The 56,241-nt window shown below is 71.9% G+C and carries 51 protein-coding genes, 5 pseudogenes and 1 riboswitch (1 of these 57 only partly in view); of the genes and pseudogenes, 30 read left to right on the top strand and 26 right to left on the bottom strand.

Annotated elements, in window-relative coordinates; all coding sequences use genetic code 11:
- Positions 1-41 precede the first annotated feature (41 nt).
- Complete coding sequence (locus ABZ490_RS41950) at positions 42-518, bottom strand: SRPBCC family protein (RefSeq protein ID WP_359002855.1); 477 nt, start codon at positions 516-518, stop codon at positions 42-44.
- A 19-nt stretch (positions 519-537) separates the two neighbouring features.
- Here ABZ490_RS41950 and ABZ490_RS41955 point away from each other — a divergent pair, with 19 nt between their 5' ends.
- From ABZ490_RS41955 to ABZ490_RS41970, 4 genes are all read left to right on the top strand, one after another.
- The gene (locus ABZ490_RS41955; RefSeq protein ID WP_359002857.1) at positions 538-1,200 is read left to right on the top strand and encodes an HAD family hydrolase; all 663 of its coding nucleotides are present in this window, start codon (positions 538-540) and stop codon (positions 1,198-1,200) included.
- A gap of 153 nt (positions 1,201-1,353) precedes the next feature.
- Positions 1,354-2,007: a HemK2/MTQ2 family protein methyltransferase gene (locus ABZ490_RS41960; protein WP_359002983.1), complete on the top strand. Its 654-nt coding sequence runs from the start codon at positions 1,354-1,356 to the stop codon at positions 2,005-2,007.
- Entirely contained in the window at positions 1,991-2,230 is a 240-nt protein-coding gene (locus tag ABZ490_RS41965) for a CDGSH iron-sulfur domain-containing protein (protein ID WP_359002859.1), read from the top strand. Before ABZ490_RS41960 ends, ABZ490_RS41965 begins: the two co-directional genes overlap by 17 nt.
- Positions 2,227-3,303, top strand: a complete 1,077-nt coding sequence (locus ABZ490_RS41970; RefSeq protein WP_359002861.1) for an iron-containing redox enzyme family protein — start codon at positions 2,227-2,229, stop codon at positions 3,301-3,303. The genes ABZ490_RS41965 and ABZ490_RS41970 overlap by 4 nt, the downstream gene beginning before the upstream one ends.
- Here ABZ490_RS41970 and ABZ490_RS41975 read toward each other — a convergent pair.
- Positions 3,290-3,403 (bottom strand): annotated as a pseudogene (locus ABZ490_RS41975) (ArsR family transcriptional regulator); the annotation flags it as partial. The gene ABZ490_RS41970 and the pseudogene ABZ490_RS41975 sit on opposite strands and share 14 nt — an antisense overlap.
- Positions 3,404-3,712: 309 nt before the next feature.
- Positions 3,713-4,213 carry a TetR/AcrR family transcriptional regulator gene (locus tag ABZ490_RS41980; protein WP_359002985.1) on the bottom strand — a complete coding sequence of 167 codons (501 nt, stop codon included), beginning with the start codon at positions 4,211-4,213 and terminating at the stop codon, positions 3,713-3,715.
- Positions 4,214-4,218: 5 nt separating this feature from the next.
- Here ABZ490_RS41980 and ABZ490_RS41985 point away from each other — a divergent pair.
- Positions 4,219-4,620 (top strand): annotated as a pseudogene (locus ABZ490_RS41985) (oxidoreductase); the annotation flags it as partial.
- A gap of 152 nt (positions 4,621-4,772) precedes the next feature.
- Here ABZ490_RS41985 and ABZ490_RS41990 read toward each other — a convergent pair.
- Positions 4,773-6,938, bottom strand: coding sequence for a SpoIIE family protein phosphatase (locus ABZ490_RS41990; RefSeq protein ID WP_359002863.1), 2,166 nt, complete (start codon positions 6,936-6,938; stop codon positions 4,773-4,775).
- A 274-nt stretch (positions 6,939-7,212) separates the two neighbouring features.
- Here ABZ490_RS41990 and ABZ490_RS41995 point away from each other — a divergent pair, with 274 nt between their 5' ends.
- The 4 genes from ABZ490_RS41995 to ABZ490_RS42010 all read left to right on the top strand — a co-directional run bounded on the left by ABZ490_RS41995 (position 7,213) and on the right by ABZ490_RS42010 (position 9,925).
- On the top strand, positions 7,213-7,674 hold the full coding sequence (locus ABZ490_RS41995) for an SRPBCC family protein (RefSeq protein ID WP_359002865.1): 462 nt from the start codon (positions 7,213-7,215) through the stop codon (positions 7,672-7,674).
- Positions 7,675-7,801: 127 nt separating this feature from the next.
- Entirely contained in the window at positions 7,802-8,518 is a 717-nt protein-coding gene (locus ABZ490_RS42000) for a response regulator transcription factor (RefSeq protein ID WP_359002867.1), read from the top strand.
- A gap of 128 nt (positions 8,519-8,646) precedes the next feature.
- Complete coding sequence (locus ABZ490_RS42005) at positions 8,647-9,471, top strand: SDR family oxidoreductase (RefSeq protein ID WP_359002869.1); 825 nt, start codon at positions 8,647-8,649, stop codon at positions 9,469-9,471.
- Between the two features lie 310 nt (positions 9,472-9,781).
- A complete protein-coding gene (locus ABZ490_RS42010) occupies positions 9,782-9,925 on the top strand; it encodes an HGGxSTG domain-containing protein (RefSeq protein WP_359002871.1) in 144 nt (47 codons plus the stop codon).
- Between the two features lie 46 nt (positions 9,926-9,971).
- Here ABZ490_RS42010 and ABZ490_RS42015 read toward each other — a convergent pair whose 3' ends face one another.
- Positions 9,972-10,538, bottom strand: a complete 567-nt coding sequence (locus ABZ490_RS42015; protein WP_359002873.1) for a hypothetical protein — start codon at positions 10,536-10,538, stop codon at positions 9,972-9,974.
- 175 nt (positions 10,539-10,713) lie between these two features.
- Between ABZ490_RS42015 and ABZ490_RS42020 the strand changes: the two genes are divergently transcribed.
- Positions 10,714-11,016 (top strand): muconolactone Delta-isomerase family protein, encoded by a 303-nt coding sequence (locus tag ABZ490_RS42020; RefSeq protein ID WP_359002875.1) that lies wholly within the window; start codon positions 10,714-10,716, stop codon positions 11,014-11,016.
- Positions 11,017-11,070: 54 nt separating this feature from the next.
- Here ABZ490_RS42020 and ABZ490_RS42025 read toward each other — a convergent pair whose 3' ends face one another.
- From ABZ490_RS42025 to ABZ490_RS42040, 4 genes and pseudogenes are all read right to left on the bottom strand, one after another.
- The gene (locus ABZ490_RS42025) at positions 11,071-11,937 is read right to left on the bottom strand and encodes an AraC family transcriptional regulator (RefSeq protein ID WP_359002877.1); all 867 of its coding nucleotides are present in this window, start codon (positions 11,935-11,937) and stop codon (positions 11,071-11,073) included.
- Positions 11,938-12,018: 81 nt separating this feature from the next.
- The gene (locus ABZ490_RS42030) at positions 12,019-13,104 is read right to left on the bottom strand and encodes an NAD(+)/NADH kinase (protein ID WP_359002879.1); all 1,086 of its coding nucleotides are present in this window, start codon (positions 13,102-13,104) and stop codon (positions 12,019-12,021) included.
- A 136-nt stretch (positions 13,105-13,240) separates the two neighbouring features.
- Positions 13,241-13,902: pseudogene (locus ABZ490_RS42035) on the bottom strand (hypothetical protein).
- Between the two features lie 379 nt (positions 13,903-14,281).
- Positions 14,282-14,497, bottom strand: a pseudogene (locus tag ABZ490_RS42040) (2-oxoglutarate and iron-dependent oxygenase domain-containing protein); the annotation flags it as partial.
- A gap of 161 nt (positions 14,498-14,658) precedes the next feature.
- Between ABZ490_RS42040 and ABZ490_RS42045 the strand changes: the two are divergent.
- The 9 genes and pseudogenes from ABZ490_RS42045 to ABZ490_RS42085 all read left to right on the top strand — a co-directional run bounded on the left by ABZ490_RS42045 (position 14,659) and on the right by ABZ490_RS42085 (position 23,805).
- Positions 14,659-15,388, top strand: a pseudogene (locus tag ABZ490_RS42045) (LLM class flavin-dependent oxidoreductase).
- A 75-nt stretch (positions 15,389-15,463) separates the two neighbouring features.
- Positions 15,464-16,288: a DUF1684 domain-containing protein gene (locus ABZ490_RS42050; protein WP_359002881.1), complete on the top strand. Its 825-nt coding sequence runs from the start codon at positions 15,464-15,466 to the stop codon at positions 16,286-16,288.
- A gap of 49 nt (positions 16,289-16,337) precedes the next feature.
- Positions 16,338-16,451: riboswitch (SAM riboswitch) on the top strand.
- Positions 16,452-16,484: 33 nt separating this feature from the next.
- Entirely contained in the window at positions 16,485-16,601 is a 117-nt protein-coding gene (locus ABZ490_RS42055; protein WP_359002883.1) for a putative leader peptide, read from the top strand.
- Between the two features lie 177 nt (positions 16,602-16,778).
- Entirely contained in the window at positions 16,779-18,398 is a 1,620-nt protein-coding gene (locus ABZ490_RS42060; RefSeq protein WP_359002885.1) for an ABC transporter substrate-binding protein, read from the top strand.
- A gap of 3 nt (positions 18,399-18,401) precedes the next feature.
- Positions 18,402-19,361: an ABC transporter permease gene (locus ABZ490_RS42065; protein ID WP_359002887.1), complete on the top strand. Its 960-nt coding sequence runs from the start codon at positions 18,402-18,404 to the stop codon at positions 19,359-19,361.
- The gene (locus tag ABZ490_RS42070) at positions 19,358-20,329 is read left to right on the top strand and encodes an ABC transporter permease (RefSeq protein ID WP_359002889.1); all 972 of its coding nucleotides are present in this window, start codon (positions 19,358-19,360) and stop codon (positions 20,327-20,329) included. The genes ABZ490_RS42065 and ABZ490_RS42070 overlap by 4 nt, the downstream gene beginning before the upstream one ends.
- On the top strand, positions 20,311-22,008 hold the full coding sequence (locus ABZ490_RS42075) for an ABC transporter ATP-binding protein (RefSeq protein ID WP_359002891.1): 1,698 nt from the start codon (positions 20,311-20,313) through the stop codon (positions 22,006-22,008). Before ABZ490_RS42070 ends, ABZ490_RS42075 begins: the two co-directional genes overlap by 19 nt.
- A gap of 13 nt (positions 22,009-22,021) precedes the next feature.
- Positions 22,022-23,071, top strand: coding sequence for an LLM class flavin-dependent oxidoreductase (locus ABZ490_RS42080; RefSeq protein ID WP_359002893.1), 1,050 nt, complete (start codon positions 22,022-22,024; stop codon positions 23,069-23,071).
- Entirely contained in the window at positions 23,068-23,805 is a 738-nt protein-coding gene (locus ABZ490_RS42085; RefSeq protein WP_359002895.1) for a hypothetical protein, read from the top strand. The genes ABZ490_RS42080 and ABZ490_RS42085 overlap by 4 nt, the downstream gene beginning before the upstream one ends.
- A gap of 2 nt (positions 23,806-23,807) precedes the next feature.
- On the opposite strand, the gene ABZ490_RS42090 is transcribed toward ABZ490_RS42085, so the two are convergent.
- From ABZ490_RS42090 to ABZ490_RS42115, 6 genes are all read right to left on the bottom strand, one after another.
- Positions 23,808-25,028 (bottom strand): hypothetical protein, encoded by a 1,221-nt coding sequence (locus ABZ490_RS42090; RefSeq protein ID WP_359002897.1) that lies wholly within the window; start codon positions 25,026-25,028, stop codon positions 23,808-23,810.
- Entirely contained in the window at positions 25,025-25,507 is a 483-nt protein-coding gene (locus tag ABZ490_RS42095) for a hypothetical protein (RefSeq protein ID WP_359002899.1), read from the bottom strand. The genes ABZ490_RS42090 and ABZ490_RS42095 overlap by 4 nt, the downstream gene beginning before the upstream one ends.
- Complete coding sequence (locus ABZ490_RS42100) at positions 25,507-26,736, bottom strand: macrolide family glycosyltransferase (protein ID WP_359002901.1); 1,230 nt, start codon at positions 26,734-26,736, stop codon at positions 25,507-25,509. The genes ABZ490_RS42095 and ABZ490_RS42100 overlap by 1 nt, the downstream gene beginning before the upstream one ends.
- Positions 26,733-27,611 (bottom strand): patatin-like phospholipase family protein, encoded by an 879-nt coding sequence (locus ABZ490_RS42105; RefSeq protein ID WP_359002903.1) that lies wholly within the window; start codon positions 27,609-27,611, stop codon positions 26,733-26,735. The genes ABZ490_RS42100 and ABZ490_RS42105 overlap by 4 nt, the downstream gene beginning before the upstream one ends.
- A 53-nt stretch (positions 27,612-27,664) precedes the next feature.
- The gene (locus ABZ490_RS42110; RefSeq protein ID WP_359002905.1) at positions 27,665-28,669 is read right to left on the bottom strand and encodes an alpha/beta hydrolase; all 1,005 of its coding nucleotides are present in this window, start codon (positions 28,667-28,669) and stop codon (positions 27,665-27,667) included.
- 116 nt (positions 28,670-28,785) lie between these two features.
- Positions 28,786-29,454: a nitroreductase gene (locus ABZ490_RS42115; protein ID WP_359002907.1), complete on the bottom strand. Its 669-nt coding sequence runs from the start codon at positions 29,452-29,454 to the stop codon at positions 28,786-28,788.
- Positions 29,455-29,594: 140 nt separating this feature from the next.
- Here ABZ490_RS42115 and ABZ490_RS42120 point away from each other — a divergent pair, with 140 nt between their 5' ends.
- Positions 29,595-30,281: an NAD(P)H-dependent oxidoreductase gene (locus ABZ490_RS42120; RefSeq protein WP_359002909.1), complete on the top strand. Its 687-nt coding sequence runs from the start codon at positions 29,595-29,597 to the stop codon at positions 30,279-30,281.
- Here the strand turns inward: ABZ490_RS42120 and ABZ490_RS42125 are convergent.
- The 4 genes from ABZ490_RS42125 to ABZ490_RS42140 form a co-directional block, all read right to left on the bottom strand.
- Positions 30,257-30,742 (bottom strand): MarR family winged helix-turn-helix transcriptional regulator, encoded by a 486-nt coding sequence (locus tag ABZ490_RS42125; RefSeq protein ID WP_359002911.1) that lies wholly within the window; start codon positions 30,740-30,742, stop codon positions 30,257-30,259. The two genes, ABZ490_RS42120 and ABZ490_RS42125, sit on opposite strands and share 25 nt — an antisense overlap.
- 101 nt (positions 30,743-30,843) lie before the next feature.
- Positions 30,844-33,618, bottom strand: coding sequence for an AAA family ATPase (locus ABZ490_RS42130; RefSeq protein WP_359002913.1), 2,775 nt, complete (start codon positions 33,616-33,618; stop codon positions 30,844-30,846).
- 80 nt (positions 33,619-33,698) lie between these two features.
- A complete protein-coding gene (locus tag ABZ490_RS42135; protein ID WP_359002915.1) occupies positions 33,699-36,524 on the bottom strand; it encodes an AAA family ATPase in 2,826 nt (941 codons plus the stop codon).
- Positions 36,525-36,605: 81 nt separating this feature from the next.
- Complete coding sequence (locus ABZ490_RS42140; protein ID WP_359002917.1) at positions 36,606-37,064, bottom strand: WhiB family transcriptional regulator; 459 nt, start codon at positions 37,062-37,064, stop codon at positions 36,606-36,608.
- A gap of 364 nt (positions 37,065-37,428) precedes the next feature.
- On the opposite strand from ABZ490_RS42140, the gene ABZ490_RS42145 reads away from it, so the two are divergent.
- A complete protein-coding gene (locus tag ABZ490_RS42145) occupies positions 37,429-37,803 on the top strand; it encodes a cupin domain-containing protein (RefSeq protein ID WP_359002987.1) in 375 nt (124 codons plus the stop codon).
- A gap of 57 nt (positions 37,804-37,860) precedes the next feature.
- A complete protein-coding gene (locus ABZ490_RS42150; protein ID WP_359002919.1) occupies positions 37,861-40,665 on the top strand; it encodes a LuxR family transcriptional regulator in 2,805 nt (934 codons plus the stop codon).
- Here the strand turns inward: ABZ490_RS42150 and ABZ490_RS42155 are convergent.
- Positions 40,613-43,315, bottom strand: a complete 2,703-nt coding sequence (locus tag ABZ490_RS42155) for an AAA family ATPase (RefSeq protein WP_359002921.1) — start codon at positions 43,313-43,315, stop codon at positions 40,613-40,615. The genes ABZ490_RS42150 and ABZ490_RS42155 overlap by 53 nt on opposite strands.
- 254 nt (positions 43,316-43,569) lie before the next feature.
- Between ABZ490_RS42155 and ABZ490_RS42160 the strand changes: the two genes are divergently transcribed.
- The 4 genes from ABZ490_RS42160 to ABZ490_RS42175 all read left to right on the top strand — a co-directional run bounded on the left by ABZ490_RS42160 (position 43,570) and on the right by ABZ490_RS42175 (position 46,307).
- On the top strand, positions 43,570-44,019 hold the full coding sequence (locus ABZ490_RS42160; RefSeq protein ID WP_359002924.1) for an SsgA family sporulation/cell division regulator: 450 nt from the start codon (positions 43,570-43,572) through the stop codon (positions 44,017-44,019).
- A gap of 76 nt (positions 44,020-44,095) precedes the next feature.
- On the top strand, positions 44,096-44,503 hold the full coding sequence (locus ABZ490_RS42165) for a DUF1003 domain-containing protein (RefSeq protein WP_359002926.1): 408 nt from the start codon (positions 44,096-44,098) through the stop codon (positions 44,501-44,503).
- 71 nt (positions 44,504-44,574) lie between these two features.
- Entirely contained in the window at positions 44,575-45,930 is a 1,356-nt protein-coding gene (locus ABZ490_RS42170) for an NAD(P)/FAD-dependent oxidoreductase (RefSeq protein WP_359002928.1), read from the top strand.
- Between the two features lie 35 nt (positions 45,931-45,965).
- On the top strand, positions 45,966-46,307 hold the full coding sequence (locus ABZ490_RS42175; RefSeq protein WP_359002930.1) for a hypothetical protein: 342 nt from the start codon (positions 45,966-45,968) through the stop codon (positions 46,305-46,307).
- Between the two features lie 10 nt (positions 46,308-46,317).
- Here the strand turns inward: ABZ490_RS42175 and ABZ490_RS42180 are convergent, their stop codons facing one another.
- The gene (locus ABZ490_RS42180; protein WP_359002932.1) at positions 46,318-46,725 is read right to left on the bottom strand and encodes a hypothetical protein; all 408 of its coding nucleotides are present in this window, start codon (positions 46,723-46,725) and stop codon (positions 46,318-46,320) included.
- Between the two features lie 185 nt (positions 46,726-46,910).
- Between ABZ490_RS42180 and ABZ490_RS42185 the strand changes: the two genes are divergently transcribed.
- Positions 46,911-47,834: a sigma-70 family RNA polymerase sigma factor gene (locus ABZ490_RS42185; RefSeq protein ID WP_359002934.1), complete on the top strand. Its 924-nt coding sequence runs from the start codon at positions 46,911-46,913 to the stop codon at positions 47,832-47,834.
- On the opposite strand, the gene ABZ490_RS42190 is transcribed toward ABZ490_RS42185, so the two are convergent.
- Entirely contained in the window at positions 47,796-48,677 is an 882-nt protein-coding gene (locus tag ABZ490_RS42190; protein WP_359002936.1) for an RNA polymerase subunit sigma, read from the bottom strand. The genes ABZ490_RS42185 and ABZ490_RS42190 overlap by 39 nt on opposite strands.
- A 191-nt stretch (positions 48,678-48,868) precedes the next feature.
- On the opposite strand from ABZ490_RS42190, the gene ABZ490_RS42195 reads away from it, so the two are divergent.
- Positions 48,869-49,114, top strand: a complete 246-nt coding sequence (locus ABZ490_RS42195) for a WhiB family transcriptional regulator (protein ID WP_359002938.1) — start codon at positions 48,869-48,871, stop codon at positions 49,112-49,114.
- Positions 49,111-50,676 carry a cytochrome bc complex cytochrome b subunit gene (locus ABZ490_RS42200; RefSeq protein WP_359002940.1) on the top strand — a complete coding sequence of 522 codons (1,566 nt, stop codon included), beginning with the start codon at positions 49,111-49,113 and terminating at the stop codon, positions 50,674-50,676. Before ABZ490_RS42195 ends, ABZ490_RS42200 begins: the two co-directional genes overlap by 4 nt.
- Here ABZ490_RS42200 and ABZ490_RS42205 read toward each other — a convergent pair.
- The gene (locus tag ABZ490_RS42205; protein ID WP_359002942.1) at positions 50,673-53,444 is read right to left on the bottom strand and encodes an AAA family ATPase; all 2,772 of its coding nucleotides are present in this window, start codon (positions 53,442-53,444) and stop codon (positions 50,673-50,675) included. The two genes, ABZ490_RS42200 and ABZ490_RS42205, sit on opposite strands and share 4 nt — an antisense overlap.
- A gap of 313 nt (positions 53,445-53,757) precedes the next feature.
- On the opposite strand from ABZ490_RS42205, the gene ABZ490_RS42210 reads away from it, so the two are divergent.
- A complete protein-coding gene (locus ABZ490_RS42210) occupies positions 53,758-54,474 on the top strand; it encodes a sigma-70 family RNA polymerase sigma factor (RefSeq protein WP_359002989.1) in 717 nt (238 codons plus the stop codon).
- Here the strand turns inward: ABZ490_RS42210 and ABZ490_RS42215 are convergent.
- The 3 genes from ABZ490_RS42215 to ABZ490_RS42225 form a co-directional block, all read right to left on the bottom strand.
- Entirely contained in the window at positions 54,413-54,607 is a 195-nt protein-coding gene (locus tag ABZ490_RS42215) for a hypothetical protein (RefSeq protein ID WP_359002944.1), read from the bottom strand. The two genes, ABZ490_RS42210 and ABZ490_RS42215, sit on opposite strands and share 62 nt — an antisense overlap.
- A 121-nt stretch (positions 54,608-54,728) precedes the next feature.
- Positions 54,729-55,475, bottom strand: coding sequence for an SDR family oxidoreductase (locus ABZ490_RS42220; RefSeq protein WP_359002946.1), 747 nt, complete (start codon positions 55,473-55,475; stop codon positions 54,729-54,731).
- Positions 55,476-55,573: 98 nt separating this feature from the next.
- Positions 55,574-56,241, bottom strand: the end of a protein-coding gene (locus ABZ490_RS42225) for an FAD-dependent oxidoreductase (RefSeq protein WP_359002991.1). 1,033 nt of this gene lie beyond the right edge of the window; 668 of the gene's 1,701 nt are visible here — the last part of the coding sequence; its start codon lies beyond the right edge, outside the window; the stop codon is at positions 55,574-55,576.

A 56,241-nucleotide genomic window follows, 5' to 3' on the forward strand; every position in this document is an offset into this window, starting at 1 on the left:
CCCACGTGGGCGGCCCTCCTGAGCGGCTCCGGACGCGTCGGTCAGAGGGGCGCGCCGGGGTCCCCGGGGCGGATCCGGCCGCGCCAGGCTCCGGTCGCGCCGTCACCGCGCTCGACGTAGTCCTTGAAGCGCCGCAGGTCGCCCTTGACCCGGCGGTCGATCACCCCGAGCATGTCCGCGCCCTTCTCGGCGACACCGGTGGGCTCGACGTCCATGACGAGCTCCACCCGCGTCCGGCCGTCGCCCAGCCGCTGGAAGCGCACCGAACCGCGCTGCTCGCTGTCGCCCCCGACGGATCGCCAGGTGATCCGGTCGTCGGGCATCTGGTCGACGATCTCGGTGTCGAACTCGCGGCGCACCCCGCCGATCTTCGTGACCCAGTGGTTGTGCCGGTCGTCGAGCTGCCTGACCTCCTCGACGCCCTCCATGAAGTTCGGGAAGCGCTCGAACTGGGTCCACTGGTTGTAGGCGGTGCGGACGGGAACCTCCACGTCCACCGATTCCTTGACCGTGCTCATGTGGTCCTCCTCGGTTCGGATGCGTGCCGCCCACCGGGTACCCGGAAGGAGCGGTGCACACGTCGTCGATACCAACCATCTGCACGTGGTCACCTGGTGGGCGGCGCTGCGCCGGGCCGGCCACCCGGTCACCGTGCACGCCGTGTACCGGGCCGTCGGCCTCGCCTCGGACGATCTCGTCGCCCAGCTGCTGGGCGAGAGGACCGCGCGGGAGGAGGACGGGGACCTCGACGCCGCCCACAAGGCGCTGTACGCCCCGTACTTCGAGCGGCTGCACGCGCTGCCGGACGCGGGACGCCTCCTGCGGCGCCTGGCCGCCGACGGCTGGACGGTCGTCCTGGCCACCTCGGCCGGCGACGACGAGCTGTCCGCGCTGCGGCGCGCGATCGACGCGGACGACGCCATCAAGGGGACGGCGAGCGCCGACGACGTCACCCGGGGCAAGCCTGCCCCCGAACCCGTGCAGCGGGCCCTCGAGCTGGCCGGTACCCCGCCGGAGCGGGCGATGTTCGTCGGTGACACGGTGTGGGACATGCGGGCCGGCAGCCGGGCGTGGGTGCGGTGCGTGGGGCTGCTCTGCGGGGGCATCCCCCGCGCGGACCTGGAGGAGGCCGGGGCCGCCGCCGTCTTCGACGACCCGGCGGATCTGCTCGCGTCACTGCCGCAGGGCCCGCGGGGCTGACCTCGGTCTCGCCCGTTACGCCGGCCGCCCCGGGGTACCCGGTGGGGAACCGCGTCCGGCACCCGCCGGACGATCCCCCGAAACCGATCCGCACCCGGAGCAAAGGTGAAGGCACCGATCGCCGACCGCGCCACGACCGACACAGCCGCCCCCCTGCCCGGCCTCCGCTGCTGGGTTCCGCGGGGTGTGTACCGGCCGCAGACCGACTCGCAGCTCCTTCGTCGCGCGTTGCACCGTGAACGGATCGCGCACGGGAGCGACGTCCTGGACCTGGGCACCGGGAGCGGGGTGCTGGCGGTGGAGGCGGCCCGGCTGGGCGGGCGGGTCGTCGCGGTGGACATCTCCTGGCGCGCGGTGCTGGCCGCCCGGTGCAACGCCCTGCTCAACGGCCAGAGCGTGCGGGTACGCCACGGCGACCTGACGTCCCCCGTACGGGGCCGGCGCTTCGACCTGGTGGTCGCCAACCCACCGTACGTGCCCGCGCCGGGCGACAGCCCGCCCCGCGGCGTCGCGCGGGCCTGGGACGCGGGCAGGGACGGCCGTCTGCTCGTCGACCGGGTGTGCGACGCCGTACCGCATGTCCTGCGGTCCGCGGGCACCCTCCTGCTGGTCCATTCCCATCTGTGCGGGGTCGACCGGACCCTGGAGCGGCTGGCCGGGGCGGGTCTGCGCGCGGACGTCGTCGAACGCGCCCGGCTGCCCTTCGGGCCCGTACTGCGCTCCCGGCTCGGCCGGCTGCGCGAGCGCGGGCTGGCGACCGGGGACACCGTGGAGGAGCTGGTGGTGATCCGTGCCGAACATCCCTGAGCGTCCCCGCCGCGTCCGCGTCCAACGGGACGGTCCCCTGCTGGTGGAGGGGCCGGTCGAAGTCGTGGGCGAGGACGGCGAGGTGACGGTCTCGCAGCGGTTCGCGGTGGCGGTCTGCACCTGTCGCCGCAGCCGGATCTTCCCCTGGTGCGACACCAGCCACCGCCGACGCGAGAAGCGCCCGCGGGACGCCGGGGAGCGCGAGGACGGTGACGGCGTATGACGCGCACGCCGGCCCGGCTTCGTCCGCCGCCCCTGCCCGCACCGCGCGGCCCGCTGTCGGCGGCGCTCGTGGCGGCCCTGCGCGGCGAGCGCCGCACGGCCCTCCCGCCGGTCCCCGCGTCCTGCCCGGCGTACGGCGACGATCTGCACCTCGCGCTCTACACCCTCTACGAACTGCACTACCAGGGCTTCGAGGACGTGCCCGACGACACCGAGTGGGACGCCGGGCTGCTGTCCCACCGCGCCGCGCTGGAGGACGTCTTCCTGCGCGCCCTGGTCGAGGACGTGCCGGTGGACGGCACCGCCGCGCGCGCACTGGACGAACTCCAGCGTGAACCCGTCGCGGACGACGGGCACAGCGTCTCGCACCACCTCAGGGACCGGGGCACCCTCGGTCAGTTCCGCGAGTACGCGGCGATCCGCTCGCTCTACCACCTCAAGGAGGCGGACCCGCACGCCTGGGTGATCCCCCGGCTGTACGGGCGGGCCAAGGCGGCCATGGTCGCCGTGGAGTACGACGAGTTCGGCGCGGGCCGCCCGGACGAGATCCACGCGGAGCTGTACGCCGACCTGATGACGGACCTGGGGCTCGACACCGCCTACGGTCACTATGTCGACGCCGCGCCCGCCGAGGCGCTCGCCACCGTCAACCTGATGTCCCTCTTCGGCCTGCACCGGGCCCTGCGGGCGGCGCTGGTCGGGCACTTCGCCGCCGTCGAGGTGACGTCGTCACCCGCTTCGCGCCGGCTCGCCGAGGCCCTGCGCCGGGCGGGGGCGGGCGCGGCCGCCGTACGGTTCTACACCGAGCACGTCGAGGCGGACGCCGTGCACGAGCAGGTCGTCCGGCACGACGTCGTGGGCGGACTGCTGGAGCGTGAACCGGCGCTGGACGCCGACGTGGTGTTCGGGGTCCGGACGACCGCTTATCTGGAGAACCGGCTGGCCGCCCGGCTGCTGGACGCCTGGCGGAACGGAACGACGGCCCTGCGCCCCACCGACGGCAGGCCCGGCGATCCCCGCGCGGACCGGGGCGCCGATCCCCGCGCGGACGGGGGCGCTGTCAGGCGTCGGTAGGGGCTTCTTCGACCGTTCCACGGCGTTCGGCCTCGTCCCTGACGAGTATCGACAGCAGCGCGGCGACGGTCAGGCCGGCCTCCGCCGGATGCCGCAGCACCAGCCGGTCGCCTTCAGAGGCTCACGGACCCCGGCACCCGGGATCTCGAAGCGACCGTTCTGCTCCGCCATCCGGACCTGCTGGAGACCGTCGCGGCCCTGCACCGGCCCCAGCTGATGAAGACACGAGCGCCGACGGCGCCGACCTCGTCCCTCGGCCCCCGTAGTGGGGCCCGCGTCAGAGTGCTCAGTCGCCGAGGTAGGCCTCCGTCTCCCTGACCTCGGCGGGCCGGTGACCACGTCGGCGAGCAGGTCGTCGACGACGCGTGCCGTCGCGGCGGGCGCCTAGGTGCCTCACTGGGGCTGCCGCTCAAGGCGCATAGCCGCGCAGCAGCACCGCGACCGTCTCGTTCAGACCGTCCTCGGTCTCCTCGGGGGAGAGTGCGCCGCTCAGCGCCAGTGCGGTGAGCCCGTGGAGCGCGGCGGTGAGCGGCACCGCGAGGCGGTCGACCGGGCCTGCACGGACCTCGCCGCGTCGCTGGCCGCGCTCGATCAGCTGCGTGCCCAGGGCGGTCAGGCGCTGGGTGGCCGCGGTCAGTTCCCCGGACGCGGTGGACTCGTGCTGGTGGCCGTACATCAGGTCGAGCAGGGCGGCGTTGGCGGTGGCGAAGGTCACGTAGGCGTGTGCGAGGGCGGTGAGCCGGTCGGTGAGGGAGTCGTCGGCCTGGTCCAGCGCCCCGGTCAGCGCGGTGGTGAGACGGGCGTAGCCCTCCAGCGCCAGCGCGTCCAGCAGGGCCTGCCGGCCCTTGAAGTGGTGGCTGGGTGCGCCGGGGCTGACCCCCACCTCCCGGGCGAGTTCCCGCAGCGACAGTCACCACCGAGGACGGCTTCGAGACGCAGTTCGCCACCAACCACCTCGGCCCGTTCGCCCTGACCAACCTGCTGCTGCCGCACGTCACCGACCGTGTCGTGGGACTCCCCTCCAACGCGATGCGCGCCTACAGCCGGTCCAAGCTCGCCACCCTGCTGTTCACCCTCGAACTGCAACGCCGCCTCACCGCCGCGGGCTCCCCCCCCGTGCGCGCCCTCGCCGCCCACCCCGGCTGGGCCAGGACCGATCCGACCGGCAGCGGCGAACGGACCGGCGCCCCCACCCTCGTCGGCCGCTCCGGGGCGGCCGGCGACCCGGACTCCGCCCGCCGCCTGTGGACCCTGTCCGAGGAACTGACCGGCGTCACCTTCCCCGACCGACTGCGCACGGCGACGACCGCTGCCTGACGCGGCCGGCGGGGGTTGCGGATGCGGCGGCGGTCGGGAACCGGCGCCGCGGAGAAGGCGAGCCCGGCCGCGTCCACGACCACCGTGACTCATGGCGCTCGTATGGCGCGTGGCGCGGAATTCGCTCTCTGGCGAGAAGGCGGGCCTCCCGCTCACCCGCCGGGCACCGGCTCCGCCCGGTCGGGTCCGTCCTGGTCGCACCCGTCCTGGTCGGTCTCCTGGAGGACGAGCAGGGCGATGTCGTCGAGGCGCTGCCCGGCCGTGCCGGATTCCTTCAGGACGGTGTCGATGAGCCCGTGCAGGTCCCGGTCGTCGGCTTCGGCGAGATGGTGGGCGAGGCAGGTGATGGAGTCCTCGAGGTCGGCGCCCGGTGCTTCGACCAGCCCGTCGGTGTAGAGGGCCAGCAGCATGCCCTCGCCGAGCGGAATCTCGGTGACGGGGAAGGCGGCTTCCGGGTCGATGCCGAGGAGCGGTCCGGGCGCCACGTCCAGGGGCCGGGTGCCGCCGTCGGGGAGGCGGAGGATCGGTGGCGGGTGGCCGGCGCTGGCGAGGGTGACGCGTCGGCGGGCGAGGTCGAGATGGATGTAGAGGCAGCTGGTGAACAGGTCGGGGTCGAGATCGGTGAGGAGCCGGTTGGTGCGGTCGAGGACCTGGTCGGGGGGTGTGCCGAGGGTCGCGTGGGCGTGGACGGCGGTGCGCACCTGCCCCATCAGGGCGGCCGCGGCGACGTTGTGCCCCTGGACGTCGCCGATGACGGCGGCCACCGCGGTGTCGCCGAGGCGGATCAGGTCGTAGAAGTCCCCGCCGATGTCCATGCCGCGGGTGGCGGGCAGATAGCGCGCGGCGACGCGCAGGCCGTCGATCGTGGGGAGGCTGCGTGGGAGCAGTGCCTGCTGGAGGCCGTGGGCGAGTTCGAGTTTGGTGTCGTAGAGGCGGGCGCGGTCGACGGCCTGGGCGATGAGCCCGGCGAGGGAGGTCAGGACGGCGCGCTCCTCGGCGGTGAACGTGTGGGGGCTGTCGTACGACAGGACGCAGATGCCGACCGGTCGGCCGGAGATGATCAGGGGCAGGAAGGCCCAGGCGTGTTTGCCGCTGACCGTCGGGGCCTCGGGATAGCTGTGCCGCATGTCGTCGACGTCGGCGAAGAACGCGGGGGTGCCGGTGGCGAGGGCCTGCCCGGCCGGGGTGAAGCCGGTGTCGAGCGGGAGGCCGTCGAGGCGGGCGATGGTGTCGGAGGCGTAGCCGCGGTGGCCGGTGATGCGCAGCCGGCCCGCGTCGGCGGTGGACAGGACGAGCCCCTGGGCACCGAAGGCGGGCATGATCTGGTCGGCCACCAGGTCGACGACGTCCTGGACGCCGACGACCTCGGTCAGCGCGGCGGCGAGATGCGTGAGCTGGTACAGCCGGCCGGCGCGGGCCGATGCGTCGGCGGTGCCGGTCCGGCCTGCCGCCGGTGCGGTCGGCTCATGCGTACGGCTGGGAAGGATGCGGGCGCTGATGCCGCTGTCGTCCGGGTAGAGGTGGAAGTCGAGCCACTGGTCCGGCGGGCGGCAGGCGGTGAACGCGACGGGCTGGCGGCCGATCAGCGCGGCGCGGTAGCGGTCCTCGTGGAGGGGGACGTCGAGCCAGCGCAGGGACTGCCATGGCAGCGTGCCCAGCAGGTGGGCCGCCTCGCGGCCCAGGAGCTCGGCGGCGCCGGAGCTGACGTAGGTGAAGCGCCCCTCCAGGTCCAGCGCGCAGCTGCCGCCGGGCAGACGCTCGACGAAGTCGGCGACGGCCAGCGCCTGGGGCGCGGATCGGTGGCCGGCGCCGAGGGGAACGGCCCGCGGTCGCTCGCGACGGGGGAAGCCGGGCTGTTCGGCGGCCTCCTCCAGCAGCCGGGCCAGACGGCCGCAGCTGGACAGGATGTTGCCGCGCTCGCGCGGGGTCATGTGGGAGGGGCGTGTGGCCGGCCACATCAGCAGCAGGGTCCCCCACCGCCGGACGCCGGTGACGGGCGCGGCCGCCAGCGCCAAGGGGTAGGGAAGGACCATCGCGGTGCGCGAATAGGAGCGGGCCATCTCCTCCTGGCTGCCGACCCACACCATCCGTTCCTCGCGCACGGCCTCGGCCACGGGTGCCGGGGACGCGAGCGGGACTCTCGTCCAGGGTGCGGCGAACTCGACCGGGGCCCCGCACACCGCCTCCAGGTTCAGCAGCGCTTCGTCCGGAGCGAGCAGGTACAGGGCCCCGATGGACGCTCCCGTCCGGCGTACCGTCTCCGCGAACGCGGCATCCAGCGCGTCGGTCCCCGCCCCCGGATCGGCCCTACCGGTCATGCCCTCTGCTCCTCTCGGGGCCCGGCTCCGGCGTCGGTCGCGGCGCACGCCCGGGGCGGTCAGGAGGCGGCTCCGGCGGGAGCCACGACGCGTGGGTCGCGGCCCGTCGTGGACGGCCGGAGATCTCCAGACTAGTCGCGCCCCCGGTGGTCGGGGCATCGACTCGGCCCCGACCTCCCGCCGACTTGGCATTGCACATGACAATCCGGGCGTACGCCGCGCGCGGCGGCCGTGACTCCCGTAGGGTCGCAGTGCCGAGCGACGAGGAGTGCTCATGTCAGGACAGTTCGAGGCGACGGTCGAGGTGGACCGGCCCATCGCGGAGGTGTTCGACTACCTCGCCGACGGGCGCAACGACCCCCAGTTCAGTCCCCGGGTGCTCAGGATCGACCGGATCCCGGAAGGCCCGACCGCGGTGGGCACGGTCTTCCGGTCCACCGTCAAGGACGCCGGGATGAAGACCGCGCGCGAGTTCCGGATCACGGCCCTCGACGCCCCCGTACGGCTCCGGTGGGCCGAGGTCTCGAAGAACAGCGTGACGGCGAGCGAAGGCGGCTACGACCTGACGCCGTTGCCGGACGGCGGCACCCGCGTCCGGATCCACAACGTCCTGGAGGGCCACGGGCTGGGCAAGCTCCTCGTCGGCCTGGCGCTGGCCGCGGCCCGCAAGGACGCCGACGCGTTCGGCCACCGGATCAAGACCGCGGCCGAGGCGGCGATCGCTCCCTCCCCCTGACGGTCCCCACGTCACGTCCCGCACGGTACGTCCCCCACGGCCACCATATTGCTTAAGTCAGGCAATAACTTACTATGGCGGCCAGACGGACGGACCGCTCCGCTCTACCGCGGCAGTACGGAATCCCATGGCCCAGCTCGACACGAAGCCACCGGCACCGCGGCGTGGCGGCCGGGACGTCCTGATCGTGGCGCGCGAGTCGGGCGAGACCGACCTGCTCACCACGACGCTCCAGCTGGCCGGTTACACGGTCGCCGACCTGGTGGGCACCGGGGCGGAGGGCCTCGCACGGATCATGCGTCGCCGGTTCGACCTGGTCGTCTGGGACGCCACACTGCCGGATCTGAAGGAACTGGCCCGGGGCCCCCGCCCCCTGTCGGACGATGTGCCGCCCCTGCTGTATCTGATCACGTGCGACTACCTGCACACCCTGCTCCCCGTGCTCGGCAGACGCACGGAGGACTACGTCACCAAGCCCGTACGCGCCACAGAGGTACTGGCGCGGGCCGAGGTCCTGCTCCGGAACCGGCGTCCCGCGAGCGACGGGCAGGCCTCCCGCTACGCCGATCTGGTCATCGACGATCACCTCCGCCAGGCACGGCGCGGTCCCCGGCCACTCGGACTCACGCCGGCCGAGTACCGCCTCCTGCGGCACCTGTTGGCCAACGTGGAGTGCGTGGTGTCGAAGGAGCAGATCAGCCTGCACGTCTGGGGTGACCTCCGCGCGAGCGAGGCCATCGAGAAGCTCGTCTCGCGCCTGCGGCGCAAGGTGAACCTGGACGACCCCGCACTGATCCACACGAGCCGGGGTTTCGGGTACTGGCTCGGGAGTTCGCGCGGCTGACATCCCGGCCGACGCGAGGGAAGTGACGCCGGTCACGTCCGGGAAATGTCCGGAAGCCGTCCGGGAGGTGTCCGGTCGCCTTGCTTTCCTGTGTGCCTCACACACGCGGCTTCAGCAGGGAGTTGTTCATGACGACCGTAGGCATGGTCACCGGCGCCGGACGAGGAATGGGAGAGGCCTGCGCGGTGCGGCTCGCCGACATGGTGGACGTGCTGCTGCTCGTCGACCGGGACGCGGCGAGCGTGGAGAAGGTCGCCGAGGGCCTCGACGCGGCGGGCCACCGCGCGGCCGCCGAGCCCTTCGCGCTCGACGTCACCGACCGCGACGGGCTGGCCCGGCTCGCCGACCGCACCGCCGGGGCGGGGACGCTGCGGGCCGTCGCCCACGCGGCCGGGATCTCGCCGACGATGGCCGACTGGCGCCGTATCTTCGAGGTCGACCTCGTCGGCACCGCCCTGCTGGCCGAGGCGCTGCGCCCGCTGGCCACCGAGGGCACCGCGCACGTGTACTTCTCCTCGATGTCGCCGTTGCTGGCGGGCGTCGACCCCGACCCGGCCGTCGGCGCGATCCTGGACGAGCCGCTGCGCGAGGACTTCCTCGACCGGATGCGCGAGGCCGTCGGGCCGGGCATCGAGCAGTCCACGCTGGCCTATCCGTGGGCCAAGCACGGCGTGGCCCGGTTCGCGCGCAAGGAGGCGGTGCGGCTGGGGCCGGTCGGGGCCCGGGTGTGCTCGCTCGCGCCGGGCATCATCGACACCCCGCAGGGCCGGCAGGAGGCGGCGCGGCAGACGTCGATGCAGCGGCTCGTCGAGGCGACCCCGCTCGGCCGCACCGGCCGCTCCGAGGAGATCGCGTCCGTCGTCGCCTTCATGCTCTCGGACGAGGCGAGCTTCCTGAACGGCATCGACGTCCTCGTCGACGGCGGGGTGTGCGCCGCCGTACGCGACCGGTGACGTGGACGGAGCCGGACCGCGCCCGGCCCCTCCCCCGTCGTCAGTCTCCGAAGTAGCGCGTCAGGACGGAGAGCGCGCTCCCGAGCGACTCCGCCAGGGCGTCTCCCCACGGCAGTACACCCGACCTACACCACCAGCGACATCGCCTTCCGGGTCAACAACGGCAAGGGCCTCAAGGACCTGCAAATGTCATGATTCAGGCATGAAGGAGATTGAATCAGCCGAATGAGGTCATCGAGAGAGCGATGAGTCACTCCGCCAGGTCACGATGCCTTCGGTACGGGACATGTCGATCGGGCGAGGAGGACGCATGGGCAAGCAGGTCAAGTGCGGGTCGACCCAGACCAAGACCGGGAAACGGTGCCAGAATCCGGCCATGATCGGCTATTCCCGCTGCCAGTTGCACCGAGGCGAGTGGACTCCCCCGCAGACGAAGAAGACCAAGAAGCGCTGACCCCGCGCGCCGCCCGCACGTCCTGCCCCCTGGTCAGCCGCCCTGGTCAGCGGCCCTGGTTCGGGCGCCGGCGGGGGCCCTGGCCGGGGCGGTGGGACCGGCGTGCGGGTGCGGGGCGGTCCTCGGGTCCGGCGGTGGGTGAGGAGAAGCCTCCCGGGACAACGGGCCGCGCAGGGGCCGGAACCGGTCCGGTGGCCTGCTCGGTCTGGTGGTGGGGGCGGGCGGCGCGGGCGACGACGGTGGCGTGCGGGATGAGCGGCGCGCACATCGTGCAGACCTCCTCCACGCTCCAGACCTGGCCCACGGTGACGTCGTGACGGAGGATCATCACCACGGTGCCCGCGCAGCGCACCCGGCTCTCGTGGGGTGCGCACTCCGTCGAACCGCAGTGGCACCGGGCGTTGGGACGCACCGTGGCCGCCTTCGCGTGCGCGGCGGCGTGCTGGGCGGCGAAGGAGCGCAACGACGCGAGGTCCTTGGACCGCTGCGGCATCCGGCATGCCGTGGTGCTGCACGTGAGCGTGGCGGAGCGGTCGCCGTGCCCGGTGAGGCGCACGGTCCAGGCGCGCCCGGGCACCCGCTCGGCTGAGGAATCGGTGGAGGCTGTCGTCACGGCACGGCTACCCGTTCTGATCGATCGATGTGTCGGTCCACTATGCGCTACCCGGCCGCCCGACGGACAGCGGGTCGCCCTTGCCCACATCACGCTCCCGATGCGCGCAGGATGGACCCAACTCACCGACCACCGACCACCGACCACCGACCACCGACCACCGAGGGAGTACGTCATGCGAGAGTTCCTGGTCGAGATCACCACCACCGTCCCCGACGGCACCCCCCAGGACGAGGTGGACCGGCTGCGGGCCGCGGAGGCGGTGCGGGCCGGCGAGCTGGCCCGCACCGGTCACCTGGCCCGGCTCTGGCGTCCCGTGGGCGAGTTGCGCAGCATCGGCGTGTGGCGGGCCGCCGACGAGGAGGAGCTCCACGAGAAGGTGCTCGGCACGCTGCCGCTGCGACCGTGGATGAGCCTCACCGTCACCCCGCTGGAGTCCCACCCCAACGATCCGGGCCGCCTCGACGGCACCCGTTGACGGCGTCGGCTCCGCTGCCGAAGCCGACGCCTCGCACCCAGGGCGGCGCACTGCTCAGTCCTGGGCCCGCTCCACAGGGAGCCACAGCTCGGCGTCCGCCTCCGTCCCGTCCGGGGACAGCTGTGTGCGCAGGATCTCCGGGCCGGGGCGGCTGCGGTACGGGTTGGACGGGAACCACTGGGTGAACACGTCCCGCCACAGCTCCTGGATGGCCTGCGGCGCCGGTCCTGACGTGGTGAAGACCGCCCAGGTACCGGCCGGGACGGGGAGGGTCGCGGCGCCCTCGGGGGCGGCGGCGGAGGTGATCACCCCTTGGTAGTAGTCCAGCTCGGTGCCTTCGGCGCGGCTGGGGTCCAGGTCGTCGCAGACCGCGACGATGCCCCGCGGCTCCTGGTCCGACAGTTTCGCCAGCTGTTCCAGCCGCTGCCGGCCGATCCCGCGGACGAAGTCGATGATGGCCTGGTTCGGTCCGCTGTGCACCAGCGGAACCCGGGCCCGGGGCCCGACGACGGTGAAGTCCGGCCTGTCCACCACGCGATAGCGCATACTGCTGCTCCCTTCGACGGTGAGACGGAAGGACAACCGGGGCTGGGAGACGAGCGCGGCGCCGGTGCGCCGGGCCTCACCCGGTCCCACGCCGTGCATGGCCCGGAACGCCCGGGCGAACGCCTCGCCCGAGCCGTAGCCGTAGCGCACCGCGATCTCCAGCAGGGACTCCCGGCCCGCGAGCACCTCGGCGCCCGCGACGGTGAGCCGGCGCCGCCGGACGTACTCCGAAAGCGGCATGCCCGCGAGCGCGGAGAACATCCGGCGCAGGTGGTACTCCGAGGTGGCCGCGACGCGCGCCAGTTCGGTCACGTCGACCTGCCGGTCGAGGTGCCCCTCGATGTCCTCCATGGCCTGGTTGAGCCGCTCCAGCACGTCCGGTCCCCTTCCCTTTTCCCGATCACCACAGTAGGAAGCGGGCTCCCTCCCCGACCCGACATCCTGTGCCCGATCGGATCAGGTGGGGTCGCCCTCCCCGGGCGGAGGGGACGCAGGGGCGGTCAGCAGGGACAGATGGGCGAGGTCCCCGGGCGGGGGTGTCGTCACCGACCACAGCGGTGCGGGGGAACCGTCGGCGATCGCGGCCGGGGCGTCGGTCAGGTTCATCCGCTCGCGCAGACGGCCGTAGAAGTCCATCGGGCCGAGCCGTACCGCCCGCAGGCGGCGCGGGGCGGCGTACACACCGATCCAGTCCCCCGGGTCGAGCACGCCCCGCAGCTGGCCGTCGATGCTGACCGCGGCCGGGCCCGACCGGTCCAGGAGACGCAACCCGACGGGCTCGTCGGGCGCGGTGACGACCGACCGGTCGAAGGCCATGTGCGGGGCGACCGGCGTGAAGACGAGGGCCTCCGCGCGGGGCGAGACGACGGGCCCGCCCGCGGCGAAGCTGTAGGCCGTCGAACCGGTCGGGGTGGCGACGAGCAGCGCGTCGGCCGAGTAGGAGGCCAGGAGCCTGCCGGAGACATAGACCCCGACCGACACCTGCCGGTCCCGGACCAGCTTCTCCAGGACGACGTCGTTGAGCGCGGTGACGTCCAGCGGGATGCCCCAGTCCTTGTCGACCTCGCAGTCCTGCCGCACCTGCGGGGGCGGCAGGAGCGGCCCCCTGCCGTACGCGAGGAGGGATTCCATGTGCGCCGGCACCTCCAGCCTGCGCGAGGCGCGCAGGGCGAGCAGCATGCGGCTGTCGATGCCGAACCGGTCCTCGCGCACCGCGTCCAGTGCCGAGTGCACCGCGGCGGCCGACACCTCCGTCAGGAAGCCCACCCGGCCCAGATCGACGCCCAGGACCAGGGAGCCGTTCTGGGCGGCGAGGCGTGCGCCGCGCAGGAAGGTGCCGTCGCCGCCCAGGGTCACCACGAGGTCGGGGTCGCCTCCCGCCGCGACCTCCTCGCGGGCGCTGCGCCGTCCGCCGTCGTGCCATACGTCGATGTCCGTGCACCCCACGCCGTGCTCCCCGCACCAGGCGCGGACCAGCCCGGCCGCCGCGACGGCCTCGGGGCGTCCACCGTGCACGACCAGGCCCAGCCGGTTCACTGTCACATCCGCCTCCGGACGGTCGCGGGTCACCGCACGGCGGCCCCGGTACGCAGCACTCCGTGCCCCTCTCCTCGATGGTGGCGCGGGTTCAGGCGGCTCGCAGGCCCGCCGCGAGGTCGGTGAGCAGATCGTCGACGCCTTAGGGACCGACGAGGCCGCGTACGTCGCCGATGGTCGCGACATGGCTGAACAGCCGGAGCCCTTCCACGAACCGCCCGCCCGCCTCCAGGCCGGCGTAGTGCACCCGGGTGACCTGGGGAGTGTTCCTCCAGCTCCAGGCCCTGGAGGAACAGGGTCGGAGAAGGCGTCCCAGAACGACAGCCCGTCGTACGTCGGATACGGACGGGTCGGTCCGGGCCACCGGCCGGCATCGGCGCCGAAGTCGAAGTGCCCGCCGTCCACGACGGCGCCGCCGACAGCGGTGCCGTGTTCCAGGGGGCGCAGCAGGTACGGGGTGAGCGCGGTGTTGTCGCGGGCGACGGCCTCGATGTCGAGGACGTTGCCGCGCGGGTTGCCGAGGGTCTCGCCGAAGAAGGCCTGCGTGGTCGGCCGTACCGCGTCGTACGAGGCGCCGAAGTCGGCGAACGTGTGCTTCAGGAGGGTGCGGGTGCGGTCCTCGGCGACGGCCGTGGTCGGGTTGGACAGCCGGGTGTAGGCGTGGGTCGTGAGGTCGGCGAGTGCGAAGGCCTCCGCGGCCTGCCGGGTGTCCCGGAAGACATAGCTCGTCGCCGGGTGGATCGGTGTCGCGCGTGCGCCGGCGTGCACATGGCAGGCCTCGAAGGCCCAACGGTCGTGGGTCATCGGCCGGCCTCCTGCCGGGCCAGGACATCGGACCACCAGCGCTCGGCGAGGCGCGGGCCGAGGAAGGAGGGGAGGGAGTAGCGGTGGACGCCGGCGCGGGGCTGACCACGCGGTGCCGTGTCGCCCTCGGATGACCCTGGGTGGCGATCTCCAGCATCTCGCCGATGTTGCACACGAAGGCGTCCGGCACTGCTGGAGCAGGGCGAGATAGCCGTAGTCCTTGTGTGCGCCGACGCCCTGCTCGGCGTCCTCGGTGGCCCGCGGCGGCGAGGGCACGGAGCACCGCACGGCTCACCCGCAGGGCCTCCGCCTGCCGGCGCAGCACGAGGATGTCGATCTGCTCGCGCCAGTCGGCGGCGCCCGCCGTGTACTCCGTCCCGGTGCGCGTGTAGCCGCGGAACTGCGGCGAGTCGAGGTTCTCGATCTCCAGCCGCTGTTCCTCGGGCAGGGCGGCGGGGACGCCGTGGCCGGTGACCTGGAGGAAGCCCACCTCGTGGGCGGCGGAACGGAGTTCGGCGAGGAAGCCGTCGCGGTCGGTGTCCGGGGCGCGGAGGCGGGAGATGCCGATGACGGGCAGGGTTGTGGGCTGGGCCATGGGGTTCCTTCGCGCGGGACGGACCGGGCGGTCTCCGTGGCCGGATCACAGCACGCCCGCGAACGCCTGCCGGGACGAGCCCGGGCGCGTACACATGACTGCAAAGAAGCTGTCACACCCGGGCCGGAATGCGGGTTCGACCGGTGTCCGTTCTGACTGGCATGACGGTGGGAGTGACGTTCGACGCAACCGACGCGCCCAACCAGGTCGACGCGACCGTGCGACTCGCCCGGGCGGCCGCGGCCGCGGCCGCCGGTCTGCGGTCGGCCTGGTTCGGGCAGGCCTTCGGCGCCGACTCGCCCCTGCTCGCGGCGATCGTGGGCCGCGAGGTGCCCGGACTGCAGGTGGGGACCTCGGCGATCCCCGTCTTCGGCCGGCATCCGCTGCTCGTCTCCAGCCAGGCCCAGACCGCCCAGGCCGCCACGCACGGCCGCTACCACCTCGGTCTGGCGCTGGGCACGAAACTGCTGACGGAGACCGGGTTCGGCCTGCCCTTCGAACGGCCCGTCGCCCGGCTGCGTGAATTCCTCACCGCGCTACGGCAGTTGACCGAGACCGGCACGGCCGACTTCCGAGGTGAACGGGATCCTGCCCCATCTCGCCGGACCGCGGACCACATCGTTCCCGCCCTGACCGCCGCGGCCGAGGCCGCGGGCCACCGAGAACCTCGCCTTCTACGAAGGGATCCCGTCCTACGCGCGGGTCATCGAGCTCTCCGGCGGCCGACGGGCCGCCGACCTGGCCGTGATCGGCGACGAGAGGGCGATCGAGGCCGAGGTGCGGCGCTACCGCGACGCCGGGGCCACCGAGGTCGTGTTCTCGGGCACCGACCTCGCGGGAGATGCGGACCGCCGGCGCACCTGGGAACTCCTGGGCGCACTGGCCGGCTGAGGCTCCCGTCCGGCCGGACGAACCCCTGTACCCACCCCTGCGCGAGGCTGAGCCTCGCCCACCGAAGGAGGACACATGACGACGGAAGCGACCGCGGCGGACCTGCACGCCTTCACCGAGCGCTGGCTGGACTGGTACCGCGCCCAGGAGGCCCGGCTCGCCGACCCGCACGGATTCCTGGCGATCACGGGCCTGCACTGGCTGGACGACCGGCCGCAGCGTTTCCCCGACGCTCCCGGCGCCTGGCACACCGGCCCCGACGGGGTCGTCGTACACCTCGACGAAGGGGAGGAACTGCTGGTCGCCGGGGAGCCCGTGCGCGGCGAACACCGCTTCGGCGTCCTGCCCGAGCGCGGCGGCGTCGACGCGGTCTGGGGAGACGCCGTGATCGAGGTCGCCAAGCGGGGCGGCCACGACATCGTGCGCCCCAGGCACCCGGACGCACCGCTGCGCACGGCCTTCACCGGGACGCCCGCCTACGCGCCCGACCCGCGCTGGGCCGTGCCGGGCCGGTACGTCCCCTTCGACACGCCCCGGCCGACCACCGTGGGCGCCGCGGTCGAGGGACTGGAGCATGTGTACGACGCTCCGGGAAGGGTCGAGTTCGAGCTGGACGGGCACCGGCTGTCCCTGACCGCGTTCCCGGGACGGGGTGCGGGACAGCTGACGGTGCTGTTCACCGACGCGACCTCCGGTGTCACCACGTACGCCGCCAACCGCGTGCTGGCGGTCGAGGCGCCCGCCGCCGACGGCACGGTCGTCCTGGACTTCAATCGCGCGGCGAATCTTCCGTGCGCCTACACGGACCTCGCCACCTGCCCACTGCCGCCGGCCGAGAACCGGCTGCCGGTGGCGATCGAGGCCGGACAGAAACTCCCTCGCGAGCGCGGCGGTGCCTGAGCGGTTCCGCCATTGACGTACGACAAGTCCGCTCCGTACGATCACGAATGGCATCGAGTGTCAGCGTCAAGCCCTGGCTTGCTGACCGGCAACCCTCCCGCGCGGTGGGGTGCTCCAGGTGAAAGCCCGGCGGGATCACCGATGATCCCCGCAAGCGCGTGGCCCCTTCGGCGGGCCGGAGACGGGGAGGACGAGTATGCGGCACAGCGGTGAGCTCGCTGCCTCCTTCGCCGTCGCCACGGTGTTCTCCCGGCTCTCCCGTCGGCGCCACATCGATCTGAAGCGCTCGACCAGCTGCCTCTGTCAGGCCTGACGGGCCTGCCCGCCGCCTGATCGCCTTCCACACTCCCCCTTTTCCCGCTTCCCCCTTTTCTCGTTTTTCTCGCTGACCCCTGTCTGCCCAGCGCTCCCCGGGGGCCGCACGCCCCTGCGCGGGACCGTGCCCGGTACGGCACCCCCATGCCTGGTGACACGAGTAGGAGAACCCTCCGTGAACGCACTTCCCGACGTCAGATCCTCCCGCTGGGCGGCCCTGACCGCCCTGGTGACCAGCGGCGTCCTCCTGACCGCCTGCGGATCGGGCACCGACGGCTCCGGCTCCGGCGACGGCCCGGCGAAGTCCGGCGGCACCCTGACCTTCGCGGTGGGGTCGGACGCCGGCTGCGTGGATCCGCAGCAGGTCGGCAGCAACGACACCATCTACTCGGTACGCCAGCTCGTGGACTCCCTGACGGACCAGGACCCCAAGACCGGCAAGATCGTGCCGTGGCTGGCGAAGAGCTGGGACATCAGCTCCGACACCACCACGTTCACCTTCCATCTGAGGTCGGGCGTCACCTTCAGCGACGGGTCGAAGCTGACCGCGCAGGTCGTCAAGGACAACTTCGACGCCGTACCGAAGCTCGGCGCCCTCGGGACCCTGGCCCAGGGCTATCTGAGCGGTGTCAAGAGCACTGCCGTGGTCGACCCGCTCACCGTCAAGGTGACGTTCGCCCAGCCCAACGCCCAGTTCCTGCAAGCCACTTCCACACATTCGCTGGGCATCGAGTCGTCGGCGAGCGTGCGGAGGACCCCGCAGCAGAAGTGCAGCGACGGCGTGATCGGGTCCGGGCCCTTCGTGCTGAAGCAGTATGTGCAGAACCAGTCGATCACCCTGGCCAGGCGCACCGGGTACGCCTGGGGTTCCTCGCGGTGGAGCAAGAAGGGCGAGGCCTATCTCGACAAGCTGGTGTTCAAGGTCGTTCCGGAGGCGGGCGTACGGGCCGGCAGTCTCCAGTCCGGCCAGGTGGACGCGATCGGCAGCGTCGGCAAGGCCAACGAGGCCGCGCTGAAGGGCGGTCAGGTCACGCTCCAGCGGCGGGCCAACCCCGGTGTGGTGTTCGGTCTCGGGCTGAACAACTCCAAGCCCGCCCTGAAGGACGCGCGGGTGCGCCGGGCGATCCTGCTCGCCGTCGACCGGCAGCAGATCGCCGACACCGTGTTCCCGACCGGCACCCGGGCGGCGACCAGCGTCCTCGCCCACACCACGCCCGACTACACCGACCTCTCCGCCGACCTGCCCCTGGACGCGGCCAAGGCCAAGTCCCTGCTGGACGCGGCCGGTTGGAAGACGGGCAGTGACGGCATCCGCACCAAGGGCGGGAAGAAGCTCAGTCTGACCGTCACCTGGATCCCCAACGCGGCCACCAACCAGCCCGCGTTGGAGCTGATCCAGCAGCAGCTCAAGGCGGTCGGCGTCCAGATCACCCTCAGGCAGCTCCAGATCACCCAGCTCGCGCCGACCCTCCAGTCGGGCGACTACGACGCGTCCTGGGGGAACATCACCCGCGCCGACCCGGACATCCTGCGCAGCAACTTCTCCACGAAGCTCGCCAACTTCTACCGCGTCCCGGCCGGCGCCCTGGACACCGCACTGACCGCGCAGGCGGCCACCGCGGACACCGCCAAGCGTAAGCAACTGGTCGGCGAGGCACAGCAGTTGATCGTGCAGAACGCCTACTACATACCGGTGGTGGAGCTCCAGAGCCAGCTGGGCGTCGCGCAGAAGGTGCACGATCTGGACTTCGACGCCTCCAGCCGGATCCAGCTGCACGACACCTGGATCGGCTAGCCCGTGCGCCGCTATGTGATCAAACGGCTCGCCCAGGCGGCCGGGGTGCTGTGGGCGGCCTACACGGTGTCGTTCCTGGTCCTCGACTATCTGCCGGGCGACCCCGTGACGGCGATGGCCGGTGCCGGAATGGACGCGGGGCAGATCGACCCAAGGCAGATCGCCGCGCTGCGGCACGAGTACGGCTTCGACAAACCGGTGCTCGCGCAGTACGCCGACTACCTCGGCCGGGCGGTGCGCGGGGACTTCGGGGACTCGGTCGCCACCGGCCGGCCGGTCACCTCGACCCTGGCCGACGCGTTGCCGCAGACCCTTCAGCTGACCGGTGCGGCGCTGCTGCTCGCGGTGGTCCTCGGCGGCGGTCTGGCGGTGGCGGCGACCTTCACCTCCCGGCGGTGGCTGCGGCAGTTCCTGCTGTCGCTGCCCCCGCTGGGGGTGTCCGTCCCCACGTTCTGGGTGGGACTGCTGCTCGTCGAGGCGTTCTCCTTCCGGCTGCGCTGGTTCCCGGCGTTCGGCAACGACGGGTTCCAGGGGCTGGTGCTGCCGGCCCTGACCCTGGCGGTGCCGACCGGCGCGCAGATCGCCCAGGTGCTCGCCAAGAGTCTGCTCACCGCGCTGGACCAGGCGTATGTGGAGACCGCGCGGGCCAAGGGCGCCGGCCGGTGGCGGGTCCATCTGCGGCACGCGCTGCGCAACGCGTCCCTGCCGGCGCTGACGGTCGTCGGCCTGCTGGTGGGGCAGCTGATCGCCGGTTCGGTGGTCGTGGAGACGGTGTTCTCCCGGGACGGCCTCGGCCGGGTGACCGCGGCGGCGGTCACCGCGCAGGACATCCCGCTGGTCCAGGGGGTGGTGGTGTTCGGGGCGCTCATCTTCGTGACGACGAACCTGGTCATCGATCTGGTCTATCCGCTGCTGGACCCGCGGATCGTGGTGGCCTCGGACAGAAGGGCGAGCTTCGCATGAGCCAGAGCCTTGTCGACGTCGATGCCGAGGGCGGGAACGGAGGCGCCGGCGACCCGGCCGAGGCAGCCGCCAAGGCCGCCGGCGACGCGACCCGGCCGACGGACGGCACGGGGACCGGTCCCGGAGCGGGGCGCCGCGCCAACGTACGGCGGCTGCTGCGGTTCCTGCTGCGCCGCCCCGGTCTGCTGCTGTCGGTCGCCGTCCTCGTGCTGGTGGTGCTGGCCTCGTTCCGGCCGGGGCTGTTCACCTCGCAGGATCCGCTGCAGGGCGTGCCGACAGAGAACTTCCGCGGGCCGAGCGGCGCGCACTGGTTCGGCACGGACGAGCTGGGACGCGATGTGTTCTCGCGCGTGGTGCACGGCGCCCAGCTCTCCCTGAAGGCCACGCTGATCGCGGTGGCGGTGGCGTTCGTGGTCGGCGGCCTGCTCGGCGTGGTCGCCGGTTTCGTGGGCCGCTGGGTGGACGACGTGCTGATGCGCTGTGTGGACGTCCTGCTGTCCATCCCCGCGCTGTTCCTGTCATTGGCGCTCGTCACCGCGCTCGGCTACGGGACGGTGAAGGTGGCCGTCGCGGTCGGCATCGCCAGTGTCGCCTCCTTCGCCCGCGTGGCCCGCGCCGAGGTGCTGCGGGTGCGTCAGGCGCTGTTCGTCGAGGCCTCGCGTTCCTGCGGGGCCCGCTGGTACTCGGTGCTGGGCCGGCATGTGCTGCCCAACGCGGCGGGCCCGGTGGTCGTCCTCGCGACCCTCGACTTCGGCGCCGCCATCCTCGCCGTGTCGGCGCTGAGCTTCCTCGGCTACGGGGCGCCCCCGCCGGCCCCCGAGTGGGGCACGTTGATCTCCGACGGCCGCAACTACCTCGCCAACGCCTGGTGGCTGACCGCGCTGCCCGGGCTGGCGATCGCCGCGACCGTCCTGGCCACCAACCGCGTCGCCCGGGCGCTGGACGGCGAATGGTCCCGGCAGCGATGACCGACGAACCCGAAACCGGTGAACACGTGACCACACCCCTGCTGGAGATCCGCGGCCTGTCCGTGTCGTACCGCACCCGGAACGGCCCGGTCGCGGCCGTACGGGGCGTGGACCTCGACGTCCGGCCCGGCCAGGTGACGGCCGTGGTCGGCGAGTCCGGCTCCGGCAAGAGCACGACCGCGCACGCGATCACCCGGCTGCTGCCGGGCAACGGCGGCATCGACGCGGGCACGGTCCGCTTCGGCCGCCACGATCTGGCCTCCCTGTCGGAGCCGGAGCTGCGCGCGGTGCGCGGGAGACGGATCGGACTGGTCCCCCAGGACCCGACCGTGTCGCTCAACCCGGTCAAGCGGGTCGGCGACCAGGTCGCCGAGGTGCTGCGCATCCACGGACTGGCGACCCGCCGCTCGGCCCCCGCCGAGGCGATCGGCGTCCTGGACCGGGCCGGGCTGCCCGACGCGGCCGTCCGGGCCCGGCAGTACCCGCACGAGCTGTCCGGCGGAATGCGGCAGCGCGTCCTGATCGCCATCGCCATCGCCGCGCAGCCCGAACTGATCATCGCCGACGAACCGACCAGCGCGCTCGACGTGACCGTGCAGCGGGTCATCCTCGATCACCTCCAGCGGCTCACCGAGGAGTCGGGCACCGCGATCCTGCTGGTGACCCATGACCTCGGGGTGGCCGCCGACCGGGCGAAGGACCTCGTGGTCATGTCGCAGGGCCGGGTCGTCGAGGCGGGCCCCACCCGCGACATCCTCGCCGACCCCCGGCACGCGTACACCCGGAAGCTGCTGGCCGCCGCCCCCAGCATGACCACCGTCCGCCCCCGCACGACCGCTCCCGCTCCCGCTCCGAGGACGGACCCGGCCCCCCTGGTCGACGTACGCCACCTGGTCAAGGAGTTCCGGCTGCCCCGCACCGCGGAGGGACCCCGGACCCTGCGCGCGGTCGACGACGTCAGTCTCACCCTCCACCGCGGCCGGACCCTCGCCCTGGTCGGCGAGTCGGGCTCGGGCAAGTCCACCACCGCCCGGCTGGTGCTCCGGCTCACCGACGCGACCTCCGGACAGATCCTGTTCGACGGCACCGACATCACCACCGCCCGGGGCGCCCGCGCCCGGGAGCTCCGCCGCCGCGCCCAGCTCGTCTACCAGAATCCCTACGCGTCCCTCGACCCCCGCTTCTCCGTCGGCGAGGTGATCACCGAGCCGCTGCGCGCCTTCGGGGTCGGCGACCGGGCCTCCCGGCTCGCCCGTGCCCGTGAACTCCTCGACCGGGTGGCGCTCCCCGGGGCCACGCTGGAGCGCCGGCCCGCCGAGCTGTCCGGCGGCCAGCGGCAGCGTGTGGCGATCGCCCGCGCCCTCGCCCTCTCCCCCGACCTGGTGGTCTGCGACGAGCCGGTCTCCGCCCTCGACGTGTCGGTGCAGGCCCAGGTCCTGGACCTGCTGACCGAGTTGCAGGCGGACACGGGGGTGGCGTACCTGTTCGTCTCCCACGACCTGGCCGTCGTACGCCATATCGCGCACCAGGTGGCCGTCATGTGGGCCGGCCGCGTCGTCGAGACGGGCCCGCCGGAGGAGCTCTTCACCCGCCCCCGCCACGCGTACACCCGCGCGCTGCTCGCGGCGATCCCGGGCGGTCGCGTCCCCTCGCCCGCCGCCGAGATCACGACAAGCTGAGGACCAGCGTCATATGAGCACTCCCCGCATCACCTCACTGGCGCTGCTCACCCCGGGCAACTTCGCCGACGACGACCCGTACACCGGCCTGGAGGAGACCCTCCGGCTCTTCGCGTACGGGGAGCGCCTGGGCTTCGACGGGGCCTGGATCAGACAGCGCCACCTCGAACACGGCGTCGGTTCGGCCGCCGTGTTCCTCGCCGCGGCGGGGCAGCGCACCGAGCGGATCGAGCTGGGCACCGCGGTCATCCCGATCGGCTACGAGAGCCCGTTCCGCCTCGCCGAGGACCTGGCGCTGGCCGACGTGCTGTCACGGGGGCGGCTCCAGATCGGCTTCAGCACCGGGATGCCGCACGCCGACCTGCTCGGGGACCTGGTGTACGACGGTGACTGGCGTGGCTTCGACCTGTCGTACGGCAGGATCGCGCGCGTCCTCGACCACCTGCGCGGCGACTACCTGGGCGCCCCGGACACGGTCATCCACTCGCCGGGCAACCGTCAGCGCCCCCGGCTGCAACCGCACAACCCCGGTCTGGCGCGGCGCATCTGGTACGGCGGTGGCAGTCTGCGCTCGGCCCGCTGGGCCGCCGGGAACGGCCTGAGCCTGCTGTCGGGCAACATCATCACCGGCGAGGGCACCGACGACTTCACCACGGCCCAGCTGAACCTGCTCGCGGAGTACCGCCGCGCCCTGTCCCCGACGGGCTCGGACCGTCCGGCACGGGTGGCGCTGGGCCGGGTGATCGTGCCCCTGGACAGCGCGGACGCGGCCGGCCGGGCCCGCTACCGCGCCTACGCGGCGAGCCGCCACGCCCGCACCCTGGCGCCCCAGGGACCGAAACGCACCCTGTTCGCCCCCGACCTGGTGGGCACCGCCGAGCAGATCCTGGAGCGGCTGGTCGCCGATCCCGTCCTCGCCGAGGTGTCGGAGCTGCGCCTGGAGCTGCCGTACGAGTTCCGGCGGGAGGAGTACGAGCAGATCCTGCACGACGTACGGCATCTCATCGCGCCCGAGCTGGGCTGGCGCCCCTCGGTCGCGGCGGCCCGGGAGGCGCTGCGATGAGCCCCCTCGCGGAACCGGCGGTGCGGCTGGAGGTGCACGACCGCGAGCCGTTCGCCGACGGCCACCGCTTCCCCGGTACGGGCGCCTACGAGGTGCTCACCGCCACGGCCCACTCCACCGTGGACCCGGGGGCGCCCGCCCACCGCTCGATCCCGACATCGGCCTCGCGCCGCGCGACCGGGGCGGCCTGGTGCGGTTCAGCGGTGACGTCGGGATCCTGCGTCGACGGCGGGCGTCGACGGCTGCTCGTCGCCAACGCCGGGAACGGCCTTCTCAGGCGCCGCGGCTACACGGTCGTCTTCCGGTGCCGGGCAGGGCGATCTGCTGCCGGGCGACGGCCGGCTCCTGCTCGATCTGCCCGTGGCGACACGGAACGGGTCACGGAACCCGGCGGCGGCAGCGACCAGAAAGGACGTGCCACGGCCGTCGTGCCGAGCCGCCACGACCTCCATATCGACGGCGGCTTCCGGCCCGGCTGGATCCATGAACTCACCTATGAGGCCGAGGAACCGCTCGTCCTGGGACTGGGCCTGGTCGCCGTGCGCGACCTCGTCGGCCACCTCCGCCACGACGCCGCCTACGCCGAGACGACGGGCTCCCCTTCGCCCCCTCGGACGAGCGCGCACACACCGGCAACCCACGCACGACAGCTGCTGTTGGAGGAGGACGTGGAACGGGCCGTGGCGCTGGCTGCCGACTGGTCGGCTCCACGCCACCGATTCGAGCTTCCCTGACGTCAGTCGGCTCGCTGAGAGTCCTCTGTGACCGGCGTCTCCGTGGTCACGTGCTCCTCGTCGTTCGCCGGGGAGTCGCTGTCCACTCCACCACTGTCACTCCTCTCGGGAGCGTCGTCGTTGTCGCCCCCGTCCTTCCGCCGCCTCGTCAGGGCGAGTTCCCTGGCCGTCTTCTCGGAGTACAGCCTCATCTCGGCCTCTGTCCGGTGCTCGAACACCGATGCCTCCCGTGGATCGCCTCTTCTTGTCCGACACTGTGATGACCGGACACCCGGAACTTCTGTGACAACCGACCGTTCGTCCGTCACCGGGGTCGCGCCGCAGTGGGCGCGGACGAGCGCGATCACGGTGTCGGTGGTGTGGTCGAGGTAGCTGCGGCCGTCGGGCAACATGCCCTCCGGGCTGATGTAGCTCCGCGGCCCGAGGTGCGTGGCCGGGTCGAGGCGATGCACGGTGATCTTCCCGGCTCGGCGGGCCCGGTTCCATCCGCTGCGGCGGAACAGGCGCCAGCGCTGCGGGAAGATCCACGTGCCGACGCGCTCGATCCGGTCGCTCGCGCTGGTGAGTCGGTGCACGTGCTCGGCGTGGGTGAGGTCGTTGGCCCCGTTGTGGAACCCGCCGAGCGTGATCACCACGGCACGGACGCCCAGCTGGGCGTACAGTTCGCCGACCGCGCCGGTGGCGACCTGGGCGCCGCCGCTGTAGCTGAGCAGCACCACGGGCGTACCGCAACCGGGCCGGTATCCGGCGAGCCGGAGCTGCGTGGCCGTCTGGGAGCCGACGGCCCGGTTGTACAGGGGGCGGTACCGGTGGTCGGCGGCGACGAAGACCTGCATGACGTTGTGCAGGAACAGCAGCAGCCCGATGCGCCGCCGCAGCCACGCCCACACCGGCCGGTCGGCCAGTGGGTCGGCCAGGGGTGAGTAGGGCTGCACCTGGCCCAGCACCCGCAGTTCCGGCGCTCCGGCGAGCACCGCCCGGACCAGCTGGCCCCCGTCCCTGGTGTCGCGGACACGGCGTTTCCCGATGCCGTCCAGGTAGACCAGGTAGGCGTTCGGCGGGCGGTCGGGGTCCGCGCCCCGCGCGTAGGGGACGCCGTCCGGGAGTCGGGTGAGGGGGGCGCGCAGGCCGGCTCCGTAGACCAGCACCTCGTGACGGGCCAGCAGGGCCTCGGCGAGCAGGACGGGGCCGAGCGTCAGGGCCCAGGGCAGGAAGGTGTTCATGAGATCGACTCCGTCGCCCGGGGCGCGTTGATCCTCACGACCAGACGCCGCACGGTCTCCACGGCGACGCCGAGCCCGACCCCCGCGAGGGCCACACAGCCGGCGGCACTCCACCAGCCGAGGCCGGTCGCCGTCGCCAGAGGGTCGGCGAGCGTGGCACCGACGCCCACGAAGAGCAGCAGATGGAGGAACGGCCCGAGCAGGGGGAACGCGAGGACGGCGGCGAGCAGCAGGGGGGCGAGCAGACCGGGTGTCCACGCCAGGCCCTCGCCCGCCGTTGGGGAGGACGTCACCAGTGCGGCGAGGTTCCACGCGGTCGGCGGCCACAGGGCGAACACGGTGCCCTCCACGAGTCCCGCGGCCAGAAGCAGCCCCGCGACCAGGGGTCGCGCCATGCCGGGCCTGCCCGCCAGCAGGGGCAGGATGCGCCCCACCGCCTCGGACAGCCCGGCGCACAGCAGCAGGACGACGACCGACATCACTCAGCCTCGCTGTGACGGATCGACGGGAACCGGCTCGCACCGGGCGAGTCGGCGATGTGCGCGTACCGCTCCAGTTCGTCGGCGGCCCGCCGATGTCCGCCCGCCTTGTGCTGTGCGGTCCGCAGGGTCGTCGCGGCCGCCTTGAAGCCCGGTTCGTGGAGGAGGCGTCGGGCGAGGAGCCGTACGGAGTCCCTGGTGACGTCCTGGGTGCGCATCGACAGGCCGGCGCCGAGTTCGACCACGCGGCGGGCCACCATCGGCTGGTCCGCGCCCTGCGGGACCAGCAACAACGGAACCCCGGTGTACATGGCCTCGTTGACGCTGTTCATCCCGCCATGGGTGACGAACAGGGCCGCGCGGGCCAGCACCTGCGGCTGCGGCACGAAGTGCCGGGCGAGCACGTTCGCGGGCAGCGGTCCGAGCGCGTCGGGATCGGTCCGCCCCGTCGACACGACCACGGTGCCGCCCAGTGGGGCGAGCCCGGTGGCGAAACTGCGCAACAGCTGCGGATCGGCGTGGAACACCGTGCCCAGCGACGCGTACAGCACCGGGTCCTGGAGCCGGTCGACCGGGAACGACGGGTCGACGGGGCGGGCACCGACGCTCGGACCGACGAAACGGTAGGACCCGTCGAACTCCTCGGCGGCGGGCTGGAACTCCCGTGACGTGTAGACGAGGTTGAGCGGCTGGCGGATGTTCGCCAGGTCGAGCAGGGGCAGCCCCGAGGTGTCGAAGCGTCGGTACAGCTCCCGGCGGGCCCGCAGATAGCCCCGGGCGCTGCGGGGCCGGGCCCGCGCCTCGGCCAGCAGTTCCCAGGAGCCCCGTGTGGGGCTCGGGACATGGCTGTTGAAGGCGAACGTGGTGAACGACGAGGCTGCCGGAACGCCGAGTTCGCCGGCGGCGACCGCACCCCACGGACAGGCGCTGTCGTGCACGATCAGGTCGGGCCGTGCACGGCGGAGCTCGGTGAGCAGAGCGGGCAGCCGGCCGAGGGTGGTGCTCGCCAGCGCCTCCATCCAGGCCAGCGGCGTCGGCTCGGCGGGGAAGGGCTGTTCGCCTCCGGGGTCGAGGTGCACCGTCGCGCCGGTGGCCTCGATCTCCTCACGGAAGGCGGCCGAGGTGTGGTAGATGACGGTGTGGCCGCGGCGGACGAGTTCGGCCACGACCGGCAGTGTCGGGTTGATGTGACCGTGCATGCCGATGTTGAGGAACACGATGGTGCTCACAGTTCTGCCTCCGCTGCCGAAGAAGTCGATGGGCCGCACGAGCCGGCGGCGGTCGCGAAAGGGCCGTCGGCGCGGTAGAGCCCCGGCCCGCTGATGCGCAGTTCGTCGAGGAAGCACCCCGCCGTGTGGCGAGCGGTGCTGATCAGCCGTGGGGAGTGGCCGAAGTCCCAGGGTGCGGGCCAGGTGTCGATACCGGTGGGGAGCACGACGGTCGGGATGTGCCGGGACACCTCGCGCAGGTCACGCTCGATCTGGTGGTGCAGGAGCAGCAGCCCGGCCCGGGCGGCGACGGCGCCGGCGCGTGGGCGCCTATCGACGGGGCGGAGGGGCGAGCTCTCCGGCCCCGCGGCCACCACCACGACACTGGCGGCCCCGGCCTGAAGAGCGGCCAGCACCGGAACGTAGGCGACCACTCCCCCGTCGACGAGCGTCCGTCCGTCCCGCTCCACCGGAGGCAGCATCCCGGGGATCGCCGCGCTGGCGAGGAGCGCGGACTCCAGGTCGCCGCCGTCGAGCAGCACGGGAGCGCCGGTGGCGAGGTCCATGGCCACTGCGGTGAACGGGACCGCCAACTGCTCGATCCGCGACGGCAGTCCGGCCCTGGCGATCAGTCGCCGAAGGCCGCGGTCGGTGAAGGCGCCGGACCTGGACGGCAGACGGCCGAGCGGATACACCTCACGGCGACGCAGCCGGGTCCATACATGGTCCAGCCATGGCGCGGCCTGCTCGGGGTGGGCGGCCGCGATGGCCCCGTTGAGCGCTCCGACCGAGGTCCCGACAATCATGTCCGGGACGAATCCGCGCCGCTCCAGGGCGTATCCGATGCCCACCTGGGCCGCGCCGAGCACACCACCGGCGCCGACCACCGCGGCCACGGGGCGAGGGAGGGCGCGCAGGCCCGCCGGTTCCGGACGCGGCGAACGACGATTCACGAGAGGCCTTTCGAGGCTCGGGCTCCGGCCGGGTCCTGGGGGTCGCCGGGCAGGGCGGTGCGCAGGGCGGCGCGCAGGGAGTGGACGGCCTGGCCCATGGCCGCGGTCGCGGCCGGCGTGGTCCGCAGGGGGTTGAGCATCATGAAGTCGTGCAGGGTGCCGTTGATCCGGATGCTCGTGGTGGGGACGTCGGCCTGGGTCAGCCTGCGGGCGTACGCCTCGCCCTCGTCCCGCAGCACATCGCTGTCGTCGACGATGACGAGCGCGGGTGGCAGTCCCCGAAGTTCCGTCAGGCTCGCCCGCAGCGGCGAGGCGGTGATTTCCGCCCGCTGGGCGGGATCGGTGGTGTAACAGTCCCAGAACCAGGCCATGGCCTTGGCCGTGAGGTAGGGGCCGTTCGCGAACTGCCGGTAGCTCGCGGTGTTCTGGGCCGCGTCCGTCGCGGGGTAGTACAGCGACTGGTGCACGAAGGTCACGTCACGGCGCCGCTTGGCCATGAGGGTCAGCGCCGCGGCCATGTTGCCGCCGACGGAGTCTCCGGCCACGGCCAGACGGGAGGCGTCCAGTCCTTCGCAGGCGCCGTTGGTGGTGATCCACCGGGCCGTCGCGTATGCCTGTTCGATGGCCACGGGGTACTTGGCCTCCGGAGCGCGGGTGTACTCCACGAACGCGACGGCGGCGTTCGCCCCGACGGCCAGCTCGCGCACCAGACGGTCGTGCGTACCGGCGTCGCCCATCATCCAGCCGCCGCCGTGCAGGTAGAGGACGACAGGCAAAGTCCCCCGACGCCCGGCGGGCCTGACGATGCGTACCGGTACATCGCCGGCCTCGGCGGGCACCGTGATCCACTTCTCCTCCACGTCCGGCTTCTCCACCGGCACCGCCTGGAGACCGTCCAGAACCTTCCGGGCACCGTCCGGACCCAGCTCGTACAGGAACGGCGGATACGCCGCCGCGTCCGCGAGCGCTTGTGCCGTGGTCTCAAGGACGGGCTCGGTCATCACTGCGCTCCTCGCGTCGGCAGAGTTCATGCCTGCTCCCACTCCTTATGACAGAGCACCCGCCCAAGGTGTGACATGCGCTGTGGATCCATGTGAGACGGTGTCGGGCTGCGGTGTCAGTGGCCGTCGACGAACGTGACCGTTTCGTCGAGAGGAGCCCGGTCCGTGCGGGTGACGATCTCCGTGGCGTCCTCGAAACCGATCGACATACCGCAGAAGAGCATGAGGTCGCCCGGGGGCGTCAGGACCTCCGAGACGGTGGTGTGGTACTTGGCCCACGCCATCTGCGGGCAGCTGTGCAGCCCTTCGGCGCGAAGCAGCAGCATGACGGTCTGCACGTACATGCCGACGTCCGCCCATTGGGCCGGGCCCATGTCGCGGTCGAGGTAGCAGAACAGGGCGGCGGGCGCGCCGAAGCACTGCCAGTTCGCGGAGGCCGCCCTCTGACGGGCCTCGATGTCCTCGCGCGGAATGCCCAGCGCCCCGTAGCGCTGCTCGCCGAAGACGGATCGGCGCTCGCGGTAGGGGGACTTCAGGGCAGGTGGGTACTGCTGGTACTCCGGTTCGTCCCAGGGCTCGCCCGAGGCCAGCCGCGCGCCGGCTCGCCGCTTGAGCTCGGCCAGGGGTCTTCCGGTGACGACGTAGGCCCGCCACGGCTGGAGGTTCGACGCGGACGGCGTCCAGGCCGCGCTGGAGACCACCCGCTCCAGCGCCTCCCTCGGGACCGGCCGGTCGCTGAATCGACGCACCGCGCGCCGGCTCCTGACGGCCTCATGGACTTCCACGATCGGCTCCCTCGTCCTCGTCGCTCGACGCACCGGTTTCCGTTGCGATCGCGATGGTATCATTCGATACTGTCTCGATCGATCGAAAGGTCGGTCGACGCAAGTCCTGCCCCCGGGCACCACCTCACAGGAGAAAATCCATGGCCACGCTGTTGCACATCGACTCGTCCGTGCTACCCGGCGAGGCGTCCTCGTCCCGTTCGGTCGCGGCCGCCTTCGTCAAGGCATGGGAGGAGCAGCACCCGGAGGGCACGGTGCTCCACCGCGATCTCGCGACGGACCCCGTCCCGCACATCACGGCCGCCGCCTGGACCGCCGGTTTCACCCCGCCGTCGGAACGCACAGCGGAGCAGTCCGCGGCGTTCGCCGCGCGTCTGGAGCTCATCGAGGAACTGGAGCGGGCGGACGCGGTCCTGATCGGCGCCCCGATGCACAACTTCTCGATCCCGTCGACCCTCAAGGCGTGGCTCGACAGCGTGCTCCTCCTCGGCCGGACCGCGGGCGAGAACCCCTCCGCCCAGGGCACCCCGGCCGTCGTCGTCGCCAGCCGTGGCGGTTCGTACGCGCCGGGCACGCCGCGGGAGGGCTTCGAGTTCGTACAGAACTACCTGGAGGCCACCCTCAGGGACACCCTCGGTCTGGACCTGGACTTCATCGTCCCGGAGCTCACCCTGGCACCGCGGAATCCGGCCATGAACGCGTTGGTCCCCCTCTACGAGATCTCCCGCGAACGCGCTTTCGAGGAAGCGGTCTCGAAGGCCGAGGAACTCGCGGAGCGACTGCGCCGCGCGCGTGGGGGCGCCTACTCCCCCGTGTCGGCGGGATAGGCGAACCGGGTCAGGAGATCCGTCAGTCGCTCGGGCTCGCCGGGCTTCAGTCCGGCGACCAGGTGCTCCGCCAGCGGTTCCGCCGCCCCATGAGCGGCGTCGTAGAGCGCCAAGCCCTCGGGGGTGATCTCCACCGCCCGCGCCCGCCGGTCCCCCGGGACGGCCTTGCGCACGGCGAGCCCCTTGCGCTCCAGGTCGTCCACGACCCGCATGATGCCCGCCTTGTCCGACCCCGTCGCCGCCACCAGGTCCCGCTGCACCGTGGGCCCGCGGTCGACGAGCACGATGAGGACGGCGAAATGCCGCAGCTCGACGCCGAGCGGCCGGAGTGCCTCCTCCATCACCGCGGCCGCCCTCCAGTGCGCTCGGCGCAGCAGCAGGCCGAGAGCGAAGGGTGACGCGTCCCCGGGGCGGTCGGTCGCACGCGGGGGGACCGTGTCGGATGAGGCTTCGGCTGCCATGACGTCATTTTACCGCCATCGGCTCGTCCGATACGGTCTCGTGTGAAACGGAGGCCGTCGGCGCGGCCCGGCCAGGGCACCTGCCCGGACGCGGTCGCGGATCAGGCCGATGTCGCCTCGTCTTCGAACTCGATGGCACGGATCTCCCGGCGGGAGGAGATGCCGAGCTTCGAGAACACCTTGCGCAGGTGCCACTCGACCGTGTGCCGGCTGATGAACAGCTGGGCGCCGATCTCGGGGTTGGTGAGCCCCTTCCCGGCGAGCCGGGCTATCTGCGCCTCCTGCGAGGTGAGGGTCTTGGGCGTCGCCACCGTGTGGTGGCGGACCTTGGCCCCCGTGGCCTGCAACTCGCCTCGCGAGCGCTCGGCGAACGCCTCAGCTCCGAACCGGCTGAACATCTCGTGTGCGACGCCCAGTTGGGTCCGGGCGTCGACGCGGCGGTTCTCGCGGCGCAGCCACTCCCCGTACAGCAGATGCGCACGGGCGAGCTCCATGCGGACCCGGGTCCGGCCGAGCCGCTCGATCGCCTCGCGGTAGAGACGCTCCGCGGCGTCACCCTCGCTGAGCAGCGCCCGCGAGCGCGCTTCCACGCCCAGCGCCCAGTCGGTGCCGCTGGCTCGCGTCGCCTCCGAGAGCCGTTCCAGCGCGTCGGCGGCCGACTCGGGTGAGCCGCTCCGTACGGCCGCTTCGATCAGCTCGACCAGACCCCATCGCGGCGAGGCGATCTCCCGCTGCTCGGCCGCTGCCTCCCGGGCCGCGGCCAGCGCCTGCGCGTACTGGCCGAGCCCGTTGCAGAGCACCGCCTCGTACCAGCGTGTGATGGTGACCGTGGCACCCTGGCCCCGCGGTACCGCGTCGGCAAGGACCGCGTCGATCAACGTACGGGCCTCGCCCTCGCGACCACGCCAGACGGCCAGGCCGAGGGGGCCGTAACCTCCCGGGCTGGTGTTGCCGGTTGCCGCGCACACCGCCACGCTCTCCTCGATCAGCGACTCGGCCGCCGCCAGTTCCCCTGCGATGAGGTGCACGAATGCGCGGGAGTCGAGTGCGTCGGGGAGAGCGCTGAATGCTCCTGCCTCGCGAACGACCGTCACATGGCGCGTCGCTGCCGTGTACCAGCGCTCGTCGTCCCACAGATCCGAGGCGATGAAAGACCCGAACCAGAGCCGACGCAGCTGCTCCTGTACGGGGAGCCGCTCGTCGCAGAGTGCTTCGAGTGCCCGCTCCATCATCGGCACCGAGGCCGGGTAACCCTCGGTGAATCGCATGGCGAGGGCGTCCAGCACCATGTCGGACACCTGCGGCTGCCGTGCCGGCGGTGCCTCACGGGCGGCCTCTCCCACCTCCAGCAGACCTGGGCCGCGTGCCAGGCGGCCGGCGAATATCGCCGCCGCGATGGCGTCGAGGTGGGTCCCACGAGCGAGTACTACATCGTCGAGCCCGCCGAACCGGCGAGCGGCGGCGAGCAGCAGCTGCGGGGCCTCTCCGCCACGGTTCTGGGCGAACGCGATCCCGGCGCGCAGTACCTCGATCCGCGCGCGGCCCAGTTCGTCGAGAGGTCCGGCCGCCGCCGTGACGAGGAGGGTGGCAGCCGGCTCGAACGCCCCTGCCTGGAGTTTCGCCTGCGCCGCGTCCACCGCGCGCTGGGCGCGCCGCGCGGGATCCTCTGTCAGCGCGGTCGCACGCTGGAGGAACGCGGCGGCCGCGGCGATACCGCCGCGCGCCTGGGCTCGGCCGGCGGAGCGCTCCAGTTCCGCGGCCACCGTCTCGTCGGGCCCAGAGGCGGCATCGGCCAGATGCCAGGCCCGACGGTCGGGATCGAGCCGGACATCGGTGGCGTCGGCCAGCGCCCTGTGCACCTCTCGGCGTTCGTTCGGGCCCGCCGCTCGATAGGCCGCCGAACGCACCAGCGGGTGACGGAACCGCACCCGGGTGCCGAGTGTGATCAGGTCCATCGTGCCTTCGTGGGACACAGCGGTGTCGGCGTCGATCCCGAGGCGCCCGGCCGCCCGCCTCAGCAGTGTCACGTCGCCCAGCGGTTCTGCCGCGGCGAGGGACAGCAGGCGTCGGGTCTCGGACGGAAGGTCCTGGACGCGGCGCAGGAACCCCTGCTCGATCTGGCTCGACAACGGCCGTGCGTCCGGACGCTCGAACCCTCCGGCCATCTCCGCCGCGGTCAACCCGCGCGGCAGCTCGAGCAGGGCCAGCGGATTGCCGCGTGACTCGGCGACGATGCGCTCGCGCACCCGTTCGTCGACCGGACCGGTGACGACCGAGTCGAGCAGGATCCGGGAGTCACGCTCGGTCAGTCCGGTGACGGACAGCTCGGGAAGGCTGCCGAGAGCATGGCCGGTACTCGGTTCACGGACGGCGAAGACGAGCACGACCGATTCCGCGAGCAGCCGGCGGGCCACGAACTCCAAGGTCAGCGCGGACGCCTTGTCCAGCCACTGTGCGTCGTCGACGATGCAGACCAGCGGCTGGTCACCTCCGGCGTCCGCGATCAGACTCAGCGTGGCCAGACCCACGAGGAACCGGTCCGGCGCGGCGCCGGCGCGCAGACCGAAAGCCGTGCCGAGCGCATCGCGCTGAGGCTCGGGCAGCTGGTCGAGACCGGTGAGCAGGGGAGCGCAGAGCTGGTGCAGGCCGGCGTAGGAGAGTTCCATCTCGGACTGGACGCCGGCCGCCCTGATGGTGCGGCATCCGGTGGCACGGGCGAGGAGATGTCTCAGCAGCTCGGTCTTGCCGATCCCGGGCTCACCGCGCAGAACCAGGACACCGCTGCGCCCGGCTCTGGCGCCCTCCACGAGATCGACGAGAGCCTTGCATTCGTTCTCCCTGCCGAGGAGCCCGGCCCGTGAACCGCGCCTCGCCATGGCAGCTCCCTTGTCAGGAATCCTCGCTGGACATGCTAATCCGTCTCCTGATCACCGCGCTCATGGTCGTCCGGGGCTCGTCAACCGGCGTCGGCGCCTGACGGGTCGCTCGCCGGGTATCCATCCTGGAGTGCGGCGAGGGCGGCAGCGAGCTTTCCCCGGCTGGTGATGCCCAAGCGGGGATAGATGCGGTACAGATGAGCTCCGACGGTGCGGTGCGAGATGAACAGGCGCCGGCCGATCTCCCGGTTGCTCAGCCCCTGCGACGCGAGCACCGCGATCTGCATCTCCTGGGCCGACAGCCGGTCGCCGGTGTTCGCATGCCGCCGGACGCTCGACTCACCTGCGGCGCGCAACTGCTCGCGGGCCATCTCGGCCCAGGGCCGCGCACCGATGCGGTCGAACGTGTCGCGGGCGCTGCGCAGCGGGGTACGGGCGTCGACGTTGTGCCGTTGCCGACGCAGCCGACGGCCGTGGTGCAGGTGCAGCCGGGCCCTCGCCAGGGCCCAGCCGGCCGGCAACGCGGCCAGGGCCGCGGTGTAGCGCTCCTCCGCGGTGTCGTCCGGCGCCAGCACCGCCTCGGTGTAGACGTGGGCCACCACCATCATCTCCGAGGGCAGCCGGGCGGCCGACTCGGCGAGTCCGGACAGCAGTTCCCGGGCCTGCTGCACGGTGCCCGCGGCCACCGCGGCGTCCGCCAGGTCCGGTGCGAGCAGCCAGCGGCTCACCGAGTGGTGGCACGGGTCGGCTGGATCGAACGCGCGTGCGAAAATATCGTACGCCTCGGTCGTGCGGCCGTCGAAGAGCGCGAGCAGGCCCTCGACCTGCTGCGCCATGACCGTGGCGAAGGGCATGCCGGGGAACAACCGGTGGGCGCGCAGTTCGCCGAGCATCCGCGCCGCGGTCTCGGTCTCCCCGCGCAGCACGGCCACCAGGCTCCCTGTCGCCTTCACCCCCAGCCAGACGATCCATTCCCCGGTCTCCTCGGCCAGCGCGAGTCCTTCGGCGGACTCCTCACGGGCCCGGTCGAGCTGACCGAGGTACACCCGCGGCCAACTGCCGGCCAGTGAGCGGGCGAGCAGCCCGAGCCTGCCCTGCGAACGCCACACGGCGGCCGCCAGTGACAGGTACCGGGCGGCGAGGGTGACGTCGCCCAGGACCATCGCACCGCTGCCGAGGAAATGCATGGTCCGGCCGTCCTGGCGGTCCGGCCGGAGGCTGCCGAGCCGTGCGATCACCTCGGCGCCGTACCGGTACGGTTCGGTGTACGCCCGTACCGTCAGAACGACGGGGGCGTCCGGGTCGGGGTTCCAGCGGTCCAGCTCGGCCGCGGCCAGCGTACGCACCCTGCTGTCGCCGTCCTGGAAGAAGCACCGGGCTGCCGCCCGCCACAGCAGGTTCTCGGCGACCTGCACGCCGCCTGCGTCGAACGCACCGGCCGCTGTGGTCACCATGTCCTCGATCCGGCGTTGCGGCTCGTCGGGTTCGAAGGCCGCCTTGTCGGACACGACCATGAGGCGGGCCCGCTCCAGCGGGCCGAGTTCGCTCATGTCGGCCCGGTCCAGCAGCAGTCGGGTATGGATCCGGTCGTTGATCTCGCTGGCCGACTCGACCGCCCGGACCAGGATCTCGGTCCTGCGGCGCGGGTCCTGGACGAGCTCGGCCGCCTGACGCAAGGCAGGCACGGCCGAGGCCACCTTGCCCCGGGCCAGTGCCGTGTCGGCGAAACGCACCAGCCGAGCGGCGAGTTCCTCGTCCGGGCCGAGCGTCGCCGCGGCCAGGTGGAGGAGCTGGCGCTCCGGGGTGTCGGCCATGGCCACGGCGACGGCGCGGTGGGTGGCCAGCCGGTCGGCGACCGTGGCGCGGGTGTAGACCGCCGAGCGGATCAGCGGATGCCGGAACCGGAGGCTACGGCCGACCAGACCGACCAGGCCCGCGTCGACCGCCTCCTGCACCGCGTCCACGGAAACCGCCGTGCCCGTCAGACGGTTCGACACCTCCAGCAGCCGGTTCAGTGGTGCGTTGGGCTCGGCGGCCAGGGCCAGCAGGAGCGCTCGGCACTCCGGGCTCGCCGAGTCCGTACGCGCGGCGAACGCGTTCTCCAGTCGCTGGGTCAGCGGCAGGTCGTCCAGCTGCGGTGCGCTGTCCCGCACCGCCTTGGGCAGCTCGACGAGGGCCAGCGGGTTGCCCGCGGCGCGCTCCAGGATGAGGGCCCGTAGTGGCGCCGACAGGTCCGGCGCACCCGCGTCGAGCAGTTCGGCGGCCGCGGACCGGCCCAGCGGTTGCAGAGGGAGGTCCGGCTGGGCGCTCGGGGCATAGGAGTCGGGAGAATGAACCCGGGACGCCGCCACGATCAGCACGGGAAGATCGCGAATGCGCCGGCCGACGAATGCGAGGACGTCCCGGCTCTGCGCATCGATCCAGTGCAGATCGTCGACGAGCAGCAGAAGCGGTTGCCGGACGGCCTCGTCGGCGAGCAGTTCGAGCACGGCGAGCGCGACCCGGAAGACATGGGGCTCGGTCCGGGTGGCGCTGAAGGCGTCGGCAAGCGCGGTGCGGTGCGGGGACGGCAGCTTCCCGATGCCCTCGGCGGCCGGTTGCAGCAGCAGTTGCAGAGCCGCGAACGGCAGCCACAGCTCCGTCTCCACACCGGCCGCGCTCAGCACCTTGAAACCGCTCCCGGTGCCCTCGGCGTCGACCGAGCGCAGCAGAGCCGACTTGCCGACGCCGGGGGTGCCGTGGATCACCAGCGCGCCGCCGCGTCCGTCGGCCGCGTCCGCCAGCAGCCCCCGCAGGGCTCGCAGCTCCTCGTCCCGGCCGATCATCGCGCGGGTGCTCGGTTCGGCCTCGGGCGGGCCCCGGCTGCTGGGCTGAGCATGTACGGCTTCCTCCATGCGGGGACTCACGTCGCACCGCATCCTAACCGCGGCCCCTTACCCCCTTGGCTCGATCGCACCATCGGTAGAACGACTCGGGTCACGTCTGCACTACGGCGCCGAGGCCCGTTCCTGCGGCAGAGCGGGCACCGCCCGCGGCGGCCCGATGCGGAGGAGCGTCTCGCGGGTCTCCTCCGTCAGACCGCCCCAGATCCCATGACGCTCCCGGTGGTCGAGCGCGTACCGGCGACACGGCATCCGCACCGGGCACTGTTCGCAGAGGGCAAGCGCCCGCCGGATGGCGTTCCCGTCGTCCCGGGGCGGGAAGAAGGTCCTGATGTCGGAGCCTCGGCAGTTGGCCACCCTGCCCCAGTTCGCCGTGGCAGGGGTTGCGGGTGTGTACACGTTCGCGTCGTTCTCGACGGCGACCGGAGGCCCGATGGCCTCCTGGACGATGTCCCGGATCTCCTTGTCGTGCCGGCCGAGGTTGGGCGCGAAGCGCACCGCCTCGGCGATCTTCGTGCCGCCGAGATCGACGCCGACGGTCGGACCGCCGTTCTGTTCGTTCATGCGGCACCGCCCACGCCGTCGAACCGAGGGTGCACGTACCGACGTGTGAGTGTGCCTGACCGCTGCAGGCTGACGAGAGCGAGAGACATGGTGTTTCCCAACGTGGTGATTGCGGGTGAAGACGGTGGTTCGCCGTCGTCCGACTACCGGCTCAGCTTCCGCAATCCCGTGGCGAGTCGCATGAGTCATTCGACTGCGGTCGACTGCGGCCCGGCTCTGTCGCTCGTCCTGTCACACATCAGGGGCCCCGCCTTGTCTTCCTGAGGAAACACGTTCGATCGTGCGGAGGCGTGACATGGTGCTGGACAACGGATCAATGAGCGGGGCCGACGAGCACGGGGGCCGGGACGGGACCGGGCCCAGGATGCTGGCGGACGTCGAACCGCCCTTCGTGCCGGAGGGCGCTTCGGCGATGACGGTGGTGGTCGAGTGGCCTCCGGGACACCCCGGGACGCCGCCGCACCGGCACTCGGGGCCGTGCTTCGGCTACGTCACCGAAGGCGCCGTCCGATGGGAACTCGAAGGCGAGCCCGAGCGGGTGATCAAGGCCGGTGAGACGTTCTGGGAGCCGGGCGGTGATGTGATCCACTACCAGAACGGCAACGCCCTGTCGGACACGCCGGCCCAGTACGTCGTCATCATGCTGTGCGCGCCCGGCCGGCCGATGCTCACGCTGGTCGACGAGGAGGAGCTGGCGCAACGGGCCCACCTGCGCGCCCCACGGCCCTCCGCCGACTGAACCGTTCCCGGACCGGAGACGAAGAGTCCGCCACATCAGTTCTCGAAGGGGGCCACTGTGGCCGGTGACGGATCGGCGCCCCGCGGCTCGACCGAAGCGCTGGTGGGACGCGACCGGGAGCTGGAGCTGCTCCGGTCCTACGTCGACCAGGTGCTGGCACGCGGTGCAGTGCTGGTGCTGTCCGGGGAGCCAGGTGTCGGCAAGTCCGTGCTGCTGGACGCGGCGGCGACGGCGGCGACGACAGCCGGTGCGCTGGTCCTGCGCTCCGACGGGGTCGAGTTCCTCGCGGATCTGGGCTTCGCCGGACTGCACCACGTACTCGAACCGTTGCTGCATGCGTACGACGGGCTCGACCCGGTGCACCGCGAGGCTCTGACCGTGGCGCTGGGCGCGGGGGACGGTGCCCCGGTGGATCGCCTGGTCCTCTACGGGGCCGTACTGGCGCTGCTCCGCCGGGCGGCGAGCAGCCGTCCCGTGCTGCTGGTCGTCGACGACCTGCAATGGATCGACCGGGCGAGCGCCGCGGCACTCGCGTTCGTCGCCCGGCGGCTGACCGGGAGCCGAGTGGGCCTTCTCGCCGCCTCCCGTCCGGGGTTCGAGAGTTTCTTCGAACGCGCGGGACTTCCCGAGCTCGTCGTGGCTCCCCTGGACGACAGGGCGGCAGCGGGCCTGGTCGGCGCCCGGTTCCCGCTGCTCGCCGGGCAGGAGCTGCGGCGGGTCCTCGCGCAGGCCCGCGGCAACCCGCTGGCACTGCTGGAACTGCCGGCCGCGCTCAGCGACTCGCGAGGTGTCGCGGGAGTGCCGCTGCCCGAGGTGCTCCCGCTCAGCCGCCGGCTGCGGGATCTGTACGGCTCCCGGGTCGCGGAGATGCCGGCCCCCACCCGCCGGCTGCTGCTCCTGGCCGCGCTGGAGGGCGGCGGCGACCTTTCGGTCCTGCGGGCCGCCGCCCCGAGCGAGGACGTACTGGCCCTCCTCGCCCCCGCGGAGCGGGCGCAGCTGCTGCGGATCGAACACCGGGGACTGGGGCGGCTGTCCTTCCACCATCCGCTGATCCGCGCGACGGTCGTGTCGAGCTCGACCAGCGGCCAGCGCCTGGAGGCGCACCACGCTCTGGCCGAGGCGCTGGCCGGTCAACCCGACCGCCGGGCCTGGCACCTGGCCGAGGCCACACCCGATCCTGACGAGCAGGTCGCCGGGCTCCTGGAGGACACCGCACACCGGGCCCGCCGGCGCGGCGACGCCGTCGGCGCGTTCAACGCGCTGGTACGGTCCGCGGACCTCACTCCCGGTTCCGCGGACCGCGGCAGACGGCTGGCCGAAGCCGCCTTCGTGGGGGCGGACGTCGCCGGCGAGCTGCGCACGGCGGCCGAACTGCTCGTGGAGGCCCGTCGCGCCGACCCGGAACTCCGGGGGTCGCTGCGGGCGGCGGCCGCGGCCTCCCAGGTGCTGCTCAACCGCGACGGTGATGTCAACACCGCGCACCGGCTGCTCGTCGGCGCGATCACGACCCGCGACGGCAGGTCCGACGGCGACGACGAGGCGCTCTTCGAAGCGCTGTGCACCCTGCGCAGGGTGTGTCTGTGCGCGGGCAGACCGGAGCTCTGGGACGCGTACCAGGCCGCCCTGTCGCAGCTGACCGTGCCGATGCCTCCGCTCCAGGAACTGCTCGGCGACGTCTACTCCGACCCGGCGCGCTCCTCCGCGACAGCCCTCGGCCTGCTCGACGCGGTCATCCACGACCTGCACCGGGAGACCGACCCGAGCCGGATCGAACGGGTCGCGATGGCGGCACTCTTCGTGGACCGGGCGACGGGGTGCCGTGCGGCCCTCTGGCCCGTCGTGGAGGACGGGCGCGAGGGCGGCGCGGTCACCTCGGCTCTCATCGCGCTGGTGGTGCTGTGTCTCGACGACTTCATGACGGGCCGGTGGGACGAGTGCGGCCGACTCGCCGCGGAGGGGCTGGCGCTGTGCGAGGCCCACGGCTATCAGATGCTGGCCCATCAGTTCCACCGGGCCCAGGGCCTGCTGGCCGCGGCGCGGGGCGACGACAGCACGGTGCGGGGACTGGCACAGCGGATCACGGAGTGGGCGGTGCCCCGCGGTGCTCGAACCGTCGAGCACTTCGCGCGGCACATGACGGCCCTGGCCGCCCTGGGGCGCGGCGATCACGAGGGGGCCTACCTCGAAGCATCGGCGATCAGCCCTTCAGGTGTGCTGGCCTCCCATGCCCCTCTGGCCCTGTGGGTTCCCATGGACCTCGTGGAAGCCGCCGTCGGCAGCGGACGCCGAGCCGAGGCACTCGCCCATGTCGCCGCGATGCGGGAGACGGGCCTGCCCGGTATTTCCGGCCGCCTGGCACTGGTCACCGCCGGTGCGGCCGCGCTCGCCGCCCCCGAGGACCGGGCCGCCGACGCCTTCGAGGAGGCGCTCGCCGTTCCCGGTACCGAACGCTGGCCCTTCGACCTCGCCCGGGTCCGCCTGGCCTACGGGCAGCATCTGCGTCGCACACGAACCGTCACGGACGCCCGGACGCATCTCGCCGCCGCCCTCAAGACCTTCCGCCGTCTCGGAGCCGCCCCCTGGGCCACGCGGGCCGCCGAGGAACTGCGGGCCGCCGGCCGCACCGCCGGCCGAGGGGCGCGCGAGGACCTGGCGACCAGCCCGCTCACCGAGCAGGAACACCAGATCGCCGCCCTCGCCGCAGGCGGACTGACCAACAAGCAGATCGGCGAACGCCTGTTCCTCTCCCACCGAACCGTGGCGGCCCACCTGCACCGGATCTTCCCGAAGCTCGGTATCACCTCGCGGGTCACCCTGGGCGAGGCTCTCGCTGCACAGGAAGAGACGCGAGCGCGTCCCTGAGTGCCGCGCGTGAGCCGATTCCCAGTTTCGGGAACAGCTGGTAGAGGTGCGAACCGACGGTTCGTGGCGAGAGGTGGAGACGTTCGCCGATCTGCTTGTTGGTCATTCCTGAGGCGGCGAGCGCGGCGATCTCCTGTTCCTGTGCGGTGAGGGTCACGGAACCGTGCTTCGCTCCGGTACGGACCCGGCGGGTGGCGCGGAGTTCGCCCGTGGCCCGGTCGGTCCAGGGCCGCGCGCCCAGATGCTCGAACACCTCTGCCGCCGCGGCCAGTTGGGTTCGGGCCTCCGAGACGAAACGCATACGCCTCAGTCGCTCCCCGTAGGCCAGCCGGATCCGGGCCAGATCGAAGGGCCAGTCCTGCGCTCCCGGGACGGCCAGCGCCTGCTCGAAGCGCCCGACCGCGCCGTCGTCCGATGCGACCAGCGCGGCCGAGCCCGCCACCAGCAGCGCCAGCCGCGGGGAGAGGGCAGCGACCCCGGCCTCCCGCATCGCACCCACGTGTGCCTCCGCCTCAGCGGTGCGCCGGGTGTGCACCGCAGCCTCCACCAGGTCCATACAGACCCACAGCGTGCACGGAGCGTGGGGCGCGAGTCGGCCCGCAGGGCTGATCGCCACGGCGTGGCGATACGCGCATTCGTAGTCTCCGGCACCGAGTTCGGCGAGGACCCGGGCATGGTCGGCGAAGCCCGCCGCCGTCAGAACGCCGCGAGGCACGGCCCACTGCGTGATCCGGTCGGCCACGCTCCGGCACTCTTCGAAGTGCCCGTGGACGGCGGCGAGCAGCGCCTGGTGGTACTCGAAATACCAGGAGAAGAACGGGTATCGGCGCTCCTCGCAGATCCTCAGGCCCTCGGTGGCCAGCGTTGCGGCCTCCTCCCACCGGCCGGCCGGGAAATCCTGGAGGCACAGGTCCATGAGCGCGTCGATGTGCCGGCGTACATGACCGCCCCGGCGTCCGCGACGGACCACGTCCCAGGAGACGTCCCGTGGTTCCGTGGACGTCCACGTCCTGCCGAAGGCGGAGGGCGGCGGCGGTGCGGCCGCCCTCAGACGGCCGAGGGCCGCGTGGAACGGTTCCCACAAGGCGTCCCTGCCACCGGACCAGCACACCAACTGCAGTATGCGCAGTGCCTCGATGAGGGCGTCGTCCTCGGCGTCGTGTCCGTGGCCGTCGGGCTCGACGGCCTCCGTCAGGAGACGGTGAGCCATGTCGATGTCGCCGTCACCGCCGTTGAGCAGGAGGAGGGCCGCCGTGGCGGCGGTGAGCGGTGACCCGGTGAGTTCCGGGTCCGCGCACCGGGCGCGGTCGAGGAGCTCCGACGCCGCGCGCAGTTCCCCGGTCGCGTCGGCCTCGAGATGGGCGGCCCGGATCAGTCGGCGGGCGCGGTCCACGGCACGTGGGCTCAGTTCGGCGGCCCTGGTGAAGGTGGCGATCGCCGCCCTGCCGTCACCTCGGCGGGCGGCGCGATCCCCGGCCTCCTCCAGCAGTGCGGCGACCCGGTCGTCGGGAACGAGGGTCGCCCGGCCCAGGTGCCAGGCTCGCCGCTCGGGTGTCTCCGCCCGGATCTCGGCCAGCGTGCGATGGGCCTGGCAGCGCTCGATCAGGGTGCTGGTCTCGACGACCGCGTCCCTCGTCAGCGGATGTCGGAAGGCGACCCGGCGGTTCGTGGCGTCGAAGGTGATCAGACTGTCCGTTTCCGCCGCGGACAGCGCCGCGAGGACCTTCGGGTCCTCCGACGCGGCATGGAGGACCCCTGGATCTCCGGTGCCGTCGAGGGCGAGGAGTAGCAGGAGCCGGCGCGATGCGGCCGGAAGGCGGGCCACGCGCGCAGCGTGGCAGTTCCGAAGACGGGGGAAGAGCGGCAGTGCGTCGGGCAGATCGGCCGGCGCGTCGCGTTGCGGGCCGCTCAGCGCGGCGGGCAGCTCCACGAGCGCCAGCGGGTTCCCCTGTGCCTGTGCCAGGGCACGCTCGCGTGCCGGTGCGGCCAGCCCCGGGAAACGGTCCCTGAGCAGTTCCGCCGCCGCGTCGCGGTCCAGCGGCGGCAGCTCGTACTCGGTGAACCCGGCTCGCTCGAAGAAGGTCTCGGCTCCCGATCTGCAGGCGGCGAGGAATCCGATACGGCTGCCCGTCGGCCGACGGGCGACGAGGCCCAGCACCGCGGAACTCGCCCGGTCGAAACCGGGGAGGTCGTCCACGACGATGAGCACGGGGCGTTCGGTTGCCGCTCGGCGCAGCAGGAGGATCACCGAGTCGGCGACCTGACGCATGTCGGGCACCGGATCGCCGCCGTAGCCCAGCGCACCGCGCAGCACCTGCCGATGCGGGTCGTCCAAGCGCTCGATCCGGTCGTTCAGCGGCAACAGCAACTGGTGCAGACCGGCGTAGGCGAGTTCGGCCTCGGACCGGACGCCGACGGCCGACAGAACCCGGGTACCCGCCTCGGACATGACCCTGGCGACCTCACCGAGCAGCACGCTCTTGCCCACACCCGGGTCCCCGGAGAGCAGCAGAGCGCAACCCGCGGCGGAGCCCCGCCCGAGCAGCGTCGTGATCTCCTGGAGTTGCCGCGCCCGCCCCACCACCTCGGGCCGGCCGGCGTCCGCGACAGGGGTCCGGGGCGACTGTTCGACGCCAGAGCCGAGTGACATGGGTACTCCGTACGTTTGCGCCGTCCTTCCCCCCGCACGGCGGGAAGGCTTGGACTCACCGTGCACCGGCCCGCGGGGACGAACATCAGTCACGTGACTGCGAGGCGCATTGCGGGTCATTTGACTGATGGTGCGAACCCATGGGGGACTCGCAGAATCGAGAGGTCACTGAATCACACGAACGGGCACAAGACGCAGCACACCGTGTGTCCTTCGATCCCCTTGCTCCCACCGATCGACCGAGCGGTGATGTGATGAGAGAACCCGACAGTCGCACTCCTGTGGTGTGCCGGATGCTGGTCCGCCTGGTCGTCGCCGAAGGAGTGGACCGGCCCGTGATGCTCGATCTTTCCTACGACTGCGCCGATCCCTACGCGGTGTCCCTGACCTTTCACCTGTGTACCGATACGACCGTGCGCTGGGTGGTCGGCCGCGATCTCCTCCTGGACGGGCTGCAGAAGCTCGCCGGTCTCGGCGACGTCCAGGTCTGGCCCTGCCGGGACCCGGCGGTGGACAGGGTGCACATCGCGCTGTGCCCGTGTCCGACGCGGGAGGCGGTCGTCGTGACCGCCTCGGCGCGAGCCGTGGGCGCCTTCCTCCGACGAACCTTCGCGATGGTGCCCACCGGCCGCGAGGAACGTCACCTGGACATGGACGGAGCCGTCCACCAACTCCTGAGCGGCCCCGGTGAGTCGCTTCGATAGGGGCCGTCCGCCCCGGACGGACCGGCGCCGGCCGGGATCGCGGACCCCGTACCCGGCGCGCAGGCACCCTGCCTATGTGGAGGCGCAGAAGGAGCGCGCCGAGGACGTCCAGCTGCGGATCGCCGACTGGATCACCCGGTTCGCCGGATCGATGCAGTTCGTCTACATCCACGTGGCCGTGTTCGCGGTATGGATGGTCTGGGCGGAGAAGAGCCCATGGCCGACACTCACACTGATCGTCTCGCTCGAAGCGATCTTCCTGTCCACGTTCGTGATGATCGGTCAGAACCGACAGGCCGAGTTCACCCGCAAGAAGGCGGACCACGACTACGAGGCGCAGGAACTCGAACTGCGTCACAACACCCACCTCACGGAACTCGTCCACACGCTCACCGTCGAGATCCACAGAGCGGTCGACGCGGCGGCCGCGGGTGAGCCGGACAGCGACGGGAACCCCGAGCGGGGACCCGGAGCCACGGCCTGAGTCGCCCATGCGTGTCACATCGGCCCGGCCCGCTCGGTCTACCTGGTGACGGACAACTAGCAGAGGCAGTCATGCGAGAGATTCTGATCGTCGGCGGCGGCTACGCGGGCTTCTACACCGCCTGGGGCCTGCAGAAGAAGCTGCGTCCGGGCGAGGCGCGGGTCACGGTCGTCGACCCGCGCCCGTACATGACCTATCAGCCCTTCCTGCCCGAGGTGGCGGCCGGTTCGGTGGAGGCGCGTCACGCCGTCGTGTCACTGAGGCGGCACCTGCGCGGCACCCGGCTGGTCTCGGGCACCGTGACCGGGATCAGCCACGCGGACCGCACGGTGACCGTCCGCCCGGTGCGCGGCGACACCTACGAGCTGCGCTACGACACCCTCGTGGTCACCGCCGGCGCGGTGACCCGCACCTTCCCCATTCCGGGACTCGCGCGGCAGGCCATCGGCCTCAAGCACGTGGAGGAGGCCGTGGCGATCCGTGACCGGCTGATGACCGCGTTCGACCAGGCCGCGTCGCTGCCGCCCGGCCCCGAGCGGCGAAGGCTGCTCACCGTCACGTTCGTGGGAGGCGGGTTCTCCGGCGTGGAGGGCTTCGGTGAACTGCTCTCGCTGGCGACCGCGATGCTCAGGTCCTATCCGGAACTGACCGTCGACGACCTGTCCTTCCACCTGGTCGAGGCCCGGAACCGCATCCTGCCCGAGGTGGGCGACAAGCCGGGTGCCTGGGTGGTGCGCCACCTGGAACGCCGCGGCGCGCACATCCATCTGAACACGCAACTCCTGTCCGCGGAGGACGGCCACGTCGTTCTCTCCGACGGAGCGGAGTACGACTCCGAGCTGATCGTCTGGGCCGCCGGCAACGCCGCGAACCCGGTCGTGCACAACCACACCGACCTGCCGCTCGACGAGCGGGGCCTGCTGCTGGCCCGCGCCGATCTCCGCGTGGGTACCGACGCCGAACCCGTGCCGGACGTATGGGCCGCCGGCGACGACGCGTCGATCCCCGACCTGGCCTCGCCGGTGCCGGGCGCGCGCACGGTGCCGAACGCCCAGCACGCCGTACGACAGGGCAGACGTCTCGCCCGGAACCTCGTGGCCGACCTGCGCGGGCGGCGCGTCCGGGACTACCGCCACGGCAGCCTGGGCGTGGTGGCGACGCTGGGGCTGGGGCGGGGCGTCTTCCAGTACAAGGCCCTCGTCATCAAGGGGTTCCCGGCGTGGCTGATGCACCGGGGGTACCACGTGCTCGCGGTGCCCAGCTGGGAACGGAAGATCCGCGTTCTGGCGGTCTGGCTCACCGCGGCCCTGACCGGCCGGGATCTTGTCTCTCTCGCCTCCGTCCAGCACCCGCGGGAAGCCTTCGTCACGGGTGGGCGGGCGCAGAACCCGAGTGCCGGCCGGGCGAAGGAAGGCAGCACGACATGACCATGTGGGGTTCTCGTCTCCCTTGGGGGTACGCCGTGGCCGCACGCGAGGAGGCCGCACGCGGCCTGCCCGACATCGAGGGTTTCCTGTATCGGGAGGCCCACAGGGGAGCCGCGCACCGTCGCGTGGCGCACTTGACCGCGCGTGTGGAGGGACTCTCCCCCGAGCAGAAGCGGGACATCGAACAGTGGTACGTCGACGAGCAGCAATATGTCGCTCGCATGGTGACCGACCACATCGCCGAGCGGGTCGGCGCGATGGAGGCGCACCACCACGTCAGGATCCGGCATTGGCTGCGGGGAACACTCACCGGGATGGCGCTGATCACCCTGATGATGATCGTGTGCGTCGTGGTGATCGTCGGCTCGTCGCGGTGACCGACGGGCGCTAGGAGCGCCCGCTGCGGTACAGGCCCCTGCCGGCCCGCTGGATGCGGGAGGAGGCGACGAGACGGTCGAGTGTGCTGCGGACCGCGTTGATGGTTCCGCTGTCGGTGTCACGGCCCAGCGCCGCCGCGACGTCACGGGCTCGTACCTCGACGTCACCCACCTCGGCGAAGTACGCCAAGATCTGCTCGGTGAGCTTCCCGTACGGGTCCACCTCGGTGGCGGCGACCGGAGTGACCAGCGCGCTCTCGAGAGCGCCGAGGGCCCGCTGTACCGAGCCGAGATGTGCCACGACCGCCGCCAACTCCCGTTCCAGCGCCTGTTTCTGGAACTTCAGCCGGGCCAGTTCCTCCTGAAGGCCCTCGGCGGTGGCCTCGATGCTGTGTGCCGTGCGGCTCGCGGAGACCATCGGTTCTCCCCTCCTCAACCCTTGTCCCCATCATATGCAGTGCTCCGCGTGTCAGACAGAACATCTCCGTGTCTCGAAACAGTGTGATTTCGCAGGTCTGTGAAAAACATCGTCCCTTTCTGTCACAGGCGACCATCGGTCGCGGTCCATGCAGCGATGAGCCGGAGCAACGGAGGCCATGGATCATGTACGTCGAACCGTCCCCCACCACACCCGACGACCTCGAGGACGCTGTCGCCGTCTTCGTACACCACCGCAGGCGGCTGTTCGGGATCGCCTACCGCATCCTCGGGAGCACGGTCGAGGCCGAGGACGTGGTGCAGGAGGCATGGCTGCGCTGGCAGAAGACCGACCGCTCGGTGGTGCTGAACCCCGCGGCCTTCCTGTCGAGCGCCACGACCCGCCTGGCCATCAACGTCGCGCAGTCGGCGCGCGTGCGCCGGGAGACGTACATCGGACCGTGGCTGCCGGAGCCCGTCGACACGAGCGCGGACCCCGAGGTGGGTGCCGAGCGCGCGGAGGCGGTGGAGATGGCGCTGCTCCTGGTGCTGGAGAGACTGACTCCCGTCGAGCGCGCCGCCTATGTACTGCGCGAGGCCTTCGACTACGCCTACGCCGAGATCGCCGACATACTCGAAGTCAGCCTCGTCAATGTGCGGAAGATCGTCAGCCGTGCTCGTCGGCACCTGCTGGACGAGCGGCGGAAGACCGTGGACGCGGCTGAACACCGACGCCTCCTCCACGCCTTCGTCTCAGCGGCCACGACGGGAGACGTGGCGTCACTGGAAGCCCTGCTCACACCCGATGTCGTCAGTCTCTCCGACGGCAACGGCATGCGGGGCTGTGCGCGCGTACCGGTGCTGGGCCGTGCCCGGGTGGCCAGGCTCGCGGCCTACCGGCAGTTGTGGCGGGAGGCTGTGCCGGAGCTCGTCGATGCCAATGGCGCCACGGGGGTACTGGTCCACCGGGACGGGCGGACGGTCGCCTTCATGACCGCGGCAGCCTCGACACACGGCATCCACCAGGTGCTGTGGGTGTTCACGCCGGGCAAGATCGCCGCTTTCCTCGATTCACGTTCCCGTTTCGCGGCCACCTCCGGTCTCCCGTAGGGCTGGATTCCAGGACCGCAGTTTGTCGGGGTTGAGCATGACCCAGACCTGGGCGACACGGTCGTCCAGGACGTCGAGCCCGATGACAGCGGCGACCGCGTGGCCGTAGCGGGCGACGAGGCCGGTCCGGCCGTTGACGGAATGGGTGGTCAGGGTGGTGTGCGGGCTTCGGGCCAGGAGTGTCAGAAGGCTGTCGGCGACCGGCCGACAGCCGTGGACCGGTCCGGTCAACGCCCGCACCTTGCCGCCGCCGTCGAAGAACGCCGTCACGTCCGAGCACAGCAACGACGTGAGCAGCGCGCCGTCGTCGGTGACGCACGCCCGGTGCACGGCACGGACGACGGCGTCATGCTGCCGCGGTGTCGTGGAGCGGGTGCGCCGCAACCGCAGCCACTGTCCGGCCCGCTCGGCGAGTTCGGCGAGCTCCGGCTCCGTGCGGCCCACGATGTCGGCGACCGTGCCCGGGGCCATCCCGAAGGCACGGAACACGAACGCCGCGCGCTCGGCGGTCGACAGCGACTCCAGCGCGTTCAGCACGACCCGACCGGCCTCCTCCGCCACGTCCTGCGGCCGTGCCCCGCGCGCCTCCTCGTGGCCGGCCGCGCCCCGGCCGGTCCGTGCGAGCCGGTCCAGGCAGATCCCGCCCACGGACTTCGCCAGCCAGGACCGGGGGACGGTGACCCGCCGACGTGCCGCGTCGGACAGCCCGTACCACCGCTGATACGCCTCGTCGACGACGCTTTCCGCCGCGCCCGGGTCGCCCAGCATCCAGTGGGCGACATCGAGCAGGAACCGACGCTCCTCCCACAGCTCGTCGATCGACACCGCATCGCTCCGGTCCATGGGGCATCCTCGCTCTCGCTCGTACTGCCCCGCACGCGGCAGGGGCGTCGGCTCACCCCGTACGACCGGGAACCACCGGATCGTGTGACACGACGCGTCGCGGCCGTGTGTCACACATACGCCGGCTGCCCGGTCCTACAGGACAACGTCGTACTTCCTTTCCCCTGACTTGTGAACGAGGTGACCATGCCATGCAGTGGCGTGAGCGGGCAGCTTGCCTGCGCGTAGATCCCGAGCTCTTCTTCCCCATATCCCCCATCGGTCCCACGCTTCGGCAGATCGACGAGGCGAAGGCGGTGTGCGGCCGTTGTCCCGTCGCCGAGCAGTGCCTCGACTGGGCCGTGCGGATGGGACGTGTGGACGGCATCTGGGGCGGAACGACGGAGAGCGAACGCCGTGCGATGCGAGGGACCGGGATGCGGGTGGCAGTTCCATGAACAAGGGCGAAAGGGTCGCCGCCTGGGCCGACCGACGTTCCGGCGTCCGCCGGCTGGTCAGAGAAGGAGCGCGACGGGCGTTCCCGGACCACTGGTCCTTCATGCTGGGGGAAATCTGTCTCTACAGCTTCGTCGTTCTCATCGTCACGGGCGTGTATCTGAGCTTCTTCTTCCATCCGTCGATGAAGGAGGTGCGGTACGACGGAAGTTACGCACCACTACGCGGCCAGATGATGTCGGAGGCCTTTGACTCGACCCTGCGCATATCCTTCGACGTCCGCGGCGGTCTGCTGATCCGGCAGGCCCATCACTGGGCGGCATTGGTCTTCGTCGCCGCCCTACTCGCCCACATGATGCGGGTGTTCTTCACGGGCGCCTTCCGCAAGCCGCGCGAACTCAACTGGCTGATCGGATTCCTGCTGCTGGTTCTCGCCATGTTCGCCGGGCTGACGGGCTACGACCTCCCGGACGACCTGCTGTCCGGCACCGGCCTCGCCGTGGTGAACGGAACGATCCTGTCCATTCCCATCGTCGGGACCTACCTGTCGATGTTCCTCTTCGGCGGCGAGTTCCCCGGCGACGAGTTGGTGGCGCGCTTCAACACCATCCATGTGCTGGTCATCCCCGCGCTCATGGTGGGACTGCTGACCGCCCATCTGGTCCTGATGCTCTACCACAGGCACACCCAGTACCCAGGCCGTGGACGTACCCCCAGCAATGTCGTGGGGGTGCCGGCCAAGGTTCGCGTCGTCAAGTCCTCCGGGTACCTCCTGCTGGTGAGCGGTGCCGTGTTCGTCATGGCCGCGGCCGTACAGATCAACCCCGTCTGGAAGTACGGGCCTTACCGTGCCGACCAGGTCTCGGCCGGGTCGCAGCCCGACTGGTACATGGGCGTGGCGGACGGGCTGCTTCGGGTGATGCCGGGCTGGGAAATCGACTTCTGGGGTCACACCCTGGCACTCGACAACCTGATTCCCCTGACCGTGGGTGTCGGTCTCTTCCTCGCCCTGGGTGCCTATCCGTTCATCGAGTACTGGGCGACCGGCGACACCCGCGAGCAGAACCTGCTCGACCGACCACGCAACCGTCCCGTGCGAACGGCACTCGGCGTCGCATGGCTCAGCTTCTACCTGGTGTCCCTGATCGGCGCCGCGAACGACATCATCGCCGTCCGTTTCCATGTCTCGGTCGAGTCGGTGACGTGGGCCGTCCGCATCGGACTCTTCGTCGCTCCCGCCGCGGCCTATGCACTGACCAAGCGGCTGACGCTCGGCCTCCAGCGCAGCGACCGCGACAAAGTCCTGCACGGACGCGAGACCGGCGTCATCACCCGCATGCCCGACGGCGCGTTCGTCGAGGCGCACGAGCCGCTCAGCCAGGAACGACTCCACCTCCTCACCCAGCACGAGCAGTACCGGCCGATCGATCCCGGTGTCCGCCCTTCCCGGCAGCTGCGTTCCCGGATCAGCGAGCTCCTCCACGGAGAGGGCACGCAGATCACCAAGCCGACCGCGCAGGAGTACCGGGCGCTGCACAAGGAGCGCACCGACGACCATGCCTAGGCGGACGCCGCCTCGCCCGCGAGACGTATGGTGCGGATCTCCTTGCGGGAGGTGACGCCGAGCTTCGAGAACACCTTGCGCAGATGCCATTCCACCGTGTGGGGGCTGATGAACAGCTGGGCACCGACCTCGGAATTCGTGAGACCGTCCCGGACCAGGCGGGCGATCTGCTCCTCCTGAGGAGTGAGGGCAGCCTGCGCCGCGGCGGGATGCTTGCGGACCCTCGCTCCCGTCGCCCGGAGTTCGCGGCGCGCGCGCTCGGCGAAGGCCCCGGCTCCGATGTGGCTGAGCATGTCGTGCGCGGTGCCCAGCTGAGCACGGGCGTCGGCTCGGCGGTTCTCGCGGCGCAGCCATTCCCCGTACACCAGATGGGTCCGGGCGAGGTCCATCCGCACCCCCGCGCCACCGAGCCGCTCGATCGCCTCGCGGTACAGGGCATCGGCGACCTGTCCCTCGCTCACCTGAGCGCGGACGGCGGCAGCGGTGCCGAGCACCCACTCGGTACCGCCGGCCTGCGCCATGTCCGTGATTCTGCGCACCGCGGCGGCCGCCTCCGTGTGTCTGCCCAGTCGTACGGAGGCCTCGATCAGCTCGACCGTGGACTGGATGGAGAGACCGAGTTCCTCCGGGTTCTCGCAGCCCCGCAGAGCGGCCGTAAAGGCTTCCGCGTACCTGCCGAGGCCGTTGTAGAGCACCGCCGCGGCCCACTGTGTGGCGGTCTCCACCTTGCCCTCCCCGCGCAGCAGAAGGTCCTGGGTGACCGCGGCGATCGCCTGCCGGGTCGCGGCCTCCCTCCCCTTCCAGGGCTCGACGACCAGCGCGCTGTAGTGCGCGAAGAAACTGCTGCCGGTCGCCTCGCCGATCGCCGTCGCCTCCGCGACCAGAGAGCCGGCACCGGCGAGATCGCCGGCGAAGACCCGGTTCGACAGCCGGAGCAGGAGCGCCGACGGCAGCACCGACAGGGCTCCCGTCCTGCGTGCGAGGTCGACCAGCCGTGCCGAGAGCACGGACCAGCTCTCGAAGTCCCATGTGCTGTGGGCCAGGCGGCAGGCGAGCGGGAGCCAGCCGAGCCCTTCCTTCGGCGTGATCCCGCCGGTGCGGAACGCGGCCAGGGCCTGGAGCAGCATCGGCGTGCCCGCGGCGTAACCCTCGGTGGTCAGCAGCGCCTGGCCGTCCAGAAGGAGATCGTCGCGTGTCGGTTCGGGGGGCGTGGGCGTCGCGAGAACGGCCTCGGCCACTTCACGGATCCCCTCGCCGTGCGGCAGCCGACCGGCGGTGAGGGCCGCGTAGATCGCGTCCCGGTACGTCTCCCGGGCGAGCCCGGCGTCGAGCGGCTCCAGTCGTCTGGCCGCTTCGAGCAGCAGCGGCAGGCCGGCGCCGGCGCTGTTGGAGGCGGTCATGATCCGACCGCGCAGCAGGGTCGACCGTGCGACTCCGAGATCGTCGAGGGGGCCCAGCTCGGCCGCGCCCGCCAGTTCCCGCGCGGCGTCGAAGGCGCCGGCCTGGTATTTGGCGTGTGCCGCCGCCAGCGCCCTGGTTCCCCGGCGCGTGGGGTCGGGCGTCAGCTGGACGGCCCGGTCGAGGAAGGCCGCCGCCGCGGCGACCCCGCCACGTGCCTGCGCCCGGTCCGCCGAACGCTCCAGCTCGGCGGCCACCGCCTCGTCGGGTCGCACCGTCGCACGCGCCAGATGCCACGCCCGCCGGTCCGGATCGAGCTGGGCGTCGGTCACGTCCGCCAGGGCTCTGTGCACCTCGCGCAGGTCGTCCGGGCCCGCCGCGCGATAGGCCGCCGAACGCACCAGCGGATGACGGAAGCGCGCCCAGGCGCCGAGGGCGATCAATCCCGACGCCTCGGCGTCCGCCGCGGCCACGTCCACGGCGATGCCCAGACGCTCGGCCGCCCGCCTGAGCAGCGTCACGTCGCCGACCGGCTCGGCGGCGGCGACGAACAGCAGGCGTTGCGTCTCGGTCGGCAGCGCCTGGACGCGGCGGAGGAAACCCAGCTCCAGGCGGTTCGTCACCGGCCCCGCGCCGGGGCGCCCGACGTCGCCCGCCGGGTCCAGCGCGGTGAGCGCGTGCGGCAGTTCGAGCAGGGCGAGCGGATTGCCGCGGGTCTCCGCGACGATGCGGTCACGCACCCTGCGGTCGAGCGGGCCGGTGACGACCGAGGCGAGAAGCTTGCGGGAGTCGTCCTCGATCAGCCCGGACACCGTCAGTTCGGGAAGTCCGGTGAACACCTCGCCGGTGGCCGGCTCGCGCACGGCGACGGCGAGCACCACGGATTCCGCGAGCAGCCTGCGGGCGACGAACTCCAGAGTCTGTACCGAGACCCGGTCCAGCCACTGCGCGTCGTCGATGACGCAGACCAGCGGTTCGCTCCCGCCGAAGTCCGAGAGGAGGCTCAGCGTGGCCAGACCTACCAGGAACCGGTCGGGCGCGCCCCCGCCGTGCAGCCCGAACGCCGTCCGCAGTGCGTCGCGCTGGGGCTCCGGGAGGTTGTCGAGTCCTGACAGCAGTGGCGCACAGAGCTGGTGCAGGCCGGCGTAGGACAGTTCCATCTCGGACTGGACGCCGACAGCGCTGACGGTACGGCATCCGGTCGCGCGCGCCCGCAGGTACTTCAGCAGCTCGGTCTTCCCGATCCCCGCTTCACCTCGCAGGACCAGGACCCCGCTGCGCCCGTCCCTGGCGCCCGCCAGCAGGTCGTCGAGGGCCCGACGCTCGTTCCGCCTGTCGAGGAGTCCGGCTCCGGAACCGCGGCTCGTCATGGCAGCCTCCCACGTCAGATCCTCCCGGCGGGGCGTCGGCCGGTGCCTTGCCGGATCACTGCGGCCGTGGTGCGACCGAGGCGAGCCGGGTCCATCGTAAACGGCTGAGATCTTTCGACGCCGAGCACACGTGGTGGATCGGGTGCCCGGCCCGGAACGACGGTGCGGACGGGTCGGCCACGGACCCGCCACGGCACGACCACGCAGTCCCCTACGGCCGTCCAAGGGCGCGCCGGGCGGCCTTCGGGCGCGACATTGATGCCGGCTGCCGTTCGAGCTGCTGACCCACGGAGCAGAGGAGCCGGACGTGGACATGCATCCGACCGAGACCGGGCAGAGCCGCGAGACGGCGGGTACGTCCGTCATCGCGCTGGACGACGCGACCTTGGTGTTCGTACGGGCCAGGCCCGGACTGCTCACCCTCGCCAGGCAGATCGTCGGGAACGCGCACGAGGCCGAGGACGTCATCCAGGAGACCTGGCTGCGGTGGCAGGGCGCCGACCGCACGGCTGTCTCCAACCCGTCGGCTCTGCTCAGGACGACCGCCGTCCGGCTGGCCATCAACGTCGTCCAGTCCGCCTGGAAGCGCCGGGAGTCCTGTGCCGGCCCCTCGCTCCCGGAGCGGACGGACCCCGAGGCGAACCCCGAAGCGGTGGCCGAGCGTCAGGACGCCGTCGAGCGGGCGGTTCTCCTGCTGATGGAGACCCTGACTCCGAGCCAACGTGCGGCGTACGTCCTGAGGGAGGGGTTCGGCTACCCGTACGACCGGATCGCCGGGATCCTGCGGCTCAGCGTCGTCAACACTCGGCAGCAGGTCGTCCGCGCCCAGCGGCGGCTCACCGGGGACCACCGCAGGCAGCCGGTCGACTCCGTCGCGTACCGGCGTCTCGTTCAGGCGTTCCTCTCGGCAGCCCGGACCGGTGACCTCGGGCACCTGGAAGAGGCGCTGTCGACGGATGCGGCAGGTGTCAGCGACCGGCGATCTCCTCGGGACCACAGGGCGTGTGCCGGTCCAGTGCGGTCGCGATGACGTTCATGCGCGCGCCGAGGTCCGCGAGTTCCTGGCGCAGTTCCATGACCCGCATACGCAGCTCGGCGGCTTCGGTGGTCAGTGACGCGCATGTCGCTGCGAGATCGACGCGGTCCTCACCGATGAGGGACATCGTTTCTCCATGACCTTGCGTGTGAGCGGAGCGATCCCTTTCTCCGGAGGGATGAACGCCGCCCGTCGACGAAATAGGGCAGGGGTGGCCCTCTCCTTTCGGTGAGAGCCACCCCGGGGAATTACTTCTGCTGTGCGAGCCAGTCGGCGAACTTCGTCCCGCCCCGCTGGGCGTCCGGGGCCGGGAGAAGGGTGTCGTCCTGCAGCGGGGCGCCCCAGTACGTCGCCTGCGGGTCCGTGACGATCTTGCGCGGGTCGTTCAGGGCGGTCAGCCCCATGCGGATGAACTCCTCCAGCTGGAACACCTCGGGGCCGCCGACCTCGACCACGCCGTCCACCGGCTTCCCGACCGCGGTGCGGCCGACGGCCGCGGCCACGTCGTCGGAGACGATCGGCTGGATCTTGGCATCGGGCAGGTGCACGGTGTCACCCTCGGTGACCCCGTCGGCGAGTCCCTTCGCGAACTCGAAGAACTGGGTGGCGTGGACGATGGAGTAGGGGTTGCCGGACGCCCTGATCAGATCTTCCTGGACCTGCTTGGCCCGGAAGTACCCGCTCCCCTGGAGGCGGTCGGTGCCGACCACGGACAGCGCCACGTGATGGGCCACACCGGCCTCCGTCTCCGCCTTCAGCAGATTGGTCGTCGAGGTGCGGAAGAACTCCATGACGGCCTCGTCCTCGAACGAGGGCGAGTTCGACACGTCGACCACGACCTGCGCGCCCTGCAGGACCTCGGCCAGCCCCTCGCCCGTCAGCGTGTTGACGCCGGTGTTGGGCGACGCCGCGACCGCCTCGTGCCCGTGCTCGCCGAGCCTGGCGACCACCTTCGAGCCGATGAGCCCGGTTCCACCGATCACTACGACCTTCATGACGACATTCCTTTCGGGTTTCCCTGCTGCTTGTATAAGCGCCTGTATAAGCGCCTGTATAAGTAGAGACCGGGTACCGGATCTGCCTGTGACACCTCCTATTCGACGAGTTTGCCGGTGGTCGAGACGTCCTGCATCAGGGTGGAAATCTCGTCGGGGACGGCCGGAATGCTCTCGCGGGTGACGCCCGTCTTCGGGGACCACACGAGATTCACCCGCAGAGCGGAATCCAGGCCGGGGTAATCGCTGCGGTTGTGACAGCCGCGCGTCTCGCGTCGCTCCAGAGCGCATTCGAGGGTGGCCCGGGCCGCGAGGGCGGCGGACTTGAGGTCGAAGGCGTGCGCGAGGTCCTGATAGCCGGCGATGTCCGGGTGGATGCCGACGTCCTGCATCCTCTTCTCGATCACCGCGAGTTCCGCCAGTCCCGCGCGCAGGCCGTGTTCGTCGCGTACGACGCCCGCGTGCTCGGTCATGGTGTTGCGGATCGCGCGTTGCAGGGCGCGGACGTTCTCCGGCCCGTCGCCGTCGAGGAGTCCGTCGATCTCGGCGCGGGCCTCCGCGACGGCGGACCGCGACCGCGGCTGGGCTGTCAGGGACTGCGAGTACGCGGCGGCGGCCTGCCCGGTGAGGCGGCCGTAGACCAGCAGCTCGATGAGGCTGTTCCCGCCCAGACGGTTGGCGCCGTGCAGCCCGCTCGACGCCTCACCGATGGCGTACAGGCCGCGCACGTCCGTGCTGTGGTCCTCCGGACGCACCCACACCCCGC

It is taken from the genome of Streptomyces sp. NPDC005811, from assembly GCF_040630405.1.
Lineage (GTDB): Bacteria > Actinomycetota > Actinomycetes > Streptomycetales > Streptomycetaceae > Streptomyces.

Coding starts and splice junctions, on each gene's coding strand:
- ABZ490_RS41950 (WP_359002855.1), bottom strand. CDS start 518: ATGAGCACGGTCAAGGAATCGGTGGACGTGGAGGTTCCCGTCCGCACC.
- ABZ490_RS41955 (WP_359002857.1), top strand. CDS start 538: ATGCGTGCCGCCCACCGGGTACCCGGAAGGAGCGGTGCACACGTCGTC.
- ABZ490_RS41970 (WP_359002861.1), top strand. CDS start 2,227: ATGACGCGCACGCCGGCCCGGCTTCGTCCGCCGCCCCTGCCCGCACCG.
- ABZ490_RS41990 (WP_359002863.1), bottom strand. CDS start 6,938: ATGACCGGTAGGGCCGATCCGGGGGCGGGGACCGACGCGCTGGATGCC.
- ABZ490_RS41995 (WP_359002865.1), top strand. CDS start 7,213: ATGTCAGGACAGTTCGAGGCGACGGTCGAGGTGGACCGGCCCATCGCG.
- ABZ490_RS42000 (WP_359002867.1), top strand. CDS start 7,802: ATGGCCCAGCTCGACACGAAGCCACCGGCACCGCGGCGTGGCGGCCGG.
- ABZ490_RS42005 (WP_359002869.1), top strand. CDS start 8,647: ATGACGACCGTAGGCATGGTCACCGGCGCCGGACGAGGAATGGGAGAG.
- ABZ490_RS42010 (WP_359002871.1), top strand. CDS start 9,782: ATGGGCAAGCAGGTCAAGTGCGGGTCGACCCAGACCAAGACCGGGAAA.
- ABZ490_RS42020 (WP_359002875.1), top strand. CDS start 10,714: ATGCGAGAGTTCCTGGTCGAGATCACCACCACCGTCCCCGACGGCACC.
- ABZ490_RS42050 (WP_359002881.1), top strand. CDS start 15,464: ATGACGACGGAAGCGACCGCGGCGGACCTGCACGCCTTCACCGAGCGC.
- ABZ490_RS42055 (WP_359002883.1), top strand. CDS start 16,485: ATGCGGCACAGCGGTGAGCTCGCTGCCTCCTTCGCCGTCGCCACGGTG.
- ABZ490_RS42070 (WP_359002889.1), top strand. CDS start 19,358: ATGAGCCAGAGCCTTGTCGACGTCGATGCCGAGGGCGGGAACGGAGGC.
- ABZ490_RS42075 (WP_359002891.1), top strand. CDS start 20,311: ATGGTCCCGGCAGCGATGACCGACGAACCCGAAACCGGTGAACACGTG.
- ABZ490_RS42080 (WP_359002893.1), top strand. CDS start 22,022: ATGAGCACTCCCCGCATCACCTCACTGGCGCTGCTCACCCCGGGCAAC.
- ABZ490_RS42085 (WP_359002895.1), top strand. CDS start 23,068: ATGAGCCCCCTCGCGGAACCGGCGGTGCGGCTGGAGGTGCACGACCGC.
- ABZ490_RS42090 (WP_359002897.1), bottom strand. CDS start 25,028: ATGAACACCTTCCTGCCCTGGGCCCTGACGCTCGGCCCCGTCCTGCTC.
- ABZ490_RS42095 (WP_359002899.1), bottom strand. CDS start 25,507: ATGTCGGTCGTCGTCCTGCTGCTGTGCGCCGGGCTGTCCGAGGCGGTG.
- ABZ490_RS42110 (WP_359002905.1), bottom strand. CDS start 28,669: ATGACCGAGCCCGTCCTTGAGACCACGGCACAAGCGCTCGCGGACGCG.
- ABZ490_RS42120 (WP_359002909.1), top strand. CDS start 29,595: ATGGCCACGCTGTTGCACATCGACTCGTCCGTGCTACCCGGCGAGGCG.
- ABZ490_RS42125 (WP_359002911.1), bottom strand. CDS start 30,742: ATGGCAGCCGAAGCCTCATCCGACACGGTCCCCCCGCGTGCGACCGAC.
- ABZ490_RS42130 (WP_359002913.1), bottom strand. CDS start 33,618: ATGGCGAGGCGCGGTTCACGGGCCGGGCTCCTCGGCAGGGAGAACGAA.
- ABZ490_RS42140 (WP_359002917.1), bottom strand. CDS start 37,064: ATGAACGAACAGAACGGCGGTCCGACCGTCGGCGTCGATCTCGGCGGC.
- ABZ490_RS42145 (WP_359002987.1), top strand. CDS start 37,429: ATGCTGGCGGACGTCGAACCGCCCTTCGTGCCGGAGGGCGCTTCGGCG.
- ABZ490_RS42155 (WP_359002921.1), bottom strand. CDS start 43,315: ATGTCACTCGGCTCTGGCGTCGAACAGTCGCCCCGGACCCCTGTCGCG.
- ABZ490_RS42160 (WP_359002924.1), top strand. CDS start 43,570: ATGAGAGAACCCGACAGTCGCACTCCTGTGGTGTGCCGGATGCTGGTC.
- ABZ490_RS42170 (WP_359002928.1), top strand. CDS start 44,575: ATGCGAGAGATTCTGATCGTCGGCGGCGGCTACGCGGGCTTCTACACC.
- ABZ490_RS42180 (WP_359002932.1), bottom strand. CDS start 46,725: ATGGTCTCCGCGAGCCGCACGGCACACAGCATCGAGGCCACCGCCGAG.
- ABZ490_RS42185 (WP_359002934.1), top strand. CDS start 46,911: ATGTACGTCGAACCGTCCCCCACCACACCCGACGACCTCGAGGACGCT.
- ABZ490_RS42190 (WP_359002936.1), bottom strand. CDS start 48,677: ATGGACCGGAGCGATGCGGTGTCGATCGACGAGCTGTGGGAGGAGCGT.
- ABZ490_RS42195 (WP_359002938.1), top strand. CDS start 48,869: ATGCAGTGGCGTGAGCGGGCAGCTTGCCTGCGCGTAGATCCCGAGCTC.
- ABZ490_RS42200 (WP_359002940.1), top strand. CDS start 49,111: ATGAACAAGGGCGAAAGGGTCGCCGCCTGGGCCGACCGACGTTCCGGC.
- ABZ490_RS42205 (WP_359002942.1), bottom strand. CDS start 53,444: ATGACGAGCCGCGGTTCCGGAGCCGGACTCCTCGACAGGCGGAACGAG.
- ABZ490_RS42210 (WP_359002989.1), top strand. CDS start 53,758: ATGCATCCGACCGAGACCGGGCAGAGCCGCGAGACGGCGGGTACGTCC.
- ABZ490_RS42215 (WP_359002944.1), bottom strand. CDS start 54,607: ATGTCCCTCATCGGTGAGGACCGCGTCGATCTCGCAGCGACATGCGCG.
- ABZ490_RS42220 (WP_359002946.1), bottom strand. CDS start 55,475: ATGAAGGTCGTAGTGATCGGTGGAACCGGGCTCATCGGCTCGAAGGTG.